Origin of the sequence: Sphingobium sp. YR768 (assembly GCF_900111125.1) — a bacterium.
Classification (GTDB): Bacteria; Pseudomonadota; Alphaproteobacteria; order Sphingomonadales; family Sphingomonadaceae; genus Sphingobium.
The window spans coordinates 171,435-225,664 of the sequence record NZ_FOGE01000004.1 but is presented as its reverse complement, the minus strand read 5'-3'; the positions used below and the strand labels follow the sequence as shown (position 1 = coordinate 225,664).

Genomic DNA, 54,230 nt, shown 5'->3' with positions numbered 1-54,230 from the left:
GCAGATCGGCCTGACACCGGAACAGATGCAGGGCCTGTTCAGCGATATCAGCGCCAAGATCGGTTCGGGCGAGACGAGCGTCACCGCGCTGGCGGAGACGGCGGCCGAACATGGCGTGTCGGCCGACAAGTTGCAGGAACTGCTGGGCGCGTTCGGCGGGCCGGAAGCGATCATGGGCAAGCTGGGCGGCTTTTTCGACCGCGATGGCGACGGCAATCCGCTGAATGAACTCGGCGGCATCGCCAAAGGCTTGTTCGGTTAAATGGCCGCTAGGGGCGTTCTGCAAAAGGGCGCCCTTTGGACGGCGATAGTTTTTTTGGCCTTGCCTTTGGGGTGCGGGCGGGCCATTCGCGGATGAGGATATTATTGCGAATGATCCGCAACTGGCCCCGCTCCGGGCGGCGCCTGCGATATGCAAGGATAAGGTCTTGACCGACGTGACGATCGAAAAGCCGGTACTGGAACCCACCGGCGCGCTTTCCGTGGAAACCGTGCTGTCGGTGAAGCACTGGAACGAGCATCTGTTCAGCTTCCGCATCACGCGGCCCGCCGCCTTCCGCTTCCGGTCGGGCGAGTTCATCATGATCGGCCTGAAGGGCGACAATGGCAAGCCGCTGCTGCGCGCCTATTCGATCGCCAGCCCGAGCTGGGACGAGGAAATCGAGTTCCTGTCGATCAAGGTGCAGGATGGTCCGCTGACCAGCAAGCTCCAGAAGATCGAGCCGGGCGACCAGATTTATCTGGGCCGCAAGCCGACCGGTACGCTGGTGACCGACGCGCTGCTGCCGGGCAAGCGGCTGTTCATGCTGTCGACCGGCACCGGTCTGGCGCCGTTCCTGAGCCTGCCGCGCGACCCCGATGTCTATGATTTCTACGAGCAGGTCGTGGTGGTGCATTCGGTGCGCCGGGTGAGCGATCTGGCTTTCCGTGACGAGATGGAAGCCAAGTGGAGCGAAGACCCGCTGGTGGCGGAACAGGCCGCGGGCCAGTTCCATTATGTGCCGACCGTGACGCGCGAACCCTTTGATGGACACACCGCGCGGATCGACAAGCTGGTCGAAAGCGGCGCGCTGTTCGAAGGCATTCCGGGCGCGGGCAAGTTCGACCCCGAAACCGACCGGATCATGATGTGCGGCAGCATGGAGATGATCAAGCAGTTCGGCGCCTATTTCGAGGAACAGGGCTTCACCGAAGGCTCCAACGCGGCGCCGGGGCAGTTCGTGATCGAGCGGGCTTTCGTTGGCTGAGGGCTGACGTAGCGGGAATAGACAAGGCCGGGGGAGTGATCCTCCGGCCTTTTTGTTGGGCGTGACTTGTTCCCCGGCGAAGGCCGGGGTCCAGTTGAGAGCGTTGAACTGGACCCCGGCCTGCGCCGGGGAACAGGATGTTACGCGCGCTTCCGTTCCGCGACCCAGCTATCGACATTCTTGGCGAGCACGGTCATCGGCACGCCGCCGCCCTTGACCACGGCGTCGTTGAACAGGCGGAAGTCGAACCTGTCGCCCAGCGCCTTCTGCGCCAGCCCCCGCAGGCGGACGATTTCGCCATGGCCGACCTTGTAGCCGCAGGCCTGACCCGGCCAGGCGCAATAACGGTCCACTTCGCCCTGCACATCCTCGACACTGGAGCCGTTGGTGGTGGCGAACCAGTGGATGGCGTGATCGCGGGTCCAGCGCTTGGCGTGGAGGCCGGTGTCGACCACGAGGCGGCAGCAGCGATAGGCAATCGACTGGAGATAGCCCAGCCGCCCGGCGACATCGCCGTCATAAGCGCCCAGTTCGTCGCCCAGCTGTTCGGCATAGAGCGCCCAGCCCTCGCTATAGGCGTTGAAGGCGAGGAGGGAGCGGATCAGCGGCAGCTTGTAGGTATATTCGCCCTGCCAGATATGGCCGGGTATCCCCTCATGATAGCAGAGGGTGGGCAGCGAATAGCGCGGCCAGATGCTGGTGTCGCGCAGGTTGATATAATAGTTGCCGGGGACAGAGCCGTCGATCGTGCCGGGGCCGGCATAGGCGCCGGGCGCGCCCGCCTCGATCTCCACGGGCACGCGCTTCACGATCAGCTTGGCCGGGACGAGGGTGGCGAAGGCGCGCGGCAGCCGGGTGCGGATGTCGGCGAGGCGGCCGTCGATGAAGCTCAATATCTGCTGGCGACCGGCATCGTCATTGGGGAAGAGATATTGCGGGTCTTTGCCCATGGCGGTCATGCGTTCGCCGACGGTGCCCTTCGTCATGCCGAGGCTCTTCAAGAGCCGGTCCATTTCGGATTGCAGCGCGGCGAGCTGCTCCAGGCCGAGCTTGTGGACTTCCTCGGGCGAGCGGGTGGTGGTGGTGCCGGCCCGCAGCGCCCAGTCATAATAGGCCTCGCCCTGCGGCAATTTCCACACGCCCGCATCCATGGTGGCGGTGGTGCGGTGGCGCTGGAGTTCGGCGACCTGTGCGGCGAGCGCGGGGGCGACTTCATCGCGGACGATCTGCTGCGCCTTTGCGGCATAGTCGCCGGGCATGTCCTTCGTGCGGCGGGCGATGGAGGCGACGGGCACCCACTGGTCGAGCGGCTGCGCCTGCACCGTGGCCATCTGCTTCAATGTCTTGTCGAGCAGGAAGGCGGGCGCGGTGACGCCGATGCCGGCATCCTGTTTCAACCGTTCCGTCTCGCCCGTGAGGTTCGCGGCATAGGCGTGGAGGCGGGCGAGATAGGCGTCGGCGTCGGCCGCATCCTTGATCGCATGATTGCTGTCGAGAAAGTCGGGCGTTTCGACAAAGACGCCGGTATTCTGCGCGACGGCATAGGGCGCGTTGCGATAGGACCAGTTGCTGTTCATCATCGCCATGTCGCCAAAGGGGAAGGCGAAACCGTCCGCCGCCATTTCATGGCTGGCCAGCACGACTTCGACATCGGTGCGGGCGGCGGGCGAGAGGGGCTTGAGATCGATCGCGCGGAGTCTGGCGAGGCGGTCCTGCACATGGGCGGCGATCTGCGCCTGTCCGGCGGGCGTCTTGTCGCCCAGACGGCGCTTGAGCGCGGCGCGGACGCCGGTGTCGATGCCAAGGCCGCTGGCACTTTCGGGCGCGTCGGCGAGCATGGCTTCGGCCATGTCGGACAGGATCGCTTCGGCCCGGCCATCCGCCGTGTCGGTGGCGGCAAAAGCGCGCGCGGGGAGCGCGGACAGGGCGATGGCGGAGGAGCCGGCGACGAGGAAATCGCGGCGGGAGGTCGTCATGGGAAGCTGGTCTCCGATAGGCAATCTGTCCCTTAACTTCGCATATTTCCCGCAGATTTCGACATGAAATTTCCTTCATGCGACAGATTATGACAAGGACGGCACGCCCCCGTCGGCGCCTGCCACCGCCGCAAGGGCGGGGACGAGCCTCGCCCATTCCTCCGGCGAGAAGGGGCCATTGTCGATCAGCGTGGTGATGACGTGGCGCAACGCCATGCGCTGGCGATGGGGCATGGCGTCGCGGCGGCCATCCCGATCGGCGCCCAGCGCGTTGAGCGCGGCGAACATCAGCCGGGGATCATTGTCGGTCCGCTGGCCGACCACCTCCCCCCGGCGGACGATCGGCCGGACGCGCTTGCCGTGGATGAGGGCGATGGCGCGGCCGCGACTTTCGTCCAGCCCCATGTCGAGCGCCCAGTCCCAGGCGGCGGCGAAACTGTCCGCCCCTGCCCTGCGCCGCAGATGATAGGCCGATCGCGGCGATCGCCCGACGCTGCGCGCCGCCTGTGCGACGACGCCGCAGCGGGAGAGCGCATCGATGAAGGCGCGCTGGGTGTCGGGGCACCATCCCTGCGCGCGGCGGCGCAGCATCGGGACGGGAGTGAAGTGGAGCGGATCAGGGTGCTGGGTCATGCTGGCGAGGGTGGCACGGATGGGGCTGTGTAGGACAGGCGGCCCCGGCCCGATCCCCCCGGCCCGGATATCCCCGGCCCCCGCCGACACGACGACCGGATCAGGAAAAGGCCAGATTATATTCGAAGACCGGCACCTTGTCGCTCCAGTCCGCCATCTGGTGGACCGTATCCCGGAAATATGTGTCGTCCGGGGGAAAGCTGTAGACGATCGGCCCGACCATGGTGGTTCCGGCGACGATCGCGTCGGTCAGTTCGACGGTGCCAGGGATGCACCAGCTATAGAGGACATAGCCCTGCCCCGGCGGGAGGATGACGGGCATGGGATGCTGGATGGTCTGACCCGCCGGGGCCGACATGACGAAACTGGGCAGGGCGCCGGCATCGAGCAACTCCGCCGCCGTGCTGGGCGGCGGCGCATCGACGGAACGGACCACGCTGAACACATTATGGTGCAGGAACGGCTGATCCGTCTGGTTCTTCGCTTCGATGATGAAATCCGCCTGACCGGCGAAAAAGGCTATCCGGGTGAGGTCGTTGACGGAGGCGCTGCCCGACGCCTGCGGCGCGACCGGCGGCTTCACATCCGTCGGCAGGGTGGCGGCATCGGCGGGCGGGGCGATGACGGCGCTGAGCTTTGGCAGCGCCGCTTCCAGCGAACTGGCGAAGCCGGCGATCGGCGCCAATATGCTCCCGACCCGAAGCAGGGACGTCATGCCCAGCAGCGTACCTGCGAGAGTGGCGCCGCTTGCCAGCAACCCAAGCCCGGCGATCACGCCCGAGGCTGGCGTCGTGACGGTGTAGCTGCCGTCCGGTTTCTGTTCGCAGGCGGAAAGCGGCAAGGCGGAGGCGGCCGTCGCGGCGAGGAAGGTGCGCCGATCGATGCGGGACAGGTCTAGCATCGGCGCACCGCCCGGCCGGAGCGATACATGATCACTCCCCCGTTGGCGGGGTAGCTGAACGTCACCGGATCGAGCGTCGCCTCCACCCGGCATAGCCGCAGGGCCAGATTGTAGAGCGACTGTTCGAGGCTGGCGATCCGGTTTTCCACCCCCGCCAGCCGACTGGTGGCATCATAGTCCGTGCGGGGATAGCCGGTCCCGGGATATTGGCCATAGCGCGTGGACCCGGCCGCCTGGACGCTCGTTTGCAGGCCGCTGCCACCGCACGCGCAAAGGGCAAGAATCACGGGCAACGCCAGTGAAGCAGGCATGATTCTATTCTTTCCGACATGTTTCGACATGCAGTCAATCTATCGGAAATTCATGGATCGCATCATGTTGTTGGAACCATAATGAATGTTTTTAGGAAATATTAAGGGCGCCGACATCTTTCCGTACTGATAGACACCGAGACTCTTTTCGGAATGCCGTGAAGCAGACCGGTTGAGATGGCTGCATCATGAAGCTGGCGCGCCCGCCCCTGCCCGCAGGTACGAATTTTTTGGGGTGGCTGATCGGTGCGGGCGAACCTAGACCCGGACCCATGACCATGCCGGTGAATATCGATCCTGGAGTGCTGACCGAGAGGGAGAAGCAGACGCTGCGGCTGATGTGTCGGGGGCATGACGCGAAATCGATCGCGCGGAGCCTGGGCCTGTCGGTGCATACGATCAACGAGCGGCTCCGTGACGCGCGGCGCAAGTTGGCGGTGTCGAGCAGCCGGGAGGCGGCCCGGCTGCTGCTGGAGGCGGAAGGGGGCGTTGCGGCTTTTGCGACCCCCGAAATATTGGGGGACGATAATGTAGGGGACAGGCAAATCGGGGAAGACCCGCCTGCCCCCAAGGCGGATGAGGACAGCGCGCCGGTCAGCGGCGCGGGGCGGATGCAAGGCCGCCTCTGGACCCTCAGCGGAGTATTGATCATGACGCTTTCCCTTGGCCTGCTGGCCCTCGCCGCCCTGCCCCAGAGCGCGCCACCGTCAGCCGCTCCCGTCGCCACGCAGGCGGTCGCCGAAACCGAGGTGACGGAAAAGGCTCGGCAGTTTCTGATATTGCTGGATCAGGCGCACTGGGCCGACGCCTATCAACAGACCGGCCCGGCCTTTCGCAAGCTGAACAGCCAGAAATTGTGGACCGATGTGTCGGAAAAGGTGCGGGCGCCGCTGGGCACGGCGCTGTCGCGGACGCTGATCAGCCAGCAGAATCTGCCGGCGCCGCCCGATGGCTATGAAGTGGTGAAATTCCGCACCAGCTTCGCCAGCAAGCCGGACGCGGTGGAGACCGTCTCGCTGGAGCATGCGAAGGGCGGTTGGGTGGTGGTGGCCGTGCTGGTGGAGTGAGTGGAAGGAATGCGCTCAGGCGCTTTCCACTTTGAGCACCGTACCCTCGACGCCCATGATGCGGACCCTTGCGCCGACAGGGGCGTCCGGGCCGGTGGCGCTCCAGACGCTGTCGCCGACCCTGACCCGGCCTTCGCCGCCGCTGATCGGCTCCACCACCGTCACCGTCTGGCCGATCAGCCGGGCGGTGCGGTCGTTGAGCAGGGGATCGGCGGAGGCGACGGGGTTATCCACATACCAGCGGCGGCCGGCATAGACGGCGAGGATGCTGAGCGCGGCGAAGAGCAGCAGTTGCGCGGGCAGGCCGATCGGAAGCGCCAGCGCGGCAAGGCCGGTCAGCGCCGCCGCGACCGCGATCCAGATCAGGAAGACACCGGGCATCAGCACTTCCGCTATGCCCAGCAGCGCGGCGAAGACGAGCCAGGCCCAATGGTCGTGCAGCAGGGTGAGGAAGGCGGTCATGGGTGGGTGGTCCGGGCTATGTGCTCACCTGCGCCGGATGGTAGAGGGTTGCGTCTGTCCGTTCCCCGGCGAAGGCCGGGGTCCAGATCGGTGGTCGTAACTGGGCCCCGGCCTTCGCCGGGGAACGGGTTGGGGGATATGTTGCGCATCCCCATCATCCCTGGCTTTGGCCGAAGGGGCCGCGGCGGGGGGCGGATGGGGCCGGCGGGGTGGGGGTGCCGTCGGTGCCCAGCGCGTCCTTTGCCAGTTGGCCGATGCCGCCCAGCGTGCCGATCAACTGGGTCGCCTCGACCGGGAAGAGGATGGTCTTGGCATTGGGGGACGTGGCGAAGGCGGCGACGGCTTCGGTATATTTTTGCGCGATGAAGTAGTTGAGCGCCTGCGGATTGCCCTCCGATATCGCCTGCGACACCATCTGCGTCGCCTTGGCTTCGGCCTCGGCTTCGCGTTCGCGGGCTTCGGCGTCGCGGAAGGCGGCTTCGCGGCGGCCTTCCGCCTCCAATATCTGCGATTGCTTCTGCCCTTCGGCGCGCAAAATTTCGGCGGCGCGCGCGCCTTCCGCGTCCAGAATATTGGCGCGCTTTTCGCGCTCCGCCTTCATCTGGCGGCCCATGGCGTTGACGATGTCGGCGGGCGGACGGATGTCCTTCAGCTCCACGCGGGTGATCTTGATGCCCCAGGCGTTGGTGGCGTGATCGACCACGGAGAGCAGACGGGCGTTGATCTCGTCACGTTTCGAGAGGGTTTCGTCCAGGTCCAGCGACCCCATCACCGTGCGCAGGTTGGTGGTGGCAAGCTGCATGATGGCGACATAGAGTTCGGACACTTCATAGGCGGCCTTGGCCGGGTCCAGCACCTGAAAGAAGACCACGCCGTCGACCGACACCATGGCATTATCCTTGGTGATGATTTCCTGCCCCGGAATGTCGACGACCTGCTCCATCATGTTGATCTTGCGACCCACGGCATAGAAGAAGGCGGGGTAGAAATTGAGGCCGGGCTTGGCGACTTCGGTGAAACGGCCGAAGCGTTCGATCGTATATTGATAGCCCTGCCGCACCACCTTCACGCTGACGGCGAGGTAGAAGAGGACGAGGCCGGTCAGCGTGAGTGCGAAAGTGGTGAGCATGGTCCGATCTCTCCCCAGGTGATGGGTTGGATTATGCGCGCTAATCTTTAACGGGGAAAGGCAAACCCGTTATATGGCCCGCCCGAGGAGAGAATATTCATGCTGCTGCGCCACGCCCGTTCGCTGCTGTTCCTGCCCGCGTCCAACGCCCGCGCCATCGCCAAGGCGCGCACCCTGCCCTGCGACATGGTGATACTGGATCTGGAGGATGCGGTGCCCGACGACGCCAAGGAAACGGCGCGCGACGGGGCGATCGAAGCGCTGGGCGAAGGCTTTGGCGGGCGGCTGAGCGCGGTGCGGATCAATGTGGAGGGGACGCCCTGGCACGGGGTGGAGATGATCGCGGTCAAGGCGTCGGGCGCACATTATGTGGTGCTGCCCAAGGTGGAGCATCCCAAGCAGGTCAAGGATGTGTTCAGCGTGTGCCACAAGCCGGTGATCGCGATGATCGAGAGCGCGCGCGGCGTGCTGGCGGCGCCGGCGATCGCGGCGGGGGAAGGCTGCGCCGGGCTGTTCATGGGCAATAATGATCTGCGCAAGGATCTGGGCATTCCGCCGTCGGCCGGGCGGGCGGGCCTGTCCCTCGCCATGCAGTCGGTGGTGCTGGCCGCGCGGGCGGCGGGGATCGCGGTGTTCGACGGCGTGTTCAACCGGCTGGACGATGCTGCGGGGCTGGAGGCGGAATGCGCCGAGGGCCATGCGCTGGGCTTTGACGGCAAGACGCTGATCCACCCGGCGCAGGTGACGGTGGCCAATCAGATATTCGGCCCGGATGCGCAGGCGGTGGCGGACGCCCGCCGCCTGATCGAGGCGGCGACCGGCGGGGCCGAGCGGTTCGAGGGCCGGATGATCGAGACGATGCATGTCGAGGAAGCGCAGGCGCTGATCGCGCGGGCCGAGGCTGTCGGCGAATAAGATATATTGAAAGGGGCCAGTCTGCCCGTGCGCAGCCTGATGCGCGCGGGGGCAGGCCGCGCCCATGTTGCGGCTTTGCTACATGTCGCAATAAATGCGCTACACTTGGCGGGCGTTCGTCGCAGATTCATTGACTTGGCGTGCTTTCCTGAGATTTTTTCGCTTATTCCGCTCCGTCGAGAGCCGCGAAGAAACAGGGGTATAGCATGATCAACCGCACCGCTTTTGCGCGGACCCTCTTGGCCGCAAGCGCCCTTTCCACCCTGACTGCCCTGCCCGCCATGGCGCAGCAATCCGCCGGCGCGGATGATAGCGACACGATCGTCGTCACCGGCAGCCGCATCCAGCGCAGCGACTATAATATCGCCAACCCGCTGGTGACGGTGACGGCCGAGACGCTGGAGCAGGCGGGCAACGTCCAGATCATTGATACGCTGGCGCAGAATCCGGCGCTGATCAATTCGCTGGGCGGCGCGCGGACGTCGGGGTCCAACAGCGATTTCGGCGCGGTCGGCGTAGCGCTGCTCGACCTGCGCGGGCTGGGTGACAACCGGACGCTGGTGCTGGTCAACGGCCGCCGCCATGTGGCGAGCCTGTCCGGATCGGCGGCGGTCGACATCAACACCATTCCCAACGACCTGATCGAGGGCGTAGACGTGCTGACCGGCGGCGCATCGGCCATTTACGGCGCGGACGGCGTGTCGGGCGTGGTCAATTTCCGCCTGATGCGCAATTTCGACGGCTTCAAGGCGAGCGGACAGGTGGGGATTTCCAGCCGGGGCGATGCCGGACAGCGCTATGGGTCGCTGACCTATGGCAAGAATTTCAGCGACGGGCGCGGCAATATCGCCCTGTCCTACGAGTTCCGCGAACAGGACCGCCTCAGCAGCTTCAACCGCAGCCGCACCGGCAATCCGCTCAACACTTATGGCATCGTGCGCGATCCGGCGGACATTCCTGACGATCCGAACGTGCCCGACCGCCGGCCGTTCAACAATCTGCGCTATGCCGACAGTTCGCTGGGCGGCGCGATCGACGTCGATTTCGACGGCATTCCGGACTTTACCGGCGAGGGCAAGGTCTATGATCGCGGCCTGCTGCTGCCCTCTTCGGGCGGCCTGACGCAGGGCGGCGACAGCACGCCGCTGGCGGGCTATCAGGGCGATCTGCAAGCCTATAACCGGGTGCATAATTTCAACCTGCTGTCGCATTATGATTTCAGCGATGCGTTGAAATTCTTCTTCGAAGCCAAATATGTGAAGAACAAGACCTTCACATTGGCGCAGCCGTCCTTCGACTTCTTCACCTATCTGTCGCCGGACAATGCCTATTTGCAGGACCAGTTCGGCGATCTGGCGCCGGACGGCGCGCTGGTGTCGCGCGACAATTTCGACATGGGCGTGCGCGGCGAAAAGAACAACCGCGAGACGATGCGCTTCGTCGGCGGGTTCGAAGGCGCGATTTCCGATCATGCGCGCTATGAACTGTCCTATACGTTCGGCCAGACCAAGTCGAAGGTGCTGCTGACCGACTATCGCATCGGCGACCGCTACTGGGCGGCGATCGACGCGGTGCGCGATCCGGCGACGGGCCAGATCGTGTGCCGGTCTACGCTGGACCCGACGGGCAATATCAATCCCGACAATTATGATGCGCCGGCCACCACCTTCACGCCGGGCGCAGGCAGCGGGTGCCGTCCGCTCAACATGCTGGGCAACGGATCGCCCAGCCAGGCGGCGCTCGACTGGGTCAATGCGGACGTCATGAACCGCGCCAAGATCCAGCAGCATGTCGTGTCGGGATCGATCTCCGGCGATTTTGGCCAGTTTTTCGAACTGCCCGGCGGCCCGATCGGCTTCGCGATCGGCGGCGAATATCGCAAGGAAAAGAGCAGCTTCGTCCCCGACGAACTGTTGCAGCAGGGCGCCCTGGCCGACTTCTCGCTCCAGTTGCCGGAAAAGGGCAGCTTCGACGTGAAGGAAATCTTCGGCGAATTGTCGGTGCCGGTGCTGAAGGAAGTACCCTTCGCCTATGCGTTGTCGTTCGGCGCGGCGGTGCGCCTGTCGGATTATTCGACGGTCGGCAAGACCACGACCTGGAAGGTGGACGGCACCTATGCGCCGATCCCCGACATCACCTTCCGCGCTACATTGTCCGAAGCGGTGCGAGCGCCCAACATCACCGAATTGTTCGCGCCGCGTAACGGCGGCTTCTCGTTCATCGGCGATCCGTGCGATCCGGTCTATATCGGCGAGGGCACGCAATATCGCGCCGCCAATTGCCAGGCGGCCCTGACCGCTGCCGGTCTGACGCCGGAACAGATCGCAGCCTTCAACCCCGAAAATGATCCGACGGCAACAGTCAGCCTCCCGGGCAATTCGGGCGGCAACCGCAATCTGCAGGAAGAAACGGCACGGACCTGGACGGCGGGCACCGTATTGCGCCCGCGCTTCATTCCGGGCCTGATCGCGTCGTTCGACTGGTATGACATCAAGATCAAGAATGCGATCAGCACGCCGACAGCCGAAGAGCTGGCCGGCCTGTGTGTCGACCAGCCGACGCTGGACAATGTCTATTGCCAGAATATCACGCGCGCCACCGGCACCGGCTATATCGCAGGTTACTTCGTCCAGCCGCAAAATGTCGCCAATTTCAAGACTGCCGGCGCCGACATGAAGCTGAACTACAGCTTCAATACCGCCAAGGCGGGGGCGTTCAGCATCTCGCTGGTCGGCGGTTATCTCGACAAGTTGCAGTTCATTGCGACGCCGGGCGCCGAGGTTAATGTCGATCGTGAAGAGCCGTATTTCCCCAAGTGGAACGTGACCGGCGACATTACGTGGAAGCTGGACAAGCTGACGGTCAACTATGGCGTAAGCTGGTTCAGCAAGACCCGCCGCTACACCACCGAGCAGACCGACGCTAATCCCGACATCGCAGCGCCGGAATATCTCTGGTACAAGGAAAAGTGGCAGCACGACCTGTACGTCGCCTATGACGTGGACGAGCGGTTCCGTTTCTATGTCGGCGCGAACAACCTGTTCGACCAGCAGCCCTCGATCGCGTCGAGCAACTATCCGGTCAGCTATGTCGGCCGCTATATGTATGCGGGCGCCAAGATCACGATGTAAGTCGGCTTGATTGCCGCACCGGCTCCACTTCGATGGAATGCCGGTGCGGCGCAGGCGCGCTGCTTAACGTATCTTTCCTGATCAGAAACACGTCTTGCTGAACTTGTTTCAGCATCCATTTATCCACATGCGCCGAAGCATGCGGAGGCATGATCGATAGTCATGAAGTCGATCGCCGCCGCCTGACCTGATGCTGTGGCACGATGGATGCTGAAACAAGTTCAGCATGACGATAGTGGTGATAGCTGGGCGTATACGATAGCTGTTCGGTCAGACAGACCGGACGAAGGGGGCGGTTTTCCGTCCCCTTTTTCATGGGTTGCGCCCCTGCCCCGCCCCCGGCCCCAACCCCAACCCTTGCCGTGTCGCCGATCCGCGCTATGTCCGCCCATGGCATCTTTCGGGAGTGGGCATGGGTCGCCTTTTCAGCATCAATGTTTTCGCGGTGATAAGGGGCGCGGGCGTGGCGCTGCTGTTCCTTGTCATCACGCTGTGCCTGACGATCACCATATTGCCGCCCTTTCTGGACCGGATCTATTATCAGGGGCCGGTCAGCCGCCATTTTGACGGCGCGCATTTCCACAATCCCGATGGCGTGATCGATATGCCCGCGCCGCCGGGCGCCAGCCGGCAGGGCTTCATCGCGCGCTGGCTGCTGGGCAATGACGACCGGCCGCCCTGGCCGGAGGCGATCGCGGTCAAGCCGGCGCGCCCGGCCCCCTTTGCCGCGCCGCGCGGCATGGTGGCCACATGGGTCGGCCATGCGACCGTGCTGGTGCAGGCGGCGGGGCTCAACATCCTGACCGATCCGATCTGGTCCGACTATGCCAGCCCGCTGCCGCCGCTGGGGCCGAAACGGGTCGCGCGGCCGGGCATCCGCTTCGACGACCTGCCGAAGATCGACCTGATCGTGCTGAGCCATAATCATTATGACCATATGGACCTGCCGACATTGAAGCGGCTGTGGGCGCGGGACCGGCCCAGGATCGTCACCAGTCTGGGCAATGACGCGATCCTGAAGGCCAACGGGATTCCGGCGACGGCGCTGGACTGGGGCCAGTCGGTCAGCGGCGCGGCGCTCAACGGACTTGCCCCGCAGGCGGTGATCCAGTGCGGCAATTATGAACATTGCCCCGATTATCAGGTGCATGTGACCCGCAACCATCATTGGGGCAGCCGGTGGGGCACCGACCGCAACCGGGCGCTGTGGTCCAGTTTCGTGATCGGGACGCGGGCGGGGAATATCTTCTTCGCCGGGGATACCGGCGCGGGCGACATGGCCTGGCCCTATGACGCGGCGCGCTATGGCCCGATCCGGCTGGCGCTGATCCCGATCGGCGCCTTCCGCTTCTGGCCGGGGCAGATGCAGTCGGACGCGCATATCGGCCCGGCGCAGGCGGTGGAGGTGTTCAAACGGCTGGGCGCTTCGACCGCGATCCCGATCCATTGGGGCACGTTCCGCCTGTCCTACGAACAATGGGACACGCCGCCCCGGATGCTGGAGCAATATCTGCGCTGCGAGGGGATAGAGCGAAAGCGCTTCGCCCCGTTGCGGGTGGGGCAGTCGCTGCTGGTGCCGACCGTCAGCCCGGTGCCGATCGGGCCGAAACGGTGCGACGAACGGGCGATCCGGGCGCTGGAATAGGAAAGCCGATCAGCAGTCGCCGATCCGTTCGAGGGTGCGGCGCAGGCGCAGGACCGCGCTGTGGCTGGCGCCGGAGGGTTCGGGAATGCGCAGGATGCTTTGAATGTCGAGGCGCAGATAGGTGGCGCCGACCATCCCCTCCGCCCGGACGGTCGGGGTCGCCTGTGCGCCGTTCACCGCCTGCGGGGCGCAGCGGGCCAGGCCGGTCAGGGTGGCGCCGTCCTGCGTCCACTGCTCCATCGTGCATTCGGGCAGTTGGGCGCGCAGCAGGCGGGTAGCTTCGTCGGCATCACGCACGCGCGGTTCGGTGCATAGCTCCTTTGTCCGCGCGCCCTTTTCCATGTCGGCGCGCAGGCTGGCGGGGAGCTCCTCCAGCGGCACGGAGAGGTCATCGATGGTGACGCCGATCGCGCGGCTCTCGTCGCGCCAGCGGCCAAGGCGCGGCACATTGGCGGGATCGTCCACCGGCGGCGGCGCGCAGGACGCCAGCATCGCCGTTAAGCCCATGATCCCGATCCGCCGCATCGCCCGCCCCCTATTTCCGGGGTGATAGCGTAGCGGCGGGCGGTTATCGCAGGCCTAACGCACACCGGCTTTTCGGCAATGGCTTGAAGCAGAGATGCTTATTTTTGGAAGCTGGGGGCTTTAGGCCGTGTGGACAGATTCAACGCCCGCCGAATGGCCGGGATGGGTGGACAACGGACCGACCGCTTTTGATGGGCAACCAAGGGATGCTCACCACCCAAAGTGCATCGAGTTGAATCATCGATCGGAAGTAATCTGCCGCTTATGCACGCAGCCGCCATCGGCAATGATCTATCAAGATTTTGCAAATCGCTTTGGCAGCCGTTATCACTTATAATAAATGGTTTCATAAGTGGAAAAGCTGGCTAGGGAGAGGATCATGCGGATAGGCTATTCCGGATCAACGGCTTCTTGGACTTCTGGTTTTAAGCAGCGCTCCGCCCGCCTGGAGAGAGCGGAAACTAATCCAGCGAGGTACTACCAACCCGAACTTGACGTCCTCCGACTCATCGCATTCCTGTTCGTATTCATCACTCATCGCAACGATCTGGCTCCGATAAATTCGGTAGTGCATCCCTTTTACCACGCCTTCACCATGACAGGCGTCTATGGTGTGCCGGTCTTTTTCCTACTGAGCGCGTTCCTCATCAGCGAGTTGCTTCAGCGCGAACGTTCTGCCACCGGCCGTATCGATGCCAAGGCTTTCTACATCCGGCGGATGCTGCGGATCTGGCCCTTATATTTTCTCGTATTCTTCGGCCTTGCGTTGATCGGCTGGCTGTTTCTGCCCGGAGCGGGCGTCGACACGACCGGCAAGGTCATCGCCTTCATGGCCTTCGCCGGTAACTGGTACATCACGTTTAACGGCTGGATCGAGTATCCCGTCAATCCGATGTGGAGCCTGTCGGTTGAGGAGCAGTTCTACATCGCGATCCCGTTCCTCGCGATGTTGGGACGACGAGCGCTGGTTATCGTGAACGTCGCCGTCCTGGTCGTCGCCTATGCGGTGATCGTCTGGTACGCTTCGAGCTTCACGCCGACGTCCGAATTCAGCGGGCTGTGGACCAACAGCTTCGTTCAGTTCCAGTTCTTCGCAGGTGGCATGCTGTTATCGCTCGGTCTACGCGGCTGGCGCCCGGATTGGTCGATGCCGGTCCGCGTAGCGCTGTTCGCGGCGGCGATCGGCATGTGGCTCGTCGCCTTCCTTGTCTTCGGGATCAAGGCCGACTGGCCACGTTCCACCATCGCGCAGAGCTTGGCGGGCTGGCCGCTAATTCTGGGCGGCGCTTCGTTGATGCTGGTGAGCATGCTCGGCATGCCAGCGCGCTACCTGCCGCGTCCGCTCATGTACCTCGGGCGCATCTCCTACGGCATGTACCTGATCCACATCTTCTTCTTCTGGATCGTGTACGACAAGGCGCGGCCGTGGCTCAGTCACGTCACCGAGTTGGCCGGCGTGCCCGGCTGGCGGGACAACATCGGCATGGCGCTGGCTTTCGCAGCGACGGTTACCGTCGCGGGTCTGCTCTACCGCTACTATGAGACGCCATTTCTGAAGCTGAAGCGGCGGTTCACGACAATACCGTCCCGTGACTAAAGCGGCGGTGATGATAAACGGCTGCTTTCATTGACTCAGATCGCTGCCATAAGCGGCTGTACGTGGTCGTTTTCAGACCGTTCGAATCTGTCCACGCGGCCTTGCCTGAATCCTCATTGCGAGCGCAGCGAAGCAATCTACTGGCGTACCCATGGATTGCTTCGCTGCGCTCGCAATGACGGGATAGGCATCACAGCCCTCCTCAAAACTCAGCCCGGCTTGGGGCAATCGCCCAGGCGGCGGCCGGTCAGGTCGTGGGTGGTGCGCAGCACCGGCTTGCCGCCTTCCGTCTTCGTCATGGTGGTGCCGAGTGTCAGCGTGTCCGCGCCATAATTGCCCTCGATCACGATTTCGGACGTGCCCGCGCCCGCCGTGCAGGCCAGCGTCGCGATCAGGCGGCCCTTGCGCACCAATTTGTCCTTGAAGGTGCAGGCCGTGCCCTCCTGCCCGGCCAGCGCATCGGCGGCGGGGACGCCCTGCGCATCGACCGCGATGCACAGCTTCTGCGTGGCGACCTGCTTGAGCGCTTCCTGATATTGGGCCGGGGTGACGGTGGGGGTGTTGTAGCCGGTGGTCTTGCGGACCAGTTCCCACTCGCCGGCCTGCATCTGCACCGGCGCTTCCTCCGCCTGGGGCGCGGGGGCCGGATCGCTGCCGCAGGCGGCCAGACCAAAGACAAAGCCGACCGGCAGCGCCGCCAGCATGATCGTTCGCATATCCTCTCCCCTGTTCTCGTCTCGGAACAGGGCGGAGGCTCTACCGGCGGCGGCCAAAGCGCAAGCGGAAATGATGAGGCGGCGATTTTATCGGCGGCGGCGGGTAGGCGCGTGGAAATCGGCCGGCTTGTCGGCGATCCAGAGGAGGAAGCGGGCGATGTCGGGATGGGCGCGCAGGGCCTCAGGATCGGCGAAGGCGCGCGCCAGATCGGCATTGGACAGGGTCGCATGGATGGTGCGGTGGCAGATCGGATGGACCGGCACGGTGTCCCGCCCGCCCCGGCTTTTGGGCCGGGGGTGATGCCTCTCCACGCGCCGCCCCAGCGGACGGGCGCAGAGCCAGCAGGCGGGCTCTTTCGCTCTGGCCGCTACCCCGTCATCCGCCACGTCCTCAGCCATGGCATGGGCGCATCAATGCTGCTCTGCGCAGTCCGGGCCGATCCATTTGCCTTCGGAGCGGGCGGTCATCGCCATGGTCATGCCCTGCGCGCCGCCCTCCATCTTCATGTCCATGTCCATGGTGAAGTTTTCGGGCGCATAGGTGCCGGACATGGCGGCGTTCATGACGCCATTTTGCGCCTTGCACGATACCTGCCCCTTCACCTTGCCGGCTTTCGCCTCGAACCCGCCATAGGTGCAGTCCTTATTCTCCTGCCCGGCGAACATTTCGCCGCTGGGATTGGCGGCCTGTTCGGGCGTGATGCAATATTTGTAGGCGCTCTGGTTCATCAGGCTCTTCATATGCTCCTCCACGCCGGCGGGCGCCTGGGGCATGTCGATATCCTGCACGGTGAAGCGGCCTTCCCACTGGCCGGGCTTGAGCTGAACCTTGTCCACCTGCTCCTTCACCGCCTGTTTGCTCATCGCGTCGGTGGCGGCGATGTCGCCCGCCTTGTCGCCCGGCTTGTCATTGCAGGCGGAAAGTCCTGCCGCCAGCAGCGCCAGCATCCCCATTGTCCGACGCATCTTCATCCTCCCTGTGTTCTGGCCCGTTACCGAACATAACGCTGCCGTGCGCCGGTTCAATGACATGGCACAAATGGGATAAATGTTCTTGATTTGTTCTTAGCGATATGATAGCGGGATGCGGAAACTTTGGGGGGAGTTTGCATGCAGCGCATGACGACGGGAGAACTTACCGCTTTTAGCCTCTATCTTCGGACCGGGCGCCGTGTCGTGCCGCCCGCGATCGAAGTGAAGTTCAACCCCTGGCATGACGAAGAGAATGGCCGCTTCACCTTTGCCGGGCAGGGACGCTATTTCGGGGCCGGTGGCAGCGGGGGAACGAGCGGATCAAAAGATGATCGGGACGAGGATGGACTTCCCGATCGCAGCCGCAATCGCGTGGATCATCCGGACAATCATATAATCCATGTCGTGCAGCCAGGGGACTCGCTCTCCCGCCTCGCGGCGCGGCGGAAGGGACTGACGGCGCGGGGCCTGGCATGGCTTAACGGGCAGTCGGTCGATCAACCGCTGAAGATCGGGCAGCCGATCAAGCTGCCGAACCAGGCCTATCTGGACGCGGGACGGGACGCGAAGAACAGGTTTCTCGACCTTGCTCATTATATGGAGCGGCATGGCGGGAAGCTGCCGCCCAATAGCGCCAAGCCGCCGACGCTCGAAAGCCAGATTCTCGATGCAGACTGGAAGCGGGAGACGAAGAATGGCTATGATTTCCATATCGATGTCGCCGCGCGCGGTCGGAAGATATTTGGCTCTTTGTCTCTGGCGGAGAAGGTCGCGCGCTCCCGCCGCAATCAGGCCGAAGCGGGCAAACCCGATCGCTTGGTCAGCGATGATGGCGGCCATTTTATCGCTGCTCGCTTCAATGGCCCCCGCGACAGCTTCAACCATTTCGCCCAGGATGCAAGTTTCAACCGGGGCGCCTATCGTGTCATGGAAGATGGGTGGGCCAGGGAATTGCGTACCGGGCACAAAGTGTTCGTCGTCATCGAACCACTTTACCATGGAACGTCAAAACGCCCCTACCAACTCAATGTCAGTTGGGAAGTCGACGGCAAAAAGCGCAGTCACAAATTCCCCAACGAAGCGAAAGGCAAAACCAGTGGAAAAAGATAAGTTCGATATATTGGGGCCGCTCTTCAACGAGATCGGCGTCGAACTGGTCGATATCGTCGGCGGCGAGCCTGATGGCATTTTTCTTTATGTAGAGATTGGAGAAGGCTGGATCAGCCCTAATGTCTTCAAGGACGAGGGGAGGCAAATCCGATATCTCGACGACAACGAAACGCTTTCCGATCTTCTTTGGGAAGCCTGGTATGCCGAGTCCGAGGAAGGCGGAATCAAGCGCTGGTCAATTCTGGAATATGAGATCAAGGGCGGAAAGTTCGAGGTCAGCTTCCGATATCCCGACGAGGTAAACGTTGAAACCTATGATGAGGGCGACAAGCGCCGTGGCAACGCTCTGCGCGCGCGGTTCGGGGACAAGCCGGTCGTTTACCCGCCCATGCCCGAGGGCGCTTTCGAGTTGAAACCCTGACCCGTTCCGACGCCGATTGCGTCCCGGCCCAAAGACCCCATATTGCCCCCATGTCGATTCAGATCCGCACCACGCTCGATGAACCGGAAACCGGCGCAGGCTTCGTGCCCCATCGCCCCGCGCGCCCTGAAAAGAGCGAGGGCGGCCGGCCCTTCACGCTGGTCAGCGACTATGAACCGTCGGGCGACCAGCGTACCGCGATCCCCGAACTGGTGGAGCAGGCGCTGGCCGGGGAGAAGGATCAGGTGCTGCTGGGCGTCACCGGATCGGGCAAGACCTTCACCATGGCCAAGGTGATCGAGGCGTTGCAGCGGCCCGCGCTGATCCTGGCGCCGAACAAGATTCTCGCGGCGCAGTTGTACGGGGAGTTTAAGAGCTTCTTCCCCGACAATGCGGTCGAATATTTCGTCAGCTATTACGACTATTATCAGCCCGAAGCCTATGTCGCGCGGTCGGACACCTATATCGAGAAGGAGTCGAGCGTAAACGAAAGCATCGACCGGATGCGCCATTCGGCCACCCGCGCGCTGCTGGAGCGGGACGATGTGATCATCGTCGCGTCGGTATCCTGCCTGTACGGTATCGGCTCGGTCGAAACCTATTCGGCCATGACCTTCAGCATGAAGAAGGGCGGGATCGAGGACCAGCGGGAGATCATCCGCAAGCTGGTGGCGCTCCAGTATAAGCGCAACGATGCGGGTTTCGCGCGCGGCAATTTCCGCGTGAAGGGCGACAATCTGGAGATTTTCCCGTCGCACTATGAGGACACGGCCTGGCGCATCAGTTTCTTCGGCAACGAGATTGAGGAGATTGTCGAGTTCGATCCGCTCTCCGGCAAGAAGGTCGCGAGCCTCGACTATGTGAAGGTCTTCCCCAATTCGCACCATGTGACGCCGGGGCCGACGCTGAAACAGGCGATGGAGGCGATCCGGTTCGAGATGGTCGAGCGGCTGAAGGAGCTGGAGAACGAAGGCAAGCTGCTGGAAGCGCAGCGGCTGGAGCAGCGCACCAATTTCGACCTGGAGATGATCGCGGCGACAGGCAGCTGCGCGGGGATCGAGAATTACAGCCGCTTCCTGACCGGCCGCCTGCCGGGCGAGCCGCCGCCGACCCTGTTCGAATATCTGCCCGAAAATGCGATGCTGTTCGTGGACGAAAGCCACCAGACCGTGCCGCAGATTGGCGCGATGGCGCGGGGCGACCATCGGCGCAAGATTACGCTCGCCGAATATGGGTTCCGTTTGCCGAGTTGCATCGACAACCGGCCGCTGCGCTTCAACGAGTGGGATGCGATGCGGCCGCAGACGGTCAGCGTGTCCGCGACGCCCGGCCCGTGGGAGATGGAGCAGACCGGTGGCGTGTTCAGCGAACAGGTGATCCGTCCCACGGGGCTGATCGATCCCCCGGTCGAGATCAAGCCGGTGGAGGATCAGGTCGACGATCTGATCAACGAATGCCGCAAGGTCGCGGCGCAGGGATACCGCACGCTCGTCACCACGCTGACCAAGCGGATGGCGGAGGATCTGACCGAGTTCATGCATGAGGCGGGGATCAAGGTCCGCTACATGCATAGCGACGTCGAGACGCTGGAGCGGATCGAGCTGATCCGCGATTTGCGGCTGGGCGTCTATGACGTGCTGATCGGCATCAACCTGCTGCGCGAGGGGCTGGATATCCCGGAATGCGGGCTGGTGGCGATTTTGGACGCGGACAAGGAAGGCTTTTTGCGGTCGGAAACATCGCTGATCCAGACGATCGGCCGCGCGGCGCGCAATGTGGAAGGGCGCGTGATCCTCTATGCCGACCGGATTACCGGGAGCATGGAGCGGGCGCTCAACGAAACGTCACGGCGGCGGGAGAAGCAGGAAGCCTATAATCTGGAACATGGCATCACGCCGACCACGATCAAGCGCAATATCGGCGACATCATCGCCCATGTGTCGAGCAAGGATCAGGTGACGGTCGAGACCGGGCTGGAGGATCGCCCGCATCTCGTCGGCCATAATCTGCGCGCCTATATCGAGGATCTGGAAAAGAAGATGCGCGCGGCGGCGGCGGACCTGGAGTTCGAGGAAGCCGGGCGGATTCGCGACGAAATCCGCAAGCTGGAAGCGGAGGAACTAGGCCTGCCGCACGAACAGCAGGTCGCGGCGCCGAGGGGCCGTGCGACGGAGGGGAAGCCGGGGACAAGGAAGGGGCGGTTCGGGAAGACGACGCGAAAATTTGGGCGGTAGGCATTAGCCATGTCAAAGAAAATTCATCTAAGTCATTGAACAATAACAACAAATATAACTATTGACGCAAATGTCATTTCAACATAATGTCGAATTTGTAGGAATTCGCTCGAGAATATTGATTCGGTTATTTTGGCGTGTTATGATCGCGCCATGACCGATGCTGACCCTTTGCCGAAACCCGTTCTCGCTTTCTTGAAGAAAGACGTTGCCCAACTCACACCCTATGAGCGCTGGGACGCTTTCTGCTGGCTTCAAGCAAATCTGCCTGATCTTTGGATCGCCATAACCGGCGATGCGGTGGACCCAACCATCTCGGCATGGCGAAATTGATTGCCAGATAATCTGTGCCTTCGCCGACCCGGAAACGACAAATGCTTGGCGCGACTTGCGCAGCCTCAAGCTCGTTTCCATTGCGGAAGAAAACCCGTGATCGATTTCGCTACAACCGAAATCGATCTGGCTCAGCCTCACTACTACGGCGAGGCATAAATTATGGTCAAACCCGCCAAATTGCTCGAACGCCTCTTGCAGGGCCAGCGTTCGCTCTCCTTCCGCGACCTTGAGCGCCTGCTCCGCTCCCTTGGGCTCGAACTGGATCGCACCACCGGCAGCCATCGCCAATATGTGCATCCCAAAGTGCCGCGCTCCTTCCCGGTCCAGCCCGACGGGAAGGACGCAAAGCGCTATCAAATCCGGGAATTGCTTGAACTGGTGGAAGCCTACGGCCTATATATCGAAGAATGAACGAGCCGCATTATCACATCAACCTCTTCTGGTCCGCTGAGGACGAGTGCTGGATTGCGGATGTGCCGGATCTCAAGCCCTGCTCTGCTCATGGCAGCACGCGCGCAGAAGCCATCGCCAACATCAATGATGCGATCGAAGGCTGGCTGGCAGTCGCGCATGAGCGGGGCTTCCCCATCCCCGAAGCGCGCTATCGCCCGGCAATCTACGCCGCCTGACTCCCCTCAATAGGTCCGGCTCGTCACTTTCGCGGTGCCGTCGGGGAGGATTTCGATCAGGTGGGCGCTGTCATTATTGCACTGCGCCTTCCAGCCCTTCACGCCCGGCCGGATTTCCGCGCGCTCTGAGCCCGTGACCGAGGGGCAGGCGACGCCCGACGCCTTGATCGCCTTTTCCAGCACGCCGTTGCGCAGGTCCGGGTCCAGCTTTGCCACCTGTGCGGCGGCGCCGGTGTCGGGCTGGTCGACATGGGACGCAGGGGTGTCGCTTTCACCGCCGCCGCAGGAAGCGAGGCACAGGGAGATTGGCAACAGGATCGCAATTCGCACGTCTTTTCCTCCGTCATGATGGGACGCTCCGGCCATCAACCAAGGCCGGGCGCGAAATGATCCGTCAATTGCCCGGTGCGGGCGCGCGAGACGTCAGCCGACCGCTTTCCAGCAGCGGCAGGCCGCCTTCGGTCGGCACATAGATGAGGCTGGCTTCCTTCGAATCGATCGCCTGAATCTGAAGATAGCGCAGATAGCCGTCGGGACCGCCCAGACTGTCCTGAAGAATGCGGTTGGCGCGCGCGGCGCCTTCGGCCCGGACGACTTCGGCGTCAGCCAGCATCTTGGCGCTTTCCAGCCGGGCCTTGGCCTCCAGCACCGCGATCTGGCGGGACGATTGCGCCTCCGCCAGGGCGGCGCGGCCATCCTGTTCCTTGCTGTAGACCTTATAGGTCGGGCAGCCCCACAGCACCCCCGACAATGTCAGGGCAAAGAGCAGGATGATCCCCAGCATCCCGGTTCCGGTTATGCGCATGCTTCAGCCCTCCCCCGTTGTTTAGTCGGCAAATCCATCCGTCGTGCGGATGAGCGCGTCCAATATGCCCGGTTCATTATAGGCGTGGCCCGCGCCCTCGATCATCTCGAAACGGGCCTGCGGCCATGCGCGGTGCAGCGCCCAGGCACTTTCGGCCGGGCAGGCCATGTCGTAGCGGCCCTGCACGATGACGCCGGGAATGCCCGCCAGCTTGCCCGCGTCGCGGATCAGCTGGCCGTCCTCCAGCCAGCCGCCATGGACGAAATAATGATTTTCGATTCTAGCGAAGGCGAGCGCGAAATCATCCGCATCATGGGTGGCGGACAGGGCCGGATCGGGCAGCAGGCGGATCGTTTCCCCTTCCCACACGCTCCAGGCGCGGGCGGCGGCGATCCGGGCGGCGCGATCGTCGCCAGTCAGGATGCGGCGATAGGCGGCGACCATGTCGCCCCGCTCCTCCTCCCGGATCGGGGCGACGAAGCGTTCCCATTTGTCGGGATAGATGCGGCTGGCGCCATGCTGATAATACCAGTCGATCTCGCTCTGGCGGATGGTGAAGATGCCGCGCAGCACCAGTTCCGTCACGCGGTCGACATGGGTCTGGGCATAGGCCAGCGCCAGTGTCGATCCCCAGCTGCCGCCGAAGACCAGCCACTTATCCACAGCCATCATCTCGCGCAGCCGCTCTATGTCGGCGACCAGATGCCAGGTCGTGTTGGCCTCCAGATCGGCGTGCGGGGTCGATCGGCCGCAGCCGCGCTGGTCGAACAGCAGTATGTCATAGCGGGCCGGATCGAACAGCCGGCGATGATCGGGCGAAATGCCCCCGCCCGGCCCGCCATGCAGGAAGACGGCCGGCTTGGCGCCCGGCGTGCCGGCGCGTTCCCAGTAGATATTGTGGCCATCCCCGACATCCAGATGACCGGTGGCATAGGGGGTGATGGGGGGATAGAGACTGTGCATGGTCCCGTCCTAACAGGCGGCGAGGCGATGCGAAATGGGGGTGTGGCGCGATGCGGATGATGGCGATGATGCTGGGCGTGCTGGCATGGGCGATGAGCGTGCAGGCGGCGGAGGCGAAGCCGGGCACGTCCTTGTCCGGAAAGCGGCTGGTGATCATCGACGATGATGTGATCGGCCTGAACGGCGTGCCGCTGTTGTTGCTGCAAAGCCCGGATGTGGCGGTGCTGGGCATCACCACCACCAGCGGATCAGTGTGGCGCGACACGGCGACCGCCTATGCGCTGCGCACGCTGGAGATCATCGGGCGGACCGACGTGCCGGTGGTGCCGGGCGCGACCTTCCCCCTGATCAACAGCGCGGAGGCGACCAAGCGCTGGGAGGGGCAATATGGTCGGCTGATATTCAAGGGGCCGTGGACCGATTACTGGCCGGGCGACACGATTCAGGATCATCCGGGATCGAGCGATCCGACGAAGGTGCCGGACCTGCCGATCGGCAATCCGAGCCGCAAGCCCAGCGCGGAAATCGCCGCCGCCTTCCTGCTGCGGATGGTGAAGGCGCATCCGGGCGAGATCACCCTGTTCGCGACCGGACCGATGACCAATATCGCCATCGCCCAGAGCATGGACCCCAGCTTTGCCGCCAATGTGAAGGAAATCCTCTATATGGGCGGCAGCCTGGCGCCGCATCAGGCGTTGCAGGGCGCGTCGGCCGAGCAGTTTGCGCGCGAATTCGTCAATTCGCCCCGGCGCGAGTTCAATATTCGCTGGGATCCCGAGGCCGCGAGAATCTTCGCCCACGCGCCCTGGCAGAAGATCAGCATGATCCCGGTCGATCCGTCCACCGGCACGCAATGGACGCGGGCTTTCCTGGACGGGCTGAAACCGGCGGGAACGGCGCTGACCGACGCGCTGCAAAATGGCCCGCAGCCGGGCTTTCCGATGTGGGACGAGATAGCCGCGATGGCATGGCTGAACCCGGAGATCGTGACGAAGGACGAGACATTGTGGATCGATTTCGAGACGAGCCAGACGGCGGCTTATGGCGATACATTGTCCTGGGGTGAAGCCTATCGCCCGCATCTGGGCGAGCAGGCGCAGCGGGTGATCCTGTCGGTCGACCGGGCGAAGATGGAGGCGGCGATGGCGGCGCTGTACAGGCGACCGGTGAGCGCTTCGAGCAACGGCGGGAAGATATCGACCGGCGCCAAAGCGCGCCGTTGAACCGGGCGCGCGACGGGCGCATGGTCGCGCTTCCTTGCAGGAGGGGTATCATGCGCCTGATCGTTGCACTTGCCGTTACGGGACTGGCCATCGCCAGCCCGATCGCTGCTTTCGCCAGGGCGGATTATGCCGCCGCGATCGCCGATCCCAAACGTCCGGCCGAGGCGCGGGACCTGGATGCCAGCCGCAAGCCGGCCGAGACGCTGCGATTTCTGGGCCTGAAGCCCGGCATGAAGGCGGCCGACATCATGACCGGTTCGGGCTATTGGGCGGAGATCATGGCGGATGTGGTCGGGCCCAAAGGCAAGGTCGCGGGGTTCGAACCCAGCCAATTTTATGCCAGCGAAGAGGAAAAGCCCAAATGGGCGGCGCTGGTCGCGCGGCGGCCGGAGGTGGCGTGGCTGCGCTATCCGTTCGAGGCGTTCGCAGCGCCGACCGACAGTTTCGACTTCACCATCATCAATATGAGCTATCACGACCTCTACTGGCAGTCGGACAAATATAGCATCCCGCGCACCGATCCGGCCGCGTTCGTAAAGATGCTCTATGCCGCAACGAAGCCGGGCGGGATCGTGGGGATCATCGACCATGTCGGCGCGCCGGGCGACACGCGGGCGATCGTCGACGCGCTGCACCGGATCGATCCGGCGGTGGTGAAGGCGGATTTCGAAAGCGCCGGTTTCGTGCTGGAGGGGCAAAGCGCGTTGCTGGCCAATCCGGCGGACGATCATGGCAAGCTGGTGTTCGATCCGGCGGTGCGGGGGAAGACGGACCGGTTTCTGTTCCGGTTCAGGAAGCGGAAATAGAAGCAAAGACCGTCATGCTGAACTTGTTTAGCTTCGCTGCCCTGCGGGTCAGCATCCATCAGGCCACAAGTTAAGGTGGAGAGCAGGCGCGCAACCAAGTCCGTAAGCAACTCGTCTTTGACAGTGCAGCACATGGTGCGAAATGGATGCTGAAACAAGTTCAGCATGACCAAGGGTGGAGAGAGGGCGCGTCAAGGGGATAGCCCCCTCCACCCCTCGCTTCGCGAGCGTCGAAGCGAGGCACGTGACTCGCGTCGACCCTCCCCGTGCCGGGGACGATTTGACCGCAAGGCGCGGGATGACCGTGGCGGCCCCGTCCGCCATGCCGCTGCCCATGGACCTGACCGATCTCGACCGCCATGGCGCTGCGCGCCTGCCTGCCCTTTTGTCGCCTGACCAGTGCGCCGCGATCGTCGCGCTGTGGGATGATCCCGCCGCCTTTCGCAAGGAGGTGGTGATGGCGCGGCATGGCTATGGCCGGGGGCGCTATCGCTATTTCGCTTATCCATTGCCGGAGCCGGTCGCGGCGTTGCGGGCGGCGCTGTGGCCCGTACTGGCGGCGCAGGCCAATCGCTGGGCAGCGTTGCTGGGGAGCTGCGATATCTATCCGGCGCGCCATGCCGATTTCCTCGATCGCTGCGCGCTGGGCGGGCAGGACAAGGCGACGCCGCTGTTGCTGCGCTATGAGGCGGGCGACTGGAATGCGCTGCATCAGGATGTCTATGGCCCGCATATCTTTCCCTTGCAGGCGGCGGTGCTGCTGTCGCAGCCGGAGCGGGATTTCAGCGGCGGCGCCTTCGTCCTGACCGAGCAGCGGCCCCGGATGCAGTCCCGCCCCGAAGTCGTGCCGCTGGCGCAGGGCGATGCCATGGTCTTCCCGGTGCGCGACCGGCCGGTCATGGGCACGCGCGGCGTTCACAAGGTGCAGATGCGCCATGGCGTCAGCCGGTTGTTGTCGGGCGTGCGCTATACGCTGGGCCTGATTTTTCACGACGCCGCATGAGAGTCTTTGAAAATGCGCGAAAGGGCGCATTTTAGCCCCGCACCGGCCCGCACCCCCACCCGACCACCCATAGAATACTGCCGTTGGGTGGTCGGGTGGGTTCAAACGAGTCACGTGCCTCGTTTGAAGGGCCGGTGCGGAATTATAAAAATCAGCCAGCCCCCGTTCAGCCGACCCATTACATTTTGCGACAAATTTGTCCGGCAAATGCCAGAATCTTGCGACAAGTGGCAGCTAGACAAATAGGGGTTCCGGTCTGTTCTGTGGGGGTATTTTCGTGCGTCGATCCGCATCTGTCATTCTGTTGCCGTTTTTGCTGGGCGTCGCGCCCGGCGCATTGATGGCGCAGGAGCAGCCGCAGCGCGGCGGCGCCGTCCAGCATATGGACGAAAATGAGGGCGAGGAGATCGTCGTCACCGGACAGGTCCAGCGCGGATCGGTGATCGGCGATATCCAGCCCGAACAGCAATTGTCGCCCGCCGATGTGCGCGCGCTGGGCGTTGCTTCCATTTCCGAACTGATCACCGAATTGTCGCCGCAGACCAATGGCACGCCGGTCATCCTGCTGAACGGCAAACGGATTTCCAGCTTCTCGGAAATTCAGGACTTGCCGACCGAGGCGATCCAGCGGGTCGACATATTGCCCGAACAGGTCGCCCTTTCCTATGACTATGCGCCCACGCAGAAGGTGGTGAATATCGTACTGCGTGAACGGTTCCGCGCGGAGACGGGGCAGGCGAAGCTGGGCACAACCACGCAGGGCGGCCGCGAAAATGGGGAGGTGGAAGCGGGGATATTGCGCATTCAGGGCGACAATCGCTTCACGCTGAACCTGGAATATAGCCGCGCGGCGCATCTGCTGGAGAGCCAGCGCGGCATCACCTCCACCGCCGCCAGCCGCCCCTATTCGCTGGGCGGCAATGTCACCGCGACCAGCCAGGGCGGCGAGATCGATCCCGCCTTGTCGGCGCTGGCCGGGCAGACGGTGACGGTCGCCAGCGTGCCGGGCAGCGCCGCCACCGGTGCGCCGACGCTGGCCGATTTCACCGCCGGGGCGAATGTGACCGATGTCAGCGACATCACCCGCTATCGCACGCTCAGCCCGTCGACCGAGAATTTCTCCGCCAACGCCACGCTGGCCCGCGCGCTGGGCGGCGTTTCCGCGACGATCAACGGGCGGCTGGAATTGTCGGACAGCGATTCGTTGCAGGGCCTGTCGCAGGCGGCGTTGAACCTGCCGGCGGGCAATCCCTTCTCGCCCTTCGCCAATGACGTGACGCTCTATCGCTATCTGGCGCAGGGCGGCGCGCTGGGGCAGAGCATCCGGGGCACCACCGGCCATCTGGGGCTGACGCTGAACGGGCGGCTGGGCGGCAGCTGGCAATGGTCCTTCACCGGCAATGGCGACCTGTCGATCACCCGCACCCGCACCGATCGCGGTGTCGATAGCGGCGCCATTCAGGCGGCGCTCGACGCGGGCGACGCCGGGGTCAATCCCTATGGCAGCTTCTCGTCCGGGCTGCTCTCCACCCGGCTGACCGACAGCGCGCGGGCCAGGAGCCAGGCGGTGCAGGGCGACCTGCTGATCAGCGGCGCGCTGTTCGAACTGCCGGCCGGCAAGGTGATGACGTCGATCCGCGTCGGCGCGTCTGCCAATGACTTCAGCAGCCGGTCGGTGCGGTCGGGCGTGGAAAGCGGCACCGACTATGATCGCCAGATCGGCAGCGGCCAGATCAGCCTGGACGTGCCGCTGACCAGCCGGTCGAAGGATGTGCTGGGCGCGGTCGGCGACATCGGCGTCAACCTGAACGCCGCCGCGCAGCGCTATTCGGATTTCGGCACGCTCTCGACTTTGGGCTATGGCCTGCGCTGGCAGCCGGTGAAGGCGGTGCAGATTTTGGTGTCCGCCAATCAGGATCGCGCCGCGCCGACCGGCACGCAGCTGACCGATCCGCTGATTTCCACGCCCAATGTCTCCGTATTCGACTATGCGACCGGGCAGAGCGTGTTCGTCACCCAATTGTCGGGCGGCAATGCGACACTGAAGGAAAGCGTGCGCGACCAGTTCCGCCTGAGCGCCACGGTTAAGCCGTTCGAGAAGCCGAACCTGACGCTGACCGCCACCTATCTCAATAGCCGGACCAGCAATCCCATTTCCGCCTTCCCTTCGCCCACGCCGGCGATCGAGGCGGCCTTCCCGCAGCGCTTCGCGCGCGACGAAGATGGCAATCTGCTCCAGATCGATTCCCGGCCGATCAACTTCCTGCGGTCGCAGAGCGAACAATTGCGCTGGGGCTTCGACCTGTCCTTCCAGCTGAAATCGCATATCCAGAAGGTGATCGAGGCGTGGCGCGCGGCGGGTTCCAAGCCGGAGGACCGGCCCAAGGAACTGAACGATATGCGCGCCGCCTTCCAGCGCAACCGGCAACCGGGACAGGAAGGCGGGCCTCCGCCGGGTGGGGCGCCGGGCGGTGGCGGCAACAATGCCGGTCCCGGTGGCCCCGGCGGTGGCGGCAACAATGCCGGTCCCGGTGGCCCCGGCGGTGGTGGCCAGCGTGGGCCGGGCGGCGGCGGATTCCGCAGCGGTCCCGGTGGACAGGGCGGCGGGCGGCTGAGCTTCAGCGTCTATCATACCTGGCATTTCACCGAGAATATCCTGATCGCGCCGGGCGTGGCGCCGCTCAACCTGCTGGACGGGGACGCCACCGGATCGTCGGGCGGCCAGCCCCGGCATGAGGTGGAGGCCCGGGTCGGCTATATGAATAATGGCATCGGTGCGCGACTGGGCATCGACTGGGAAAGCGGCACCCATGTCGATGGCGCGCTGAGCGGCACGAGCAGCGGCAGTTCGCGCCTGAACTTCGGCAGTCTGGCGACCGCGAACCTGCGCATCTTCGCCAATCTGGGGCAGATGCCCAATCTGGTGAAGACTGTGCCATTCCTGCGCGGATCGCGGCTGTCGATCGGCATCGACAATATCTTCAACGAGCGGCGTGAGGTGACGGACGCCACCGGAGCGACCCCGCTGCGCTATCAGCCGGGCTATCTGGACCCGCTGGGCCGGACCGTGTCGATCAGCTTCCGCAAGCTGTTCTTCGGCATGCCCGGCGCGGGCAACGGGCCGCGTAGTTAAATTCCGATTAGGCACAGCTAAAGCCTGTCGTTCCCCGACCGTTATGAGGATGCGTAACGGTTGGGGAAGATGAAGATGAAGCCTGTCAGAATCGTGGTGGTCGATGATTCGCTCACCATCCGCGCGATGATCGAAACATTGCTGGAGCGCGACCGCCGGATCGAGGTGGTGGGCATCGCCCGCAATGGCGAGGAAGCATTGGACATGATCCGGCTGGAAAAGCCCGATGTCGTGACGCTGGACATCGCCATGCCCGGCAAGGATGGCATGGCCATATTGGACGAGATCATGGCGATCGACCCCTGCCCCGTCATCATGCTGTCCAGCCTGATGCGCGACGGCGCGCCGATCGCCGCCGAGGCGATGGACCGGGGGGCCGCCGCCTGTTTCAACAAGGCGATGATCGTGCGCGAAGCCAAGCGCTTCGTCAGCCTGATCCGCGAAGTCGGACGCGGGCTGGCGCCGGATATCGCACAGGATCAGGTCGCTATCGCCGCCTGATCAGCTAGCGCGGGATGACTTCACATTGAATCGTCATTGCTTCGCTCCGCTCGCAATGACGGCGTGGATCAAACCAATCTCATCTCACTCTAGCCATGCGAACATAAAAAGGGGAGCGGCAGGTGACTGCCACTCCCCTTTTTAATGTTCGTCTGGCCTACGGAAGTTCCAGCCATCAGGACAAGGCCGATGGTATCCTGTCTTTGTTCGGTCGCTGCTTTACCCCGCCATCGTGCGGGGCGGGTGGCGCAGGCTGCTGATGTCAACCGCGCTGGCGAATTCGATGCCGGTGCGGTCGTCCTTCGACCAGCGGCTGGTGGCGCTGATCATCTGATTTTCGCCCAGTTCGATCGTGAATGGCGTGCCGGGCGGCACGTTCCATAGGCCCTCGATCAGCGCGCCGGTGGCCGATATGTTGCGGATGCGACCGGTATAGGCATGGCCATCATGATGCACGGTGATGGTGCGCAGCATCGTCTTGCGTTCCGGTCGGCTGGAACGATGCCCCTTGGCATTGGCCACGGTGCCGGTGCTGCGCTGGGCGATCAGCACATCGTCCACCGGCATCGGCCGGCCGTAGATATAGCCCTGAATATGGCTGCATCCCAGTTGGCGGATCAGGTCCAGTTCGTCCTGCGTTTCCGCGCCTTCGGCCGTGGTGTCCATGCCCAGCGCTTCGGCCAGGCTGACGATCGCCTTCACGATCGCGCTGTTGCGGCTGCCCTTGATCGCGGCGCCGCGCACGAAGCTCTGGTCGATCTTGATCTTATCGAACGGCGCCTTCTTCAGATAGCCAAGCGAGCTGTAGCCGGTGCCGAAATCGTCGAGCGCCAGCCGCACGCCGATCGCCTTCAGGCGGGCGAACATCGAATCGGTGCCGTCATCGTCGTTCAGGAAGACGCTTTCGGTGATTTCCAGCTCCAGCCGTTCGGGCGAAAGCTGGGCGGCGGCGAGCGCGTTCATCACCGTCGAGGGGAAGCCGGGATTGGCGAACTGGCTGGGCGAGACGTTGACCGCGACGCGCACCCCTTCCTGCCATTGCGCGGCATCGCGACAGGCGGTGCGCATCACCCATTCGCCGATCTGCCCGATCAGGCCGGTATCTTCGGCAATGGGCACGAACAGGGCCGGGGAAATCGGGCCACGCACCGGATGGGTCCAGCGCAGCAGCGCTTCATAACCGACGATATGCTCCGTCTTCGAGGAAACGACCGGCTGATAGACGAGGTGCAGGCCATCGGCCGCGAGCGCGCGGCGCAGATCCTCCTCCAACTGGCGGCGATCCTCCGCATCGGCATGCATGTCGGACGAGTAGAAACGATGGACGCCGCGGCCATTGCCCTTCGCCGCATAGAGGGCAAGGTCGGCGTTGCGGGTCAGCGCGTCGGCCGTGACGCCATCCTGCGGACAGATGGACAGGCCGATCGACACGCCGATGACGACGCTCGTCCCCTCGATCGTATAGGGTTGCGACACGGCGCTGATGATCGACTGGGCCAGATGGGCCAGTGCCGCCTGGGCATGACGGCCGGGCAGCAATATCTTGAATTCGTCGCCGCCCTGGCGACCGACCAGCCCCTTGTCGCCGACCACGCGCTGCAAGCGCTGGCTGACCTGCCGCAGCAGGGCGTCGCCGGCGGGATGGCCGAGCGTGTCGTTGACCGTCTTGAACCGGTCCAGGTCCAGCAGCATCAGCGCGCATTCGCCCGGCTTGCCATGGCGATCGGCGACCGCCTGTTCCAGCGAGCGCAGCATCTGGATGCGGTTGGCAAGGCCCGTGAGCGAATCGAACTGGGCGAGGCGCGTGACCTCCGCCTGGCTGCGACGCATTTCGGTCAGGTCAGTGCCCGACCCGCGAAAGCCGTGAAACTGGCCATATTCGTTGAAGACCGGCTGGCCGGAAATCGACCACCAGCGCTCTTCCTTCGACAGGGCGGCGCAGACGGCCAGTTCGGAAAAGCCGGTGCGGGCCGACAGATGGAAGCCGAGCGTCCGCTCGCCCTCCCCCTGTTTCTTGTCGCCCGGACGGATGATGTCCGTGATCGGTCGGCCGATCAGCCCGGTCGCCGGCGCATCCAGCGTCTGCACCAGCGTATCGGACATATAGGTGAGCAGCCCCTGCCGGTCGGTTTCCCAGAACCAGCCGCGCCCGCTGCGTTCATGTTCCTGAAGCAGACGGTCGGACCGCTGGGCGCGCAAATCCTGCCGGTGGCGGGTGATGGCCTGATCGCGATCCGCCGTCGCCTGTCGCACGGTCGCGATCAGCATGACGAGGACGCAACTGCACAGCAGGCCGATCTGCATCGTGCCGGCGCGCTCCAACACCGACACCAGCAGCGCGCCGAGGAAATAGCTGATCCCCAGCAGGCGACGATCGCCGAAGATGCAGACCGCGAGCAGCGCCACCGACAGTTCCGGCACGGCGGCCAGGAACAGGGCGTCGGTCGCCGCCTTTGGCTCATGGCCCAGCCACAGGCTGAAGCTGAGGCCCGACAGGAACACCATCGGCAGCATCAGCCAGTTCTGGACATGGGGCATACGCCGCTGGAACCAGCTTCGGCGCGGCAGCAGCATCAGCATGCCGTCGATCGCCAGCATCGCGATCATGATGATGGCCTGCATCATGTTGCCGGAATAGAAGGGCAGTTTGAGCAGCGCGACGACGCAGATCTTGGCCAGCAAAATCAGGGGCCAGAGACGCGCGATATGGACGAAAGTGCCGGAAATCCAGGAGGCCGACACTTCGGTCCCGCTTTCGGACAGGCCGAGCGCGACCATCAGAGTCATGGATCGGGAAGGATTGTCGGAAAGGGACGCGCGCAGCAAGGACATGCGCCCGTGCATAGCGCATAGTCCTTGCCAGAGAATTACTTAGCGGGGCGGATAATCAATTTCCCTTGGGCCATCTTTATTGAGCCTTGATCCGCCCTATCGATGCGCGGTTCAGACGCGCATCGGCATCAGCACATAAAGTGCTGGGCTATCATCATTTTCCCGGATGAGCGTGGGCGCGGCGGCATCCGCCAGATGCAGTTCGACAAGATCACTGTCGATCTGTCCGAGAATGTCGAGCAGGTAGCGCGCATTGAAACCGATGTCGAACCCTTCGCCCTGGAAGGCGCCGGGCACTTCTTCGGCCGCCGTGCCATTTTCGGGGCTGGTGACGGACAAAGTGATGCGATCCTTGTCCAGCGTCATCTTGACCGCGCGGGTCTTTTCGGTGGCGATGGTGGCGACGCGATCGACGCCATCCTCAAAGCTGCGCGGATCGATCTTGAGCAGCTTGTCGTTCGCGGTCGGGATGACGCGGCTATAATCGGGGAAGGTCCCGTCGATCAGCTTGCTGGTCAGGATCGCGCTGCCCAGATTGAAGCGGATTTTGGTGGCCGACAGGCTGATCTGCACCGAGCCCTCGACCTCATCAAGCAGCTTGCGCAGTTCGCCGATGCATTTGCGCGGGATGATGATCCCCGGCATGCCTTCGGCGCCGTCGGGACGGACCACGGTGACGCGGGCTAGGCGATGACCGTCGGTCGCCGCAGCCTTGAGAACCGGCTGATCCTCATCCGACACATGGAAATAGATGCCGTTCAGATAATAGCGCGTCTCTTCGGTCGAGATGGCGAAGCGGGTCTTGTCGATGATCTGCTTGAGCGTTTCGGCCGGCAGTTCGAACTGCGTGGGCAGGTCGCCTTCGGCGATGACGGGGAAGTCGTCGCGCGGCAGGGTCGACAGGTTGAAGCGGGCGCGGCCCGCCTGGATCAGCATCTTGCCCTCGGCCGCCTGGAGCGACACCTGGCTGCCTTCGGGCAGCTTGCGGGCGATGTCGAACAGGGTATGGGCGGAAATGGTGGTGGAGCCGGCCTGTTCGACCTGCGCCGACACGCTTTCGACCACCTGAAGGTCGAGATCGGTCGCCATCAGCTTGATCGCGCCGTCGGCCGACGCTTCGATCAGCACGTTGGACAGGATGGGAATCGTGTTCCTGCGCTCCACCACCGACTGGACGTGGCTCAGGCTCTTGAGGAGCGTTGCGCGTTCGATGGTGGCCTTCATGTCCCTGTTCTGTCCGTTTCTTTTTAAGCCGATAGCCGGGGATTCGGTCGAATCCCGGCGACAATGATGGATGCTTCTTCATAACCGCTGTGACGGCTTGGGCAAGCGTCGGCTTCGTCCTTTCGCATCATGGCGGGGTTGCAAATGGGGACAGGTTGGGCTTTGCCAGCCAGATGCGCCGCACCCCCGCCCTTCTGATCCTGCCGCTGATGCTGGCGACACCAGCACAGGCGCGCGATTCGCTGGGGATATTCGAAAGCTGGGGGGCCTTTCGCGATCCCGCGACGCCGCGCTGCTATGCTATCGCTCAGCCGGTTGCCCGCCAGGGCCAGAGCGCGAAGGGCTTCGCATCGGTCGGCAACTGGCCGCGCCAGCGGGTGCGCGGGCAGGTGCATATCCGCCTGAGCCGCGCGCGGGCGGCCAAGGCGCCGGTGACGCTGGTCGTGGGCGAGCGGCGCTTTTCGCTGGTCGCCGGGCAGATGGACGCCTGGGCCGCCGACGCGCGCGGCGACGCGCAGATCATCGCAGCGATGCGTTCCGCCACCAGTATGAGCGTCGCCAGCATCGGCGCGGACGGGCGCGGATTCGCCGACAATTATGCGCTTCGCGGCGCCGCGACGGCGATCGACGCGGCCGCGCTGGGCTGCGCGAAACTGCGCTAATCTTGACTTTTTGGGTCTGCATAGATATCTGGGACTATCCCGTCCCCGGCATGCCGTCTTGAGGCGCTCGCAAGAGCAGATATCAGCTCAAGGCCGATTCCGGGGACATTTTGCGTTTGCGCGGAATGACCGATGCTCGAAGACCGACAGATTCAGACATTGATGAAGCAGGTTGCAGCGGGAATCATTCCGGCCGCGCAGTTGCTGGATGTTCGCACGGAGCCTGCTCTGGATGCAGAAGGCAAGGATGCGCTACGGATTACGCTGGTGATCACAGACGATGCTGCCCAAACCCTGACCGGCGCACAACTCGGCCATCTTCTGCTGGACGTCCATGACAGCCTGCTGAAGCAAGGTGACGAACGCTTTCCGCTCATTTCCTATGCCACGCCGACGGATAGTGGCGAAGCAGACGACGACTAGGACCCGTTCAATTGGCCGTTCTCAACCCTGACCATTTGCTCGATCAGGCGCTGTTGCTCGTCAACGCGACGCCTGGCAGAAAGCCGCGTCAGGTGAATCTGAGGCGCGCCATATCGAGTGCCTATTATGCCGTCTTTCATCAGATTCTGACGGCGACGGCTGATGAATTTGTGGGGAAGGCCTTGCGGCAGGATAGCCGCCATGCGTTACTCTATCGCAGCATCGATCATGGCGCGGCACGCCGGATCTGCGAAGAAGCGCTGCGTCCCGGCCCGACAGCCAAATATAGAAAATTCGTGCCTGGCAGTGGGTTCGAAACCCATATTCGGGCATTTTCGAGCAATTTTCTAAGTCTCCAGAACCGGAGGCATGAAGCAGATTATGACCCGTCCCAGCTATTTACGACGGTTGATGCCATGTTCGCGATCTATCTTGCCAAAAGCGCCCTGGAGGAATTTGCTTCCAGCAGCGCTGATGGACGAAAACTTTTCCTCACTCTTATGGTATTCCCACCCCGATGATGCAGATTCCCGGCCATATCGACCCTGTGCCCGTGCCGCGTGCGGTGACGCCGCGTGAGGATGGGCGTGTCGACCTGATGGGGCTGTCGCGCCCGCAGATAAAGGGTGCGCTGGAGGAGGCGGGGCTGGACGTGAAGGCGGCCAAGCTGCGGTCCAAGCAGTTGTTCCACTGGCTCTATCATCGCGGCACCACCGATTTCGAGGCGATGACCGATCTGGCCAAGCCGATGCGCGGCTGGATGGCCGAACGCTTCGTCGTCGGACGCCCGCAGGTGGTGGAAGCGCAGGTGTCGAGCGATGGCACGCGCAAATGGCTGCTGCGGTCGGACGACGGGCAGGATTATGAAATGGTCTTCATCCCCGATGCGGACCGGGGCACTTTGTGCGTGTCCAGCCAGGTTGGCTGCACGCTTAATTGCAGCTTCTGCCACACCGGCACGATGCGGCTGGTGCGCAACCTGACGCCGGGCGAGATCGTGGGTCAGGTGATGCTGGCGCGCGACGCGCTGGGCGAATGGCCCAAGGGCAATATGGCGGCCGTCAACGATGTCGATGCCGAGGAAGACGAGGATGCGCCGCAATATTCGCCGGACGGGCGGATGCTGACCAACATCGTGATGATGGGCATGGGCGAGCCGCTCTATAATTTCGAGCATGTGCGCGACGCGCTGAAGGTCGTGATGGACGGCGACGGGCTGGCGCTGTCGCGCCGGCGCATCACCCTGTCGACCAGCGGCGTGATCCCGATGATGGCGCGCGCCAGCGAGGAGATCGGCGTGAATCTGGCCGTCTCGCTCCATGGCGTGACCAAGGAAATCCGTGACGAACTGGTGCCGCTGAACCGCAAATATGGGATCGAGGAGCTGCTTCAGGCCTGCGCCGACTATCCCAAGGCCAGCAACGCCCGCCGCATCACCTTTGAATATGTGATGATCAAGGACAAGAATGACAGCGACGAGGACGCGCGCGAACTGGTCCGCCTGATCCGCAAATATAAGCTGCCGGCCAAGGTCAACCTGATCCCGTTCAACCCCTGGCCGGGCACCGATTATGAATGTTCGACGCCCGAACGGGTGCGCGCGTTCAGCTCCATCGTTTTCGAAGGCGGCATCAGCGCGCCGGTGCGCACGCCGCGCGGGCGCGACATCATGGCGGCCTGTGGCCAGTTGAAGTCCGCGAGCGAGAAGAAGAGCAAGGCGGAAATGAAGCGTCTGGCCGAAGAGAAGCAAGCCGCACTCGGATAATCCGGGGCTGACAGGATGCGCGCTGCGCAAAAACCGAACCCCGCCCGAAATGGCGGGGTTTTCTTTTGGGGGAATGACGATGACCGATGATGAGATCGATGGGCTGGTCGACGGCTTTCTACGCTGCACCCTGCCCAAGGAAGAGTGGACCCATGCCGCCCATTTCGCGGGCGCGCTGTGGCTGATGCTTCGTCGACCGGATGTGCAGCCCGAACGCGACATGCCCGGCATGATCCGCCGCTATAATGAAAGCGTGGGCGGGGTGAACAGCGATAGCAGCGGCTATCATGAGACGATCACGCAGGCGTCGCTGCATATGGCGCGCCGGTTACTCGCCACGCTGCCGGCCGATGTGACGCCGGCCGCTGCGCTTTCTGCGCTGATGGCGTCCCCGCTGGGGAACAAGGACTGGCTGTTCACCTACTGGTCGCGCGACGTGCTGATGGCGCCTGATGCCCGGCTGGCGTGGGTGGCGCCGGATCTGCGCGCGCTGCCCGCATAAAGCCCGCATAGAAAAAAGGCGGCCCCTTGCGGGACCGCCCTTCTCCATCCCCACATCGACGAGCGACGTGCGGATTCTGATCATTTGAGAGGGATCAGAAACGGAAGCCGATGCCGACCAGGCCAGCGTCGCGACCACCGAAATTATCTTCATATTCGGTGCGCTGATATTCGGCCGAGATGTAGGTGTTCGGGGTCACCGAATATTCCAGACCGCCGCCATAACGCACGCCTTCCAGCGAAGTGTGGGCGCCAGCCGCTTCGATGCGAGCGCTGGTGTAGCCAACCTTGCCGAAGGCCAGGATCTGCGGGGTCACGACATAACCGGCGCGGATCGAGCCGGCGATTTCGCGGCTGGCGTCGATGCCGTTGCCGTCGACGGTCGAGTCACCGAACGACAGTTCGGGGCCAAAGGTGATGCGCGGGGTCACAGCGATGTCGTAACCGGCGGTCACGCCATAAGCGAAGCCTTCTTCGCCCTGCGCCTTGTCAAAGCCAGCCGTGACGCCAGCGCGCGGCCCGGTGAAGGGCGCAGCGTCCTGAGCGAAGGCAGGGGCCGAAACAACGGTGGCAGCAGCAATAGCTGCGAAAATCACAGTCTTCATAAAGTCCTCGATATTTATCTATTCGCCGCGACTTAAATATTAATCCGGCGTTCAGGTTCGATGCAAAGCAATCATGAATTTTTACTCACGAAACCTCCTGCGTCTTTTCTCTCCATTATCAGAGAGAGAAGAGCGTGACCTGCATCATGATCACGCAGAGGCCATCTAGGATCGCCAGATTGAGTTGCAAAGGGGTCAGATGTTTATTTCAATCAATTTCAGGGCTTGTGTTGCAAAACGGTGACAATGCCTCTTCCGCCCATCTCTTGCGGGCATCCGCCATGCAAAAGGGGCGGCTGTCGCCAGCCGCCCCTTCCGATCGCATGAGAGAGGTCCGCTCAAAACCGGAACCCCACGCCCGTCACGACCTGATGCCGGGACAGGCCGGCTTCATAGTTGGAATAGCGATATTCGCCCTTCAGGAAGAGGCTGTCGCTCAACTGATATTCCAGCCCTGCGCCCAGACGCAGCCCGTCGGCATTGTCGCCGCCGCTGACCGTGCCGCCCTCTCCCGCGTCGCCGCTATATTCGAACCGGGCATTGGTGTAGCCAAGCTTGGCATAGGCCAGCGCGCCATCGCCCAGCGGCACGCCGATGCGGCCGCCGACATAGAGATCACGATCCGTGACGGTGCGCCCGCCCGCATAGCGTTTCTTCGCGGTGGAATCGGAAATTTCCGCCTCCAGCCCCAAAATCACGCCACCGGCGGCGACATCATAGCCGGCATTGACGCCATAGAGCAGGCCATTGGCCGAACTGACGGCGTCGGCATCGACCCGATCATAGCCGGTGATGATTTCGGCATGGGCGCCGGTAAAGGAAACGGGTTCGCGCGCAAAAGCGGGCGCAGAAATGAAACACAGGACCGAAGCGGCCAGAAAAATCGTAATATTCTTCATTTTACCCATCTATCTTCATGCGTCGAAGCATCAAAATGTTTGACAGGCGACCTGATTATCAACCCCTTATCGAATAAGGAATTTTGTTATTATTATGCTGCAAATATGATTTTCGCGTATCGACTTGGTTTTTCCCTTGCGGGATCGCCGTTGATGAAATTCATCCGGCAGTTCCATTGTCGTTCGACTAACGACATCATAGACGCCGCCAACGACATGATCCCGTATGGACGCGCAGCAAAAAAGGGATAGGATCGCGCCCATGGACAGCCGGACCGACACTGCGGGCATGGTGGTCAGGCGCCACCGCCTGTCCACACGGCTCTGGCACTGGCTGAATGCACTACTGCTCTATGTGCTGCTGACCAGCGGCCTTGGCATCTTCAATGCGCATCCTCGCCTCTATTGGGGGCAATATGGCGCCAATCCCGACCATGCCTGGCTGATACTGGAGCGTTTCGGCGGCTGGATCACCCTGCCCGCCCGCTATAATCTGTCGATGTCGCGGCACTGGCATCTGGCCGCCGCGCCGGTCTTCGCCTTCGCGCTGCTTTTCTACATGCTCTGGAGCCTGGCCAACCGGCATATCGCCCGCGACCTGGCCTTTGCCCGCGAGGAAATCCGGCCGCGCCATATCTGGCAGGATATCCGGGATCATGCCCGGCTGCGCTTTCCCACCGGGGCGGCGGCATTGCGCTATAATGTGCTGCAAAAGGCGAGCTATATCGGCGTCATCTTCATCGCCTTGCCGCTGATCATCCTGACCGGCCTGACCCTATCGCCCGGCATGAATGCGGCCTGGCCCTGGCTGGTCGATCTGTTCGGCGGGCGGCAATCGGCACGGTCGATCCATTTTCTCACCGCCTTTGCGCTGGTTGCCTTCTTTCTGGTCCATATTCTGATGGTGCTGCTGGCCGGACCGCTGAACGAGGTACGATCGATGATCAGCGGCCGCTATCGTGTGCCCAAGGACCGGCCATGATCTTGACCCGCCGAGCGATGCTGATCGGTGCGACCACGACGCTGGCGGGATGCGACCGGATCGGTAGCAATGCGCGTTTCCGCGAAGCGCTGTTTTCCGCCGAGAATTTTCACAAATGGGCGCAGCGCAGCCTGATGACGCGCGATGCGATGGCGCGGGAATTCCGGCCGGACCAGATTTCCCCGATCTTTCGCGCCAATGGCACCGCCAATCCCAATACGCCCGAATATAAGGCGCTGTGGCGGGGCGATTTCGCCGACTGGCGGTTGCGCGTCGATGGACTGGTAACGCGGCCCCTGTCTCTGTCGCTGGCGCAGTTGCACAGCCTGCCCCATCGCGAGCAGATCACCCGCCATGATTGTGTCGAGGGGTGGAGCGCGATCGGCCAGTGGCGCGGCGTGCCCTTGAAGACGATTCTCGACGGCGCGGGGCTACGGAGCCAGGCGCGCTACATCGTCTTCCATTGCGCGGACAGGATGGGCACGGGGCGCCCCTATTATGAGAGCATCGACCTGACCGACGCCTTCCACCCCCAGACCCTATTGGCCTTCGCACTGAACGACCGGCCACTGAGTGTGGCCAATGGCGCGCCGCTGCGGCTGCGGGTGGAGCGGCAACTGGGATATAAGCAGGCGAAATATCTGATGCGGATCGAAGCCGTGCAACATTTGTCCGGCATAGGCGCGGGCAAGGGCGGATATTGGGAAGACCACGCCAATTATGATTGGTATGCCGGGATTTGACGCCTGCGAAACGACATGACAAGGTGGCTGCATGAAACTGTTTGAACGTGTTCTCAAGCGGTTGGTCACGCGTGGCCAGCTTACCGTCCACTATTTTGGAGGAGGCAGCTTCACCGTCGGTCAGCCCGATCCGGCCTTCCCCAATCTGGCGCTGCGCTTTGCCGACAAGCGCGTGCCCTTCGACATCATCAAGGACCCGCGGCTGGGCATGGCCGAAGCCTGGATCGACGGCCGCGTCGGCATTGAGGGCGGCGGCATCATGGAATTCATCTCCATGATCCGGGCCAACAATCCCTGGGAACAGGGCAAGTCGATCGACGCCAAGAGCTTCCTCAGCCGCAGTTTCAAGAGCGCCCGGCAGAAATTCTGGCGGCTCAACCACAAAGGCCGGTCCAAGGCGAACGTCGCCCATCATTATGACCTGTCGGGCGCGCTTTACGCCCTCTTCCTCGACCGTGACCGCCAATATAGCTGTGCCTATTTCCCCGATGCCGACAATGAAGCCGGGATCAGCCTGGAGCAGAGCCAGGAGGACAAGAAGGCGCATATCGCCGCCAAGCTGCACCTGAAGCCAGGCATGAAGGTGCTGGACATCGGCTGCGGCTGGGGTGGCATGGCGCTCTATCTGCATCGCACCTGCGGCGTGGACGTGACCGGCATCACCTTGTCGGAAGAGCAGTTGAAGGTCGCGCGCCAGCGGGCGCAGGATGCGGGCGTAGCCGATCATGTCCGGTTCGAACTGATCGACTATCGCGACATGCAGGGACCGTTCGACCGGATCGTGTCGGTCGGCATGTTCGAACATGTCGGCACCGCCCATTTCCGCACCTTCTTCAACAAATGCCGCGAATTGCTGTCGCCCGAGGGGGTGATGCTGATCCACACGATCGGCCGGGTCGGCGGGCCGGGCATCACCGACGCCTTCACCCAGAAATATATCTTCCCCGGCGGTTATATCCCAGCCCTGTCGGAGATGATCCAGGGCAGCGAGGATACGCGCCTGATGGTGACGGATGTGGAGGTGCTGCGCATCCATTACGGCCTCACCATCCGCGAATGGTATAAGCGCACCATGGCGGCCAAGGCGGATATCGTCGCCCTCTATGACGAGCGATTCTTCCGCCTGTGGACCTTCTACCTCGCCGGTGCGGCGACGGTGTTCGAACATGGCGGCATGGTGAATTATCAGGTGCAATATGTGCGCGATCGCCGCACCCTGCCCATTACCCGCGACTATATGCAGGAGGCGGAAGCGGCGCTGCGGGGCCGCTGATAGCGCGTAAAATTGTCTGAATAGAGGCTGACAGGCGCGTTCCCGGACGGTTCAGTCGGGGACGCGCATTCTCCCCTCCATGCCCCGGCCCATGCCGGGCGGGCATATGAGGAGAGACATGGCATGACTCTGTTTTGGAAGGGCGCGGCGGCGTTGAGCCTGGCCGTAGCCGGGCTGGGTGCGGCGAGTGCGCCGGCACAGGCCCAATATTATGGCGGCAATGGTTGGCGCGACGGACGCGATGTCCGCTGGGACAATCGGCGCTGGGATAATAATCGCCGGTGGGACGATCGCCGTCACTGGCGCGGTGACCGGCGCGACTGGCGCGGCAATCGCGGCTATAACCGCCCCCATTATCGCTATCGCCAGCGCTGCTGGACCGAATGGCGCTACGACTATTATCGCGACCGCGACGTGCGCGTGCGCATCTGTCGCTGAACGGCCATGCGACCCGTCCATGGCCAGAGGACGGGTCGCATGTTGACGGAGGGCGGGACCAGACGCTAGGCGCGATGCAGCATTTTCGAGGAATCCGACCATGAGCGACACGCCCCCCGACCATCTGTCCACCAATCCCAAGAGCCCCCATTTCGACATGGAGGTGCTCCAGCGCGGCATCGGCATCCGTTTCAAGGGCCGCGAGCGCAAGGATGTGGAGGAATATAATATTTCGGAAGGCTGGATTCGCGTCGCCGCCGGCAAGAGCCGCGACCGTCATGGCAATCCGCTGACGATCAAGCTGAGCGGCGAAGTCGAAGCCTGGTTCGAGACGCCAGCCGAGGGCGCAGACGACAAGCCCGCCGACGCAGAATAAGTAAAAATGGGGTGCCGAGGCGCCCCATTTTTTTGTCAGTTCATCGCGGCGTCGCGCTTCACATCGGCGATGATCGCACCCAGCGATCGTTCCGCAGGAGCGCTGTCGGCATATTCGACGATGAAGGGATCGGTCTCCAGCCTGGGCGCGGGCTTGCGCACGGCCTTCGCCCGGATCAGCCTGGGTTCCGCAGGGCGCGCCTGCGCCAGCATCAGGCCGCGTGGCGACACCGGCGTGGGCCGGGCCGCCGCCGTCATGACTGGCAGGCGCTGTTCGTCCCACATGTCCGGATCGATCTTCGCAAAGCGCACGCTGGCGCCCAGCGATGCGTCCGGTACGAAATCATGCAATTTCGCCCTGGCCGGATAGATGAAGCCATAGGTCGGGTTGGTGCGCGCGCCCATCTGCCCGGTCGGGCTGTGCCAGACGCGCACCTGGCTCCAGTCGCCATCCTCCGACACGTCGATCGCCAGCACATCTTCCTCGATCGATCCGGGGACCGACCAGTTGGCATGACGGATCAGCACGCGGCGATCCCCCAATATCTTGCTGACCACCGCGACATGGCCCAGCGCCATCGGCCCATAGGGACGGAAGGCCAGCACCGCGCCCTTCTTAGGCTTGTGCCCGCGCTTATATTGCCCGTCTGCCTGGTCCCACCAGTTGAGCGCATCACCGCGAATCGCCACGCCGGACACCGTCCGGGCATAATGCACGCATTGCAGCACCGCCGCGCCGAAACCGGGCGCAGCCATCAAACCGGACAGCAGCGCAGCCGCCGCCCAGCGCATCTTTCGTCTCATTCCGCGATCCCGAAACGTTGAGAATCGCCCCACCAAGGACGACCCTAAACGCTGGATTCTTTGGGAAAGGTTAAAGGCTTAGAAAGCAGCGCGCATCGCTGCGCCGCCGGTCGGGTCGGCCGATGCGATGCGCACCGGAGCCTGATCGACAGCCTTGGGCGCGTCGGCGTAGATGAAGCCCTTGGCCGGGTTCGAACGCAGGCCCAGGTCGCCGATCGGGCCATACCATACCCGAACATCGGTCCAGTCATTATTGGCCGACACGTCGATGGCGCGGACATTACGCTCCACGCCGCCGCGATAGGACCAGTTGGCATGGGTCAGCAGCACTTCGCGATCGCCCAGCACCTTGCTGACCATCGCGACATGGCCGACCGGCATCGAGCGGCTGGCGGCGAAAGCGAGGACGGCACCGACGCGGGGTTCATGACCACGGTCATAGCGGCCTTCGGCCTGACCCCACCAGGTGTTGGCATTGCCGTGAAGATCGATGCCCGAAACCTGACGGGCGAAAGGGGCGCATTGCAGCGTACCAGCGATGGCGGGGACAGCGATCAATGCAGAGAGCGCAAGAATGGACGTCGCGATAAACGCGCGAAAACCAGCGAACATTCGATTGCGACCCCGACTTATTGTGTAGGCTTGAACCCCGATGACTGCTTTAGGGCAGACGCCGGACGAACCGACAAGCGCCGGGCGACGAGTCGTTTCGACGATGCGTTATGTTGCGGAACGAAAAACATGGCCGGCCGTTACGGTCAGCCGCGTTGCATCATCCAGATCGTTGAAAAGACTGGATTCTGTCCCCGTCATCCACACCTGCCCCCGACTATCGCGCAGGCGCTGGAACAATGCGCTGCGGCGAGACGGGTCGAGATGGGCCGCCACTTCATCGAGCAGCAGCACCGGCGGTTGCCCCCGGTCGGCGGCGACCAGCGCGACATGGGCGAGCAGGATCGAGAGCAGAAGCGCCTTCTGCTCCCCGGTCGAACAGAGCGCAGCGGCCTGCCCCTTGGCAATATGCGTGACGGACAGGTCGTGGCGATGCGGGCCGGACAAAGTGCGCCCCGCCGCCGCATCGCGCCGCCGTTCCCGCCCCAGACGCAGGGCCAGCGATTCGTCGGCCAGATCCTCTCCGCCATCGATCGCGATGCGCGGGCGGGCGAAAGGTTCGTCGGGCTGATCGACCAGCGCGTCATTGAGTAGCGCAACGAGATCGGCCCGCGCACCGGCCAGCGCCGCGCCATGCTCGCCCATCTGCGCTTCCAGCGCGGTGAGCCATGCCGGATCGGCGCGGCGCGGATCGGTCAGCAGCCGGTTGCGCGCCCGCATCGCCGCATCATAGCGCGCGCTGTGCGCCGCATGGCCGGGGTGCAGCGCCAGCGTGAGCCGGTCGAGGAAGCGGCGGCGGCCGCCCGGGCTATCGAGGAACAGCCGGTCCATCGCCGGGGTCAGCCAGACGATCGACAGATGATCGGCCAGCGCATTGGCGGAGGAGGCGACGCCCCCGATCCGCACCTGTCGCCGCTCCGGGCTGGCCGCCGTGACGCCGGTGCCCAACACCACGCCATCCACTTCCGCCGCGATGCCGAAGCCGCCCGGCCCATCCTGCCGCGCCATGGCGGAGAGGGACGCGCCGCGCAGGCCCCGGCCCGGCGCCAGCATCGACACGGCTTCCAATATGTTGGTCTTGCCCGCGCCATTGTCACCGGTCAGCAGGATGAAGGCATGATCGGGCAGGATCAGCGCATCCGCATGGTTGCGGAAATCGCTCAGGGTCAGGCGGCCGATCATCGCGCCCGCTGTAGCGAGGAGCGGGGGCGGAGGGAAGTTCTGTTCCTATGCGGTGGGGTGGCGATCGGAAGATCGGTTTTTTGATGTTAGCTGGGGTAGGGAGCCGACTATCGACTTAGAAACCGTTTGAAAATGGATACGGGTCGGTCTGACGGTGCTTTTGCGCGCTGGCTGCGTTGCGATCTTGCCACGATGTCCCGGCATCGTAGCTGCGATCGCGCCTTGCCAGCACGCAAAATCCCTCGCCAGCCCTCAGCCGTACCATTCTCAAACGGTCTCTTAGGACTAAATCATCTGACTCACTTCACCCGACACCTTATCGACGTCAAAACCGATAATGTCGTAAAGAGGTAGCCCGTCAGGCCGTGTAGGTTGCAACGCGATGGCCCAAATTTTTGGGTGTTCGCGGATAGAGGTTATCGGATAAGTATAACCCTGTTCGCCAATGTAGGCGATGCAGGCTTCTACCAGTTCGATGGCCTTATGCTTGTCCATGGCCCTACATAGCGAATGGTTCGAATGTTGCCCACTGGTCGTCAGCCAGTTTTTCAATTACCGGGCCAGCGAAGGCTGACATCTGCGGCGGAGACGCGAGGCAGTTGAACGTAGCGCTAATTCAAGCCTATCGCGCTACCGCCTGAGACCCCAGCTTTCGCTGGGGTGACGGGAGGCGGGACTGACGCTTGCAAGCAAATTGCGCCCCGCTCGCTTGTCCTTCTCGGGTCGATACCGATCATGGACCCAACCTAACAGCGCTTGCGCACCACGGCCGTTCCGTCGTTGGTGATCGTCAACGCCTGCCCTTCCGGGGAGGCGCGCATCTGGAGGGTGCGGGTCCAGCTTTGGCCTTCGCCGGTGAAGGCGGCATCCACCGCGACGCGGCCGTCGCTCTCCGCGCGGACCGCTTTCACGGTACCGACGCTTTCGTGGAAGATCAGGCTGTCGGGCGCGACCTTCAGTTCCAGCGGAGCGGCGCGGTCGCCGCATTTTTCCTGTTCGCCGACCCAGCGCCCCTGAAAGGCGGCGGGGATCAGGCCATCGGGCGCTGCGGGTGGCGGGGGCGTATCGACGGTGGGGGATGGTTCGGTCGGGGCTATGCCATTGGCGGGCGCGTCGGCCGGGCGCGCGTCCGGCACGGCCTGATCCAATATATTGGTGACGACGCCGGGTTGCTTCGCGGCGTCCTGATCCTGCTTGCCGCAGGCAGCGATCGGCAGGAGCAGGCTGAGCAAGATCATCCTCTTCATGATCAAGGAACCCGGCGCGCGGCGCGCGGTTCCGTCGCATGACTTGGGCCGGGGGCCGTGATAGCGTGCCGCGACCATGAGAGGAGTCGAGGCGATGCCGGTATTGGGAATGGGTGGCCTGTTCTTTCGATCGCGCGACCCCGATGCGCTGGCCGCCTGGTATCGCACGCATCTGAATGTCGGCGGGGGATGCGTCGTCAATCCCGATGACGCACCCAATGAATGGATATGGCAGCCGCTGGGCGGGCCGATGGTCTTCGCCCCATTCAAGGCGGACAGCGACTATTTCGCCGCCGACAAGGCCTTCATGCTGAATTTTCGCGTGTCCGATCTGGATTCCCTGCTGGCGGACTTGCGCGCGGCGGACGTTGAGATCATCACCAAGCCCGAATGGGACGACCCCGTGCTCGGCCGTTTTGCCCGCATTCATGACCCGGAGGGCAATGCGATCGAATTATGGGAACAGCCCGACCAACGCCCGACCCAAGGAAATGATCTATGAAGCGCCTGTCCCTGCTGCTCGCCGCCGCCATCGCCGTCAGTTCGAGCGGGGCGATGGCCGCGCTCGCCATCGGCGCCAAGGCACCCGATTTCACCACGCGCGGCGCGATTGCGGGCAAGACCTTCACCGTCACCCTGTCGCACCAGTTGAAGCGCGGGCCGGTGGTGCTCTATTTCTTCCCCAAGGCGTTCACGCCCGGCTGTTCGGCCGAAGCGCGTGAGTTCGCCGAGAATATCGAGAAGTTCAAGGCGGCGGGCGCGACCGTGATCGGCATGTCGGCCGATCCAGTGGACGATCTGGTCGCCTTCTCCACCAAGGAATGCGCGGGCAAGTTCGCCGTGGCATCGGCCGGACCGGGCATCGTGTCGGGCTATGACGTGGCGCTGAAGATGCGGCCGGGCATGACCGACCGTACATCCTATGTCATCGCGCCGTCGGGCCGCATCGCCTTCGTCCATAGCGAGATGAGCTATGCCGGCCATGTGAAGAGCACGCTGGCCGCGGTCGAGGCGATGAAGACGCAATAAGCGGCTTTGGCGCACCCCGCTTTCACCATGATCCCGTTCGTCCCGGTTTGTTAGAGACCGTTTGAAAATCGAAGAATAGCCCGATGGCTCAAGGCGAGGGCGAAGGGATGGGAGGCAACCACCCCATCGCCCTACGCACTATCCCGTAAAGACCCGCCGCGCCGCTTTTGACAGAGGTCAAGGCATAAGGGCGGCGTCCGCGCGAAGGGCGCCGCAAAAGCCTTTTGCGGGGACAGGTCGATGGACAGACTGGTTTTGCGGACGGGCGGCTGGTTCGCGCTGGCGCTGATCGCCTTTGCGGCGATGCTGGCGGCGCGGGACGGCGGCTTTGCCGTTCATATGGGGATCGTAAGCGCGGTGGCGCTGGGGCTGGCCGTCTATGCCATGCGCAGCGCCGATTATGCCGGATTTGCGCGCGGCCTGATGAAGATGCCCGCCGATCAGGGCAGATATTATGACGATGTGATCCGCTGGGGCGTGATCGCGACCGTCTTCTGGGGCCTCGCGGGCTTTCTGGCGGGCCTCTATATCGCGTTGCAACTCGCCTTCCCGGCGCTCAATCTGGGCCTGGAATATACCAGCTTCGGCCGCCTGCGCCCGCTGCACACGTCGGCGGTGATCTTCGCCTTTGGCGGCAATGCCTTGCTCTCCACCAGCTTCTATGTCGTGCAGCGCACCTGCCGCGCCCGGCTGTTTGCGCCCAAACTCGCGGACTTCGTCTTCTGGGGATACCAGCTCTTCATCGTGCTGGCGGCGACCGGCTATCTGCTGGGCATTACCGAGGGCAAGGAATATGCCGAGCCGGAATGGTATGTCGACCTGTGGCTGACGATCGTCTGGGTTTGCTACCTGATCGTCTTCGGCGGCACCGTCATCAAGCGCAGCGAGCCGCATATCTATGTGGCCAACTGGTTCTACCTCGCCTTCATCCTGACGATCGCGATGCTGCATATCGTCAACAATCTGTCGATGCCCGTCAGCCTGCTCGGCTCCAAAAGCTATAGCGCCTTTGCGGGGGTGCAGGATGCGCTGACGCAGTGGTGGTACGGGCATAATGCGGTGGGCTTCTTCCTGACCGCCGGCTTCCTGGCCATGATGTATTATTTCGTGCCCAAACAGGCGGAACGGCCGGTCTACAGCTATCGCCTGTCGATCATCCATTTCTGGTCGCTGATCTTTCTCTATATCTGGGCCGGTCCGCATCACCTCCATTACACCGCCCTGCCCGACTGGGCGCAGACGCTGGGCATGGTCTTTTCGATCATGCTGTGGATGCCGAGTTGGGGCGGCATGATCAACGGCCTGATGACGCTCAATGGCGCATGGGACAAGATCCGTACCGATCCGATCATCCGCATGATGGTGATGGCGCTGGCCTTCTATGGCATGAGCACCTTCGAAGGACCGGTGATGTCGGTGAAGGCGGTCAACAGCCTGTCCCACTATACCGACTGGACCATCGGCCATGTGCATAGCGGCGCGCTGGGCTGGAACGGCCTCATCACCTTCGCCTGCCTCTATTATCTGACGCCGCGCCTGTGGAAACGCGAACGGCTCTACTCGCTAAGGCTGGTGAACTGGCACTTCTGGCTCGCGACGCTGGGGATCGTCCTCTACGCCGCCGCCATGTGGGTCGCGGGCATCATGCAGGGCCTGATGTGGCGCGAATATGGGGCCGACGGCTATCTCGTCTACAGCTTCTCCGAAGTCGTGAGCGCGATGCTGCCCATGTATCTGATCCGCGCAGCCGGGGGCCTGATGTATCTGGCGGGCGCGATCATCATGGCCTGGAACATCGGCATGACCATCGCGGGCAAGCCGCTGCGCGACGAGAAGCCGATGCGCGACGCGGTCTATGACGCCGGTGCGGACAAGCCCCTCATTCCTGCTGCCACCTAAAGTCCCGTTCGTGCTGAGCCTGTCGAAGGGCGCGCGTGCTTCGACAGGCTCAGCACGAACGGACGTCGGAATTCAGTCCATCAAAGGACAAAGACAATGACAAGCAAAGCAAAGGGTAGGTTTTTCGATCATGGCAGGCTGGAGCGGAATATCTCGCTGCTTGGCATCGCCTCTCTGATCGTCGTCGCCATCGGCGGCATAGTGGAGATCGCGCCGCTCTTCTGGATCGACAATACGATCGAGAAGGTGGAGGGGGTCCGCCCCTATACCCCGCTCGAACTGGCGGGCCGGAACATCTATATCCGCGAAGGCTGCTACAACTGCCATAGCCAGATGATCCGCCCCTTCCGCGACGAAACGGAACGCTATGGCCATTACAGCCTAGCGGCGGAGAGCATGTACGACCATCCGTTCCAATGGGGGTCGAAGCGCACCGGGCCGGACCTTGCCCGCGTCGGCGGCCGCTATTCGGACGAATGGCATGTTCAGCATTTGAAAGACCCGCGCGCCGTGGTGCCGGAATCGATCATGCCGACCTATCCCTTCCTCGCCGAGCGGGAACTGAACGCCGGCGACATGCGCGGCGACCTGACCGCGTTGACGCGGGTGGGTGTGCCCTACAGCAAGGATGATGTGGCCAAGGCGAATGATGACCTGAAGGCGCAAGCCGATCCCAATGCCGATGCCGCCGACCTGCTCAAGCGCTATCCCAAGGCGCAACAGCGCGATTTCGACGGCAATCCCGCCAGGCTGACCGAGATGGATGCGCTGGTCGCCTATCTCCAGATGATCGGCACGCTGGTCGATGTCGATGCGGCGAAACCCCAGGAAGAACCGCGATGACGTACGATGCGCTCCGCCACTTCGCCGATAGCTGGGGGCTGGTCTTCATGGGGGTGAGCTACATCATCCTCGTCGGCTGGCACTTCCTGCCGCGCGGCCGCCGGCACAGCCGCGACGCCGCCACGATGATCTTCAGGAAAGACGAGACGGAGGCCGACCATGGCTGACGGACAGGACAAGAAAATCGACGCCGCCACCGGCACCGAACTCAAGGGCCACGAGTGGGACGGCATCGCTGAACTGGATACGCCGCTGCCGCGCTGGTGGCTGTGGACCTTCTACGCGACCATAATCTTCGCGATCGGCTATGTGATCGCCTATCCGGCGATCCCGATGCTGCACGATTATACGCGCGGCATGCTGGGCTGGTCGAGCCGGGGCGCGCTGGACAAGGAACTGGCCGCACGCGAGGCGGAAATCGCGCCGCTGCGCCGGGCGATCGCCGACACGGCGATAACCGACCTGCCCGGCAAGCCGCAACTGATGCAGGCGGCGGTCGAGGGCGGACGCGCCGCGTTCAAGGTCCATTGCGTCCAGTGCCATGGCTCCGGTGCGGCGGGGGCGAAGGGCTATCCCAACCTCAACGACGACGACTGGCTGTGGGGCGGCGATCTGGCGACGATCGAAAAGACGATCACCGACGGCGTGCGCAACCCGAACCATGATGCGACCCGTGTATCGATGATGCCCGCCTTCGGCCGCGACCAGTTGCTGACCAGCGCGCAGGTCAACGATGTGGTCGCCCATGTCCGGGTCATCAGCCGACAGGACAAGGCCAGCGCCGCTTCGCAGCGCGGGACACAGGTCTTCGCCGACAATTGCGCGGTCTGTCATGGCCCGGATGGAAAAGGCACGCGGGCGCTTGGCGCACCCAACCTGACCGACGGCATCTGGCTCTATGGCGGCGACGCGGAGACGATCCACGAAACCGTATGGAACAGCCGTCAGGGCGTGATGCCGCGCTGGGACGACAAGCTGGACAAGGCGACCATCCGCATGCTGGCGACCTATGTCCACAGCCTGGGCGGGGGTGAAGCGACGCCGGTGGACGAGACGGCAGATAATGAAGCAACCGCGCGACCATAACACCGTTCGGGCTGAGCCTGTCGAAGCCCTGTCCTTTTCTTCCGCAGAGAAGGACGGCCCTTCGACAGGCTCAGGGCGAACGGGTTCTTCAGGAATCCCATCATGCTGATGCCGGCCGGGTCCAGCGACCTCTATGAAAAGCGCAAGGGCGTCTATCCCAAGGCGGTCGACGGCTTCTATCGTCGCCTGAAATGGGCGATCATGGCGGTGACGCTGGCCATCTACTGGGTCACGCCATGGCTGCGCTGGGATCGTGGGCCTTATGCCCCCGATCAGGCGGTGCTGGTCGATCTGGCCCACCGGCGCTTCTACATGTTCGCGATCGAAATCTGGCCGCATGAATTTTATTATGTCGCGGGCCTGCTGATCATGGCGGGGATCGGGCTGTTTCTGGTGACGTCGGCAGTGGGTCGGGCCTGGTGCGGCTATGCCTGCCCGCAGACGGTGTGGACCGACCTCTATCAACATGTCGAACGCTTCACCGACGGCGATCGCAATGCGCAGATAAGGCTGGCGAAGGCACCATGGAGCGCCGCCAAGATCGCGCGCCGCCTCGCCAAATGGAGCATCTGGCTGGGCATCGCCTTCGCCACGGGCGGCGCATGGATTTTCTATTTCGCCGATGCGCCCAGACTCAGCCATGATTTCTGGGCTGGCAGCGCCGCGCCGGTCGCCTATGCCACGGTAGCCGTGCTGACCGCCACGACCCTGTTGCTGGGCGGCTTCATGCGGGAGCAGGTGTGCATCTATATGTGCCCCTGGCCGCGCATCCAGACCGCCATGCTGGACGAAAAATCGCTAGTCGTCACCTATAAGGACTGGCGCGGCGAACAACGCGGCAGCGTGAAGAAGGCGCAGGCGAAGCCCGACCTGTTCGGAGACTGCATCGACTGCAACCAGTGCGTCGCGGTCTGCCCCACCGGCATCGATATTCGCGAAGGGGCGCAAGTCGGCTGCATCACCTGCGCGCTGTGCATCGACGCCTGTGACAAGGTGATGGCGCAGGTCGGGCGACCGCGCGGGCTGATCGATTATTGCACGCAGGAGGATGCGGAGGCCGAGAAGCAGGGCGCTGCCCCCCGCCCCGTCCTCAAGACGCTGCTGCGCCCCCGCACATTGGCCTATGCGGCGGTATGGCTGTCGATCGGGGCGGCCATGCTGTTCGCACTGGGCGCGCGCACCCGGATCGACATCGCCGCACAGCAGGATCGCAACCCCATATTCGTGCGGCTGTCCGATGGCGCGATCCGCAACGCCTATATGGTCAAGGTCCGCAATATGGAGGCACGGCCGCGCCCGGTGACGGTCGCTGTCGAGGGCCTGCCCGGCGCGATGCTGTGGACCGACGCCATGCCGCGCGAGCAGGCGGCAGCGACCGTCACCGCCACCGTTCCCGCCGACAGCGTGGCCAAGCTGCGCCTCTTCATCGCCGCCCCGGCGCCCGGACCACAGCGGCAGGATTTTGCCTTCACCGTCCGCGCCACCGACCGCGAAGGCGGCGGCGACCGCGAACCCGCCCGTTTCGAAAGGCCCTGAACCATGATCCGACGCTTCACCGGCTGGCACATGACCGGCATATTGATCGCCTTCTTTGCCGTGGTGATCGCCGTCAATCTGCTGATGGCGACCGTCGCGATCCGCTCCTTCGGCGGCACGGTGGTCGACAACAGCTATGTCGAAAGCCAGAAGTTCAACCATTATCTGGCACAGGCACGGGCGCAGGACCGCCTCGGCTGGAAGGATGATGTGGCGCTGGACGCCGCACGCCATGTCACGCTGACGCTGACCGACAGCGCGGGCGCACCAATCCGCGAGGCCCGCATTACGGCCATCGCGCAGCATCCGCTGGACCGTGCGCCCGACATCGCCATCAGCTTCCACGAAACCGCGCCAGGCCATTATGTCGGCGACCGCGCCTTGCCCGCCGGTCGATGGCAATTGCGCGCCGATATCAACCATGGTGCGCAGCATTTGTTGCGGGAGGTCTTCTGATGGCGACCCAGCCTGTTTTTGCCGAGGCCCCTGCCCCGGACAGCATCGAAAGCCTGTTTGCGGTGCCCACGCTGCATTGCGCGGGTTGCATCGCCAAGATCGAAAATGGGCTGAGCAAAGTGCCGGGGGTCGAGGGCGCCCGGGTCAACATGACCGCAAAGCGCGTCGCCATCCGCCATGATCCCGCGCTAAGCCCGCCAGAACTGAAGGCCGCGATCGCCGCCATCGGCTTCGATGCCGAACCGCTGGCCGATCCCGGCGTGGATGTCGCCGCCGCCGAAAATCGCGGGCTCATCCGGGCGCTGGCGGTGGCGGGCTTTGCGGCGATGAACATCATGCTGCTGTCGGTGTCCATCTGGTCCGGGGCGGACGGGGCGACGCGGCAGATGTTCCACTGGCTTTCCGCCCTCATCGCCCTGCCCA

General features: G+C 63.5%; 59 protein-coding genes (2 of these 59 cut by a window edge). 37 read left to right on the top strand and 22 right to left on the bottom strand.

Going from position 1 to position 54,230, the window contains the following annotated elements:
• Together BMX92_RS07990 and BMX92_RS07985 are read left to right on the top strand one after the other, a co-directional pair.
• On the top strand, positions 1-262 hold the 3' portion of the coding sequence (locus BMX92_RS07990) for a hypothetical protein (protein WP_093014569.1). The gene continues 56 nt to the left of window position 1, outside the view; 262 of the gene's 318 nt are visible here — the last part of the coding sequence; its start codon lies off the left edge, out of view; it ends in the stop codon at positions 260-262.
• Between the two features lie 166 nt (positions 263-428).
• Positions 429-1,247 carry a ferredoxin--NADP reductase gene (locus tag BMX92_RS07985; RefSeq protein WP_093014566.1) on the top strand — a complete coding sequence of 273 codons (819 nt, stop codon included), beginning with the start codon at positions 429-431 and terminating at the stop codon, positions 1,245-1,247.
• 140 nt (positions 1,248-1,387) lie between these two features.
• Here the strand turns inward: BMX92_RS07985 and BMX92_RS07980 are convergent, their stop codons facing one another.
• The 4 genes from BMX92_RS07980 to BMX92_RS07965 form a co-directional block, all read right to left on the bottom strand.
• Positions 1,388-3,223, bottom strand: a complete 1,836-nt coding sequence (locus BMX92_RS07980) for a DUF885 domain-containing protein (RefSeq protein WP_093014563.1) — start codon at positions 3,221-3,223, stop codon at positions 1,388-1,390.
• Positions 3,224-3,310: 87 nt separating this feature from the next.
• On the bottom strand, positions 3,311-3,856 hold the full coding sequence (locus BMX92_RS07975) for a hypothetical protein (RefSeq protein ID WP_256213313.1): 546 nt from the start codon (positions 3,854-3,856) through the stop codon (positions 3,311-3,313).
• A gap of 100 nt (positions 3,857-3,956) precedes the next feature.
• Positions 3,957-4,757 (bottom strand): hypothetical protein, encoded by an 801-nt coding sequence (locus tag BMX92_RS07970; RefSeq protein ID WP_093014559.1) that lies wholly within the window; start codon positions 4,755-4,757, stop codon positions 3,957-3,959.
• A complete protein-coding gene (locus tag BMX92_RS07965; protein WP_093014556.1) occupies positions 4,751-5,068 on the bottom strand; it encodes a hypothetical protein in 318 nt (105 codons plus the stop codon). The genes BMX92_RS07970 and BMX92_RS07965 overlap by 7 nt, the downstream gene beginning before the upstream one ends.
• A gap of 272 nt (positions 5,069-5,340) precedes the next feature.
• On the opposite strand from BMX92_RS07965, the gene BMX92_RS07960 reads away from it, so the two are divergent.
• Positions 5,341-6,135 (top strand): helix-turn-helix domain-containing protein, encoded by a 795-nt coding sequence (locus BMX92_RS07960; protein WP_093014877.1) that lies wholly within the window; start codon positions 5,341-5,343, stop codon positions 6,133-6,135.
• A gap of 15 nt (positions 6,136-6,150) precedes the next feature.
• Here BMX92_RS07960 and BMX92_RS07955 read toward each other — a convergent pair whose 3' ends face one another.
• Positions 6,151-6,597: an NfeD family protein gene (locus tag BMX92_RS07955; RefSeq protein WP_093014553.1), complete on the bottom strand. Its 447-nt coding sequence runs from the start codon at positions 6,595-6,597 to the stop codon at positions 6,151-6,153.
• Positions 6,598-6,751: 154 nt separating this feature from the next.
• Positions 6,752-7,726, bottom strand: a complete 975-nt coding sequence (locus tag BMX92_RS07950) for an SPFH domain-containing protein (RefSeq protein WP_093014549.1) — start codon at positions 7,724-7,726, stop codon at positions 6,752-6,754.
• A 99-nt stretch (positions 7,727-7,825) separates the two neighbouring features.
• Here BMX92_RS07950 and BMX92_RS07945 point away from each other — a divergent pair, with 99 nt between their 5' ends.
• From BMX92_RS07945 to BMX92_RS07935, 3 genes are all read left to right on the top strand, one after another.
• Positions 7,826-8,641, top strand: a complete 816-nt coding sequence (locus tag BMX92_RS07945) for an HpcH/HpaI aldolase/citrate lyase family protein (RefSeq protein ID WP_093014546.1) — start codon at positions 7,826-7,828, stop codon at positions 8,639-8,641.
• Positions 8,642-8,847: 206 nt separating this feature from the next.
• On the top strand, positions 8,848-11,772 hold the full coding sequence (locus BMX92_RS07940; protein ID WP_256213312.1) for a TonB-dependent receptor plug domain-containing protein: 2,925 nt from the start codon (positions 8,848-8,850) through the stop codon (positions 11,770-11,772).
• Between the two features lie 412 nt (positions 11,773-12,184).
• Positions 12,185-13,417 carry an MBL fold metallo-hydrolase gene (locus tag BMX92_RS07935; RefSeq protein ID WP_093014543.1) on the top strand — a complete coding sequence of 411 codons (1,233 nt, stop codon included), beginning with the start codon at positions 12,185-12,187 and terminating at the stop codon, positions 13,415-13,417.
• A 9-nt stretch (positions 13,418-13,426) separates the two neighbouring features.
• On the opposite strand, the gene BMX92_RS07930 is transcribed toward BMX92_RS07935, so the two are convergent.
• Positions 13,427-13,942: a DUF3617 family protein gene (locus BMX92_RS07930; RefSeq protein WP_093014540.1), complete on the bottom strand. Its 516-nt coding sequence runs from the start codon at positions 13,940-13,942 to the stop codon at positions 13,427-13,429.
• 379 nt (positions 13,943-14,321) lie between these two features.
• Between BMX92_RS07930 and BMX92_RS07925 the strand changes: the two genes are divergently transcribed.
• A complete protein-coding gene (locus BMX92_RS07925; RefSeq protein WP_143066742.1) occupies positions 14,322-15,539 on the top strand; it encodes an acyltransferase family protein in 1,218 nt (405 codons plus the stop codon).
• 209 nt (positions 15,540-15,748) lie between these two features.
• Here the strand turns inward: BMX92_RS07925 and BMX92_RS07920 are convergent, their stop codons facing one another.
• The 3 genes from BMX92_RS07920 to BMX92_RS07910 form a co-directional block, all read right to left on the bottom strand.
• Positions 15,749-16,255, bottom strand: a complete 507-nt coding sequence (locus BMX92_RS07920) for a DUF3617 domain-containing protein (protein ID WP_093014533.1) — start codon at positions 16,253-16,255, stop codon at positions 15,749-15,751.
• Positions 16,256-16,342: 87 nt separating this feature from the next.
• Entirely contained in the window at positions 16,343-16,654 is a 312-nt protein-coding gene (locus BMX92_RS07915; RefSeq protein WP_093014530.1) for an HNH endonuclease, read from the bottom strand.
• Between the two features lie 12 nt (positions 16,655-16,666).
• Complete coding sequence (locus BMX92_RS07910; RefSeq protein WP_093014871.1) at positions 16,667-17,221, bottom strand: DUF3617 domain-containing protein; 555 nt, start codon at positions 17,219-17,221, stop codon at positions 16,667-16,669.
• Positions 17,222-17,365: 144 nt separating this feature from the next.
• Between BMX92_RS07910 and BMX92_RS07905 the strand changes: the two genes are divergently transcribed.
• The 6 genes from BMX92_RS07905 to BMX92_RS07885 all read left to right on the top strand — a co-directional run bounded on the left by BMX92_RS07905 (position 17,366) and on the right by BMX92_RS07885 (position 21,957).
• Positions 17,366-18,337, top strand: coding sequence for a LysM peptidoglycan-binding domain-containing protein (locus tag BMX92_RS07905; RefSeq protein WP_093014527.1), 972 nt, complete (start codon positions 17,366-17,368; stop codon positions 18,335-18,337).
• The gene (locus tag BMX92_RS07900; protein ID WP_093014524.1) at positions 18,324-18,758 is read left to right on the top strand and encodes a hypothetical protein; all 435 of its coding nucleotides are present in this window, start codon (positions 18,324-18,326) and stop codon (positions 18,756-18,758) included. The genes BMX92_RS07905 and BMX92_RS07900 overlap by 14 nt, the downstream gene beginning before the upstream one ends.
• A gap of 50 nt (positions 18,759-18,808) precedes the next feature.
• Complete coding sequence (gene uvrB, locus BMX92_RS07895; RefSeq protein ID WP_093014521.1) at positions 18,809-20,992, top strand: excinuclease ABC subunit UvrB; 2,184 nt, start codon at positions 18,809-18,811, stop codon at positions 20,990-20,992.
• A gap of 153 nt (positions 20,993-21,145) precedes the next feature.
• Positions 21,146-21,325, top strand: coding sequence for a hypothetical protein (locus BMX92_RS26885; protein WP_143066741.1), 180 nt, complete (start codon positions 21,146-21,148; stop codon positions 21,323-21,325).
• A 162-nt stretch (positions 21,326-21,487) separates the two neighbouring features.
• Positions 21,488-21,739 (top strand): type II toxin-antitoxin system HicA family toxin, encoded by a 252-nt coding sequence (locus BMX92_RS07890; protein ID WP_093014518.1) that lies wholly within the window; start codon positions 21,488-21,490, stop codon positions 21,737-21,739.
• Complete coding sequence (locus BMX92_RS07885) at positions 21,736-21,957, top strand: type II toxin-antitoxin system HicB family antitoxin (RefSeq protein WP_093014515.1); 222 nt, start codon at positions 21,736-21,738, stop codon at positions 21,955-21,957. Before BMX92_RS07890 ends, BMX92_RS07885 begins: the two co-directional genes overlap by 4 nt.
• A gap of 6 nt (positions 21,958-21,963) precedes the next feature.
• On the opposite strand, the gene BMX92_RS07880 is transcribed toward BMX92_RS07885, so the two are convergent.
• Genes BMX92_RS07880 through pip form a run of 3 tightly spaced genes read right to left on the bottom strand, consistent with a single transcriptional unit; the run spans position 21,964 to position 23,725 of the window.
• A complete protein-coding gene (locus BMX92_RS07880) occupies positions 21,964-22,323 on the bottom strand; it encodes a hypothetical protein (RefSeq protein ID WP_093014513.1) in 360 nt (119 codons plus the stop codon).
• A gap of 28 nt (positions 22,324-22,351) precedes the next feature.
• Positions 22,352-22,762, bottom strand: a complete 411-nt coding sequence (locus tag BMX92_RS07875; protein WP_256213311.1) for a membrane protease subunit — start codon at positions 22,760-22,762, stop codon at positions 22,352-22,354.
• A gap of 21 nt (positions 22,763-22,783) precedes the next feature.
• On the bottom strand, positions 22,784-23,725 hold the full coding sequence (pip, locus tag BMX92_RS07870; RefSeq protein ID WP_093014507.1) for a prolyl aminopeptidase: 942 nt from the start codon (positions 23,723-23,725) through the stop codon (positions 22,784-22,786).
• Positions 23,726-23,781: 56 nt separating this feature from the next.
• Between pip and BMX92_RS07865 the strand changes: the two genes are divergently transcribed.
• From BMX92_RS07865 to BMX92_RS07840, 5 genes are all read left to right on the top strand, one after another.
• A complete protein-coding gene (locus tag BMX92_RS07865; protein ID WP_256213310.1) occupies positions 23,782-24,948 on the top strand; it encodes a nucleoside hydrolase in 1,167 nt (388 codons plus the stop codon).
• Between the two features lie 50 nt (positions 24,949-24,998).
• The gene (locus BMX92_RS07860; RefSeq protein WP_093014501.1) at positions 24,999-25,754 is read left to right on the top strand and encodes a class I SAM-dependent methyltransferase; all 756 of its coding nucleotides are present in this window, start codon (positions 24,999-25,001) and stop codon (positions 25,752-25,754) included.
• A gap of 298 nt (positions 25,755-26,052) precedes the next feature.
• Positions 26,053-26,757 (top strand): 2OG-Fe(II) oxygenase, encoded by a 705-nt coding sequence (locus BMX92_RS07855; protein WP_093014498.1) that lies wholly within the window; start codon positions 26,053-26,055, stop codon positions 26,755-26,757.
• Positions 26,758-27,034: 277 nt separating this feature from the next.
• Positions 27,035-29,890 carry a TonB-dependent receptor gene (locus BMX92_RS27300; protein WP_177184961.1) on the top strand — a complete coding sequence of 952 codons (2,856 nt, stop codon included), beginning with the start codon at positions 27,035-27,037 and terminating at the stop codon, positions 29,888-29,890.
• Positions 29,891-29,965: 75 nt separating this feature from the next.
• Positions 29,966-30,391 (top strand): response regulator, encoded by a 426-nt coding sequence (locus BMX92_RS07840; protein ID WP_093014869.1) that lies wholly within the window; start codon positions 29,966-29,968, stop codon positions 30,389-30,391.
• Between the two features lie 219 nt (positions 30,392-30,610).
• Here the strand turns inward: BMX92_RS07840 and BMX92_RS07835 are convergent, their stop codons facing one another.
• Positions 30,611-33,223, bottom strand: a complete 2,613-nt coding sequence (locus tag BMX92_RS07835) for an EAL domain-containing protein (protein WP_177184966.1) — start codon at positions 33,221-33,223, stop codon at positions 30,611-30,613.
• 111 nt (positions 33,224-33,334) lie between these two features.
• On the bottom strand, positions 33,335-34,447 hold the full coding sequence (dnaN, locus tag BMX92_RS07830) for a DNA polymerase III subunit beta (RefSeq protein WP_093014495.1): 1,113 nt from the start codon (positions 34,445-34,447) through the stop codon (positions 33,335-33,337).
• Positions 34,448-34,620: 173 nt separating this feature from the next.
• Here dnaN and BMX92_RS07825 point away from each other — a divergent pair, with 173 nt between their 5' ends.
• The 5 genes from BMX92_RS07825 to BMX92_RS07805 all read left to right on the top strand — a co-directional run bounded on the left by BMX92_RS07825 (position 34,621) and on the right by BMX92_RS07805 (position 37,799).
• On the top strand, positions 34,621-35,109 hold the full coding sequence (locus tag BMX92_RS07825; protein ID WP_093014863.1) for a hypothetical protein: 489 nt from the start codon (positions 34,621-34,623) through the stop codon (positions 35,107-35,109).
• 162 nt (positions 35,110-35,271) lie between these two features.
• On the top strand, positions 35,272-35,532 hold the full coding sequence (locus BMX92_RS07820) for a hypothetical protein (protein WP_143066740.1): 261 nt from the start codon (positions 35,272-35,274) through the stop codon (positions 35,530-35,532).
• 11 nt (positions 35,533-35,543) lie between these two features.
• A complete protein-coding gene (locus tag BMX92_RS07815) occupies positions 35,544-36,053 on the top strand; it encodes a hypothetical protein (protein ID WP_143066739.1) in 510 nt (169 codons plus the stop codon).
• Positions 36,050-37,297: a 23S rRNA (adenine(2503)-C(2))-methyltransferase RlmN gene (gene rlmN / locus BMX92_RS07810; protein ID WP_093014486.1), complete on the top strand. Its 1,248-nt coding sequence runs from the start codon at positions 36,050-36,052 to the stop codon at positions 37,295-37,297. Before BMX92_RS07815 ends, rlmN begins: the two co-directional genes overlap by 4 nt.
• Positions 37,298-37,376: 79 nt before the next feature.
• The gene (locus BMX92_RS07805) at positions 37,377-37,799 is read left to right on the top strand and encodes a hypothetical protein (RefSeq protein ID WP_093014860.1); all 423 of its coding nucleotides are present in this window, start codon (positions 37,377-37,379) and stop codon (positions 37,797-37,799) included.
• A gap of 94 nt (positions 37,800-37,893) precedes the next feature.
• On the opposite strand, the gene BMX92_RS07800 is transcribed toward BMX92_RS07805, so the two are convergent.
• Positions 37,894-38,403 carry a porin family protein gene (locus tag BMX92_RS07800; RefSeq protein ID WP_093014483.1) on the bottom strand — a complete coding sequence of 170 codons (510 nt, stop codon included), beginning with the start codon at positions 38,401-38,403 and terminating at the stop codon, positions 37,894-37,896.
• Positions 38,404-38,741: 338 nt separating this feature from the next.
• On the bottom strand, positions 38,742-39,302 hold the full coding sequence (locus BMX92_RS07795; RefSeq protein ID WP_093014480.1) for an outer membrane protein: 561 nt from the start codon (positions 39,300-39,302) through the stop codon (positions 38,742-38,744).
• A gap of 262 nt (positions 39,303-39,564) precedes the next feature.
• Between BMX92_RS07795 and BMX92_RS07790 the strand changes: the two genes are divergently transcribed.
• The 5 genes from BMX92_RS07790 to BMX92_RS07770 all read left to right on the top strand — a co-directional run bounded on the left by BMX92_RS07790 (position 39,565) and on the right by BMX92_RS07770 (position 43,114).
• Positions 39,565-40,284 (top strand): cytochrome b/b6 domain-containing protein, encoded by a 720-nt coding sequence (locus BMX92_RS07790; protein WP_093014858.1) that lies wholly within the window; start codon positions 39,565-39,567, stop codon positions 40,282-40,284.
• Positions 40,281-41,027 carry a molybdopterin-binding protein gene (locus tag BMX92_RS07785; RefSeq protein WP_093014477.1) on the top strand — a complete coding sequence of 249 codons (747 nt, stop codon included), beginning with the start codon at positions 40,281-40,283 and terminating at the stop codon, positions 41,025-41,027. The genes BMX92_RS07790 and BMX92_RS07785 overlap by 4 nt, the downstream gene beginning before the upstream one ends.
• 31 nt (positions 41,028-41,058) lie before the next feature.
• Complete coding sequence (locus BMX92_RS07780; protein ID WP_093014474.1) at positions 41,059-42,300, top strand: SAM-dependent methyltransferase; 1,242 nt, start codon at positions 41,059-41,061, stop codon at positions 42,298-42,300.
• Positions 42,301-42,423: 123 nt separating this feature from the next.
• Positions 42,424-42,738 (top strand): hypothetical protein, encoded by a 315-nt coding sequence (locus BMX92_RS07775; protein WP_093014471.1) that lies wholly within the window; start codon positions 42,424-42,426, stop codon positions 42,736-42,738.
• 100 nt (positions 42,739-42,838) lie between these two features.
• Positions 42,839-43,114 carry a DUF3297 family protein gene (locus BMX92_RS07770; protein ID WP_093014468.1) on the top strand — a complete coding sequence of 92 codons (276 nt, stop codon included), beginning with the start codon at positions 42,839-42,841 and terminating at the stop codon, positions 43,112-43,114.
• Positions 43,115-43,149: 35 nt separating this feature from the next.
• Here the strand turns inward: BMX92_RS07770 and BMX92_RS07765 are convergent, their stop codons facing one another.
• From BMX92_RS07765 to BMX92_RS07745, 5 genes are all read right to left on the bottom strand, one after another.
• On the bottom strand, positions 43,150-43,917 hold the full coding sequence (locus tag BMX92_RS07765) for a CHAP domain-containing protein (protein ID WP_093014465.1): 768 nt from the start codon (positions 43,915-43,917) through the stop codon (positions 43,150-43,152).
• 78 nt (positions 43,918-43,995) lie between these two features.
• The gene (locus tag BMX92_RS07760; protein ID WP_093014462.1) at positions 43,996-44,529 is read right to left on the bottom strand and encodes a CHAP domain-containing protein; all 534 of its coding nucleotides are present in this window, start codon (positions 44,527-44,529) and stop codon (positions 43,996-43,998) included.
• A 108-nt stretch (positions 44,530-44,637) separates the two neighbouring features.
• Complete coding sequence (gene recF / locus BMX92_RS07755; RefSeq protein WP_093014459.1) at positions 44,638-45,711, bottom strand: DNA replication/repair protein RecF; 1,074 nt, start codon at positions 45,709-45,711, stop codon at positions 44,638-44,640.
• 285 nt (positions 45,712-45,996) lie between these two features.
• Positions 45,997-46,206, bottom strand: coding sequence for a hypothetical protein (locus tag BMX92_RS07750; protein WP_093014456.1), 210 nt, complete (start codon positions 46,204-46,206; stop codon positions 45,997-45,999).
• A gap of 251 nt (positions 46,207-46,457) precedes the next feature.
• A complete protein-coding gene (locus BMX92_RS07745) occupies positions 46,458-46,958 on the bottom strand; it encodes a hypothetical protein (RefSeq protein WP_093014856.1) in 501 nt (166 codons plus the stop codon).
• Between the two features lie 94 nt (positions 46,959-47,052).
• Between BMX92_RS07745 and BMX92_RS07740 the strand changes: the two genes are divergently transcribed.
• The 9 genes from BMX92_RS07740 to BMX92_RS07700 all read left to right on the top strand — a co-directional run.
• Entirely contained in the window at positions 47,053-47,460 is a 408-nt protein-coding gene (locus BMX92_RS07740) for a VOC family protein (protein WP_093014453.1), read from the top strand.
• The gene (locus BMX92_RS07735) at positions 47,457-47,987 is read left to right on the top strand and encodes a peroxiredoxin (RefSeq protein WP_093014450.1); all 531 of its coding nucleotides are present in this window, start codon (positions 47,457-47,459) and stop codon (positions 47,985-47,987) included. The genes BMX92_RS07740 and BMX92_RS07735 overlap by 4 nt, the downstream gene beginning before the upstream one ends.
• Positions 47,988-48,227: 240 nt before the next feature.
• Positions 48,228-49,886: a cytochrome-c oxidase, cbb3-type subunit I gene (gene ccoN / locus BMX92_RS07730; protein ID WP_093014448.1), complete on the top strand. Its 1,659-nt coding sequence runs from the start codon at positions 48,228-48,230 to the stop codon at positions 49,884-49,886.
• Between the two features lie 96 nt (positions 49,887-49,982).
• Positions 49,983-50,729 carry a cytochrome-c oxidase, cbb3-type subunit II gene (gene ccoO / locus BMX92_RS07725; protein ID WP_093014445.1) on the top strand — a complete coding sequence of 249 codons (747 nt, stop codon included), beginning with the start codon at positions 49,983-49,985 and terminating at the stop codon, positions 50,727-50,729.
• Positions 50,726-50,896, top strand: a complete 171-nt coding sequence (locus BMX92_RS07720; RefSeq protein WP_093014442.1) for a cbb3-type cytochrome c oxidase subunit 3 — start codon at positions 50,726-50,728, stop codon at positions 50,894-50,896. The genes ccoO and BMX92_RS07720 overlap by 4 nt, the downstream gene beginning before the upstream one ends.
• Complete coding sequence (gene ccoP, locus BMX92_RS07715) at positions 50,889-51,815, top strand: cytochrome-c oxidase, cbb3-type subunit III (protein ID WP_093014439.1); 927 nt, start codon at positions 50,889-50,891, stop codon at positions 51,813-51,815. The genes BMX92_RS07720 and ccoP overlap by 8 nt, the downstream gene beginning before the upstream one ends.
• Before the next feature lie 102 nt (positions 51,816-51,917).
• Positions 51,918-53,351, top strand: coding sequence for a cytochrome c oxidase accessory protein CcoG (gene ccoG / locus BMX92_RS07710; protein WP_093014436.1), 1,434 nt, complete (start codon positions 51,918-51,920; stop codon positions 53,349-53,351).
• Positions 53,352-53,354: 3 nt separating this feature from the next.
• Positions 53,355-53,807 carry a FixH family protein gene (locus BMX92_RS07705; protein WP_093014433.1) on the top strand — a complete coding sequence of 151 codons (453 nt, stop codon included), beginning with the start codon at positions 53,355-53,357 and terminating at the stop codon, positions 53,805-53,807.
• Positions 53,807-54,230 carry the 5' end (the start) of a heavy metal translocating P-type ATPase gene (locus tag BMX92_RS07700; RefSeq protein WP_093014430.1) on the top strand. It continues 1,709 nt past the right edge of the window, so 424 of the gene's 2,133 nt are visible here — the first part of the coding sequence; it begins with the start codon at positions 53,807-53,809; its stop codon lies off the right edge, out of view. The genes BMX92_RS07705 and BMX92_RS07700 overlap by 1 nt, the downstream gene beginning before the upstream one ends.

What these genes read in the sequence shown, in the direction of transcription:
- BMX92_RS07980 (WP_093014563.1), bottom strand. Translation starts at nt 3,223, where the DNA reads ATGACGACCTCCCGCCGCGATTTCCTCGTCGCCGGCTCCTCCGCCATC.
- BMX92_RS07975 (WP_256213313.1), bottom strand. Translation starts at nt 3,856, where the DNA reads ATGACCCAGCACCCTGATCCGCTCCACTTCACTCCCGTCCCGATGCTG.
- BMX92_RS07970 (WP_093014559.1), bottom strand. Translation starts at nt 4,757, where the DNA reads ATGCTAGACCTGTCCCGCATCGATCGGCGCACCTTCCTCGCCGCGACG.
- BMX92_RS07965 (WP_093014556.1), bottom strand. Translation starts at nt 5,068, where the DNA reads ATGCCTGCTTCACTGGCGTTGCCCGTGATTCTTGCCCTTTGCGCGTGC.
- BMX92_RS07960 (WP_093014877.1), top strand. Translation starts at nt 5,341, where the DNA reads ATGACCATGCCGGTGAATATCGATCCTGGAGTGCTGACCGAGAGGGAG.
- BMX92_RS07955 (WP_093014553.1), bottom strand. Translation starts at nt 6,597, where the DNA reads ATGACCGCCTTCCTCACCCTGCTGCACGACCATTGGGCCTGGCTCGTC.
- BMX92_RS07950 (WP_093014549.1), bottom strand. Translation starts at nt 7,726, where the DNA reads ATGCTCACCACTTTCGCACTCACGCTGACCGGCCTCGTCCTCTTCTAC.
- BMX92_RS07945 (WP_093014546.1), top strand. Translation starts at nt 7,826, where the DNA reads ATGCTGCTGCGCCACGCCCGTTCGCTGCTGTTCCTGCCCGCGTCCAAC.
- BMX92_RS07940 (WP_256213312.1), top strand. Translation starts at nt 8,848, where the DNA reads ATGATCAACCGCACCGCTTTTGCGCGGACCCTCTTGGCCGCAAGCGCC.
- BMX92_RS07935 (WP_093014543.1), top strand. Translation starts at nt 12,185, where the DNA reads ATGGGTCGCCTTTTCAGCATCAATGTTTTCGCGGTGATAAGGGGCGCG.
- BMX92_RS07930 (WP_093014540.1), bottom strand. Translation starts at nt 13,942, where the DNA reads ATGCGGCGGATCGGGATCATGGGCTTAACGGCGATGCTGGCGTCCTGC.
- BMX92_RS07925 (WP_143066742.1), top strand. Translation starts at nt 14,322, where the DNA reads ATGCGGATAGGCTATTCCGGATCAACGGCTTCTTGGACTTCTGGTTTT.
- BMX92_RS07920 (WP_093014533.1), bottom strand. Translation starts at nt 16,255, where the DNA reads ATGCGAACGATCATGCTGGCGGCGCTGCCGGTCGGCTTTGTCTTTGGT.
- BMX92_RS07915 (WP_093014530.1), bottom strand. Translation starts at nt 16,654, where the DNA reads ATGGCTGAGGACGTGGCGGATGACGGGGTAGCGGCCAGAGCGAAAGAG.
- BMX92_RS07910 (WP_093014871.1), bottom strand. Translation starts at nt 17,221, where the DNA reads ATGCGTCGGACAATGGGGATGCTGGCGCTGCTGGCGGCAGGACTTTCC.
- BMX92_RS07905 (WP_093014527.1), top strand. Translation starts at nt 17,366, where the DNA reads ATGCAGCGCATGACGACGGGAGAACTTACCGCTTTTAGCCTCTATCTT.
- uvrB (WP_093014521.1), top strand. Translation starts at nt 18,809, where the DNA reads ATGTCGATTCAGATCCGCACCACGCTCGATGAACCGGAAACCGGCGCA.
- BMX92_RS26885 (WP_143066741.1), top strand. Translation starts at nt 21,146, where the DNA reads ATGACCGATGCTGACCCTTTGCCGAAACCCGTTCTCGCTTTCTTGAAG.
- BMX92_RS07890 (WP_093014518.1), top strand. Translation starts at nt 21,488, where the DNA reads ATGGTCAAACCCGCCAAATTGCTCGAACGCCTCTTGCAGGGCCAGCGT.
- BMX92_RS07885 (WP_093014515.1), top strand. Translation starts at nt 21,736, where the DNA reads ATGAACGAGCCGCATTATCACATCAACCTCTTCTGGTCCGCTGAGGAC.
- BMX92_RS07880 (WP_093014513.1), bottom strand. Translation starts at nt 22,323, where the DNA reads ATGGCCGGAGCGTCCCATCATGACGGAGGAAAAGACGTGCGAATTGCG.
- BMX92_RS07875 (WP_256213311.1), bottom strand. Translation starts at nt 22,762, where the DNA reads ATGCGCATAACCGGAACCGGGATGCTGGGGATCATCCTGCTCTTTGCC.
- pip (WP_093014507.1), bottom strand. Translation starts at nt 23,725, where the DNA reads ATGCACAGTCTCTATCCCCCCATCACCCCCTATGCCACCGGTCATCTG.
- BMX92_RS07865 (WP_256213310.1), top strand. Translation starts at nt 23,782, where the DNA reads ATGATGGCGATGATGCTGGGCGTGCTGGCATGGGCGATGAGCGTGCAG.
- BMX92_RS07860 (WP_093014501.1), top strand. Translation starts at nt 24,999, where the DNA reads ATGCGCCTGATCGTTGCACTTGCCGTTACGGGACTGGCCATCGCCAGC.
- BMX92_RS07855 (WP_093014498.1), top strand. Translation starts at nt 26,053, where the DNA reads ATGACCGTGGCGGCCCCGTCCGCCATGCCGCTGCCCATGGACCTGACC.
- BMX92_RS07840 (WP_093014869.1), top strand. Translation starts at nt 29,966, where the DNA reads ATGAAGCCTGTCAGAATCGTGGTGGTCGATGATTCGCTCACCATCCGC.
- BMX92_RS07835 (WP_177184966.1), bottom strand. Translation starts at nt 33,223, where the DNA reads ATGTCCTTGCTGCGCGCGTCCCTTTCCGACAATCCTTCCCGATCCATG.
- dnaN (WP_093014495.1), bottom strand. Translation starts at nt 34,447, where the DNA reads ATGAAGGCCACCATCGAACGCGCAACGCTCCTCAAGAGCCTGAGCCAC.
- BMX92_RS07825 (WP_093014863.1), top strand. Translation starts at nt 34,621, where the DNA reads ATGCGCCGCACCCCCGCCCTTCTGATCCTGCCGCTGATGCTGGCGACA.
- BMX92_RS07820 (WP_143066740.1), top strand. Translation starts at nt 35,272, where the DNA reads ATGAAGCAGGTTGCAGCGGGAATCATTCCGGCCGCGCAGTTGCTGGAT.
- rlmN (WP_093014486.1), top strand. Translation starts at nt 36,050, where the DNA reads ATGATGCAGATTCCCGGCCATATCGACCCTGTGCCCGTGCCGCGTGCG.
- BMX92_RS07805 (WP_093014860.1), top strand. Translation starts at nt 37,377, where the DNA reads ATGACCGATGATGAGATCGATGGGCTGGTCGACGGCTTTCTACGCTGC.
- BMX92_RS07800 (WP_093014483.1), bottom strand. Translation starts at nt 38,403, where the DNA reads ATGAAGACTGTGATTTTCGCAGCTATTGCTGCTGCCACCGTTGTTTCG.
- BMX92_RS07795 (WP_093014480.1), bottom strand. Translation starts at nt 39,302, where the DNA reads ATGAAGAATATTACGATTTTTCTGGCCGCTTCGGTCCTGTGTTTCATT.
- BMX92_RS07790 (WP_093014858.1), top strand. Translation starts at nt 39,565, where the DNA reads ATGGACAGCCGGACCGACACTGCGGGCATGGTGGTCAGGCGCCACCGC.
- BMX92_RS07785 (WP_093014477.1), top strand. Translation starts at nt 40,281, where the DNA reads ATGATCTTGACCCGCCGAGCGATGCTGATCGGTGCGACCACGACGCTG.
- BMX92_RS07780 (WP_093014474.1), top strand. Translation starts at nt 41,059, where the DNA reads ATGAAACTGTTTGAACGTGTTCTCAAGCGGTTGGTCACGCGTGGCCAG.
- BMX92_RS07775 (WP_093014471.1), top strand. Translation starts at nt 42,424, where the DNA reads ATGACTCTGTTTTGGAAGGGCGCGGCGGCGTTGAGCCTGGCCGTAGCC.
- BMX92_RS07770 (WP_093014468.1), top strand. Translation starts at nt 42,839, where the DNA reads ATGAGCGACACGCCCCCCGACCATCTGTCCACCAATCCCAAGAGCCCC.
- BMX92_RS07765 (WP_093014465.1), bottom strand. Translation starts at nt 43,917, where the DNA reads ATGAGACGAAAGATGCGCTGGGCGGCGGCTGCGCTGCTGTCCGGTTTG.
- BMX92_RS07760 (WP_093014462.1), bottom strand. Translation starts at nt 44,529, where the DNA reads ATGTTCGCTGGTTTTCGCGCGTTTATCGCGACGTCCATTCTTGCGCTC.
- recF (WP_093014459.1), bottom strand. Translation starts at nt 45,711, where the DNA reads ATGATCGGCCGCCTGACCCTGAGCGATTTCCGCAACCATGCGGATGCG.
- BMX92_RS07750 (WP_093014456.1), bottom strand. Translation starts at nt 46,206, where the DNA reads ATGGACAAGCATAAGGCCATCGAACTGGTAGAAGCCTGCATCGCCTAC.
- BMX92_RS07745 (WP_093014856.1), bottom strand. Translation starts at nt 46,958, where the DNA reads ATGAAGAGGATGATCTTGCTCAGCCTGCTCCTGCCGATCGCTGCCTGC.
- BMX92_RS07740 (WP_093014453.1), top strand. Translation starts at nt 47,053, where the DNA reads ATGCCGGTATTGGGAATGGGTGGCCTGTTCTTTCGATCGCGCGACCCC.
- BMX92_RS07735 (WP_093014450.1), top strand. Translation starts at nt 47,457, where the DNA reads ATGAAGCGCCTGTCCCTGCTGCTCGCCGCCGCCATCGCCGTCAGTTCG.
- ccoN (WP_093014448.1), top strand. Translation starts at nt 48,228, where the DNA reads ATGGACAGACTGGTTTTGCGGACGGGCGGCTGGTTCGCGCTGGCGCTG.
- ccoO (WP_093014445.1), top strand. Translation starts at nt 49,983, where the DNA reads ATGACAAGCAAAGCAAAGGGTAGGTTTTTCGATCATGGCAGGCTGGAG.
- BMX92_RS07720 (WP_093014442.1), top strand. Translation starts at nt 50,726, where the DNA reads ATGACGTACGATGCGCTCCGCCACTTCGCCGATAGCTGGGGGCTGGTC.
- ccoP (WP_093014439.1), top strand. Translation starts at nt 50,889, where the DNA reads ATGGCTGACGGACAGGACAAGAAAATCGACGCCGCCACCGGCACCGAA.
- ccoG (WP_093014436.1), top strand. Translation starts at nt 51,918, where the DNA reads ATGCTGATGCCGGCCGGGTCCAGCGACCTCTATGAAAAGCGCAAGGGC.
- BMX92_RS07705 (WP_093014433.1), top strand. Translation starts at nt 53,355, where the DNA reads ATGATCCGACGCTTCACCGGCTGGCACATGACCGGCATATTGATCGCC.